This window comes from Thalassospira sp. ABD4_177 (assembly GCF_056160125.1).
The window spans coordinates 230,687-288,357 of sequence record NZ_JBSWWO010000002.1; the positions used below are offsets into that span (position 1 = coordinate 230,687).

Consider the following 57,671-nt stretch of genomic DNA (forward strand, 5'->3'; position numbering starts at 1 on the left):
AAACGTTTTCCATACCCCAAGAATGGCAGGCACAGACGCACTTGTCCAGCATGATGCGGCGCACAATTGGTGAATATCATAAATATTATTCACCCATAGGTTATTTCGCGCTATCATTTTTACATCGCCTTGCGCGATATCCGGGCACAAAACCAATCAGATAACCGCCCCGGAAAATCATGATCCGCAATCAGGGAGGAAACCCATGCAAGGAAGTGATTATGACGAAGGCCTGGTGCATCACCACGAAGAAGGTTGGCACCACTGGACGAAATTCATGCTCTGGAGTGTGGTCTCGATCGCCGTGCTCCTGCTGTTGATGGCAGGCTTTCTGATCGACTGATCAAACATTACCGCAAAACAAAAAACGCCCCGCAATGTGCGGGGCGCTTTTGCATCCGGAAGAACCGGAGAACTTCAGGGTCAGGACCTGCTAGGCTTAGCCGACGATTTCGGTCTGAGCGAAGAAGTATGCAATTTCGATTGCAGCGTTTTCGAGCGAGTCCGAACCGTGGACCGAGTTCGCTTCGATGGATTCTGCAAACTGTTTGCGGATGGTGCCTTCCTCGGCGTTCGCCGGGTTGGTTGCGCCCATTACTTCGCGGTACTTAACGACGGCATCTTCGCCCTCGAGAACCTGAACAACAACCGGGCCAGAGACCATGAAGTCTACCAGCTCGCCAAAGAACGAACGTTCTTTGTGAACTGCATAGAAACCTTCAGCCTGAGCGCGGGTCAGAGCGACGCGCTTCTGTGCGACAATGCGCAGGCCAGCTTCTTCGATGACGGCGTTGATTTTGCCAGTCAGGTTGCGGCGCGTTGCGTCCGGCTTGATGATCGAAAGAGTGCGTTCGACAGCCATTGGTTTCACCTAAGCTTTGTAAAAATTCGTTACCCCCAAAGAGGACCCCACTGAGTCCCCCGAGCACAAAGGGCCTGCGGAAGATAAAGGCGGCACCAAAGACCGCCCTTATCATCCACAGACCCGAAGGTTGGCGCTATATAAACGGGGTTGGATCGCAACGCAACACATAGTTCTACCGCTGCAAAGCAGACCTGCAGCCGTTGCATTCACCCGTTTCGACTGTAAAAAGCCCCCAAAAGGCATGAAACTGCGGTTCCCGGCTGTTTTGGCACCGTCCTGTCACCGAAATCACAGCTGCGATGACAATTTGAAGAATCCTTGCGTCCAAGGCCCGCCTGCCCTATTGAAAGCACAGAAATCCTTGCGATTCCCCCGAAAACGACCCGATACCGGCGAAAGACATCATGCTGCAAATATCCGATCTGACCTACCGCATTGGCGGCCGCATCATTCTTGATCAGGTCAATCTGACCATCCCGGACGGGCACAAGGTCGGCCTGATTGGCCGCAATGGCGCGGGGAAATCGACCCTGCTCAAACTGATCTCAGGTGAATTGCCGGGTGACGGTGGTGATATCCGCCTGGCCAAGCGGGCCCGCATGGGCGTCGTCGCCCAGGAAGCCCCGGCGGGTGAACGCTCGCTGATTGAAACCGTTCTGGCGGCCGACACCGAACGCGCAAGCCTTTTGGAAGAAGCCGAAACCACCACCGACCCGCACCGCATTGCCGAGGTCCACACACGTCTGGCCGATATCGACGCCCACACCGCCGAGGCCCGCGCGGCATCGATCCTTTCCGGTCTTGGTTTTGACGCGGATGCCCAGCAACGCCCGTGTGATGATTTCTCGGGCGGCTGGCGCATGCGTGTCGCCCTTGCCGCGACCCTGTTCCTGCGCCCGGATCTGCTGCTGCTTGACGAGCCGACCAACCACCTTGATCTCGAAGCCACCATCTGGCTTGAAAACTATCTGATCAATTATCCCGGTACGATCATCCTGATCAGTCACGACCGCGATCTTCTGAACCGCGCGGTCAAGACCATCGCCCATCTGCATGATGGTACGGTCACGCTTTATGGCGGCAATTACGACAAATTCGCCAAGACGCGCCGCGAACAGATGGAATTGGCCTCCAAGCATTATGAAAAGCAGATCGCCCAGCAAAAGCATCTGCAATCCTTCATCGACCGCTTCCGTGCCAAGGCCAGCAAGGCCAAACAGGCACAAAGCCGTGTCAAAATGCTCGAAAAAATGGGCCCGGCCATTCCGGTGGTCGAGGATCGCGGCATCAGCTTTGACTTCCCAAGCCCCAAGGAATTGCCACCGCCCCTGATTAACATTCACGATGGCGATGTCGGCTACGAAGAAGGCAAACCGATCCTGCGCAATATCAGCCTGCGCATTGATATGGATGACCGTATTGCCCTTCTGGGCGCCAACGGCAACGGTAAGTCCACACTGGCAAAGCTTCTGGCCGAACGGCTTGAACTGATGTCAGGTGAAAAGCATTCATCAAACAAACTGCGCATCGGCTATTTCGCGCAGCACCAGACGGACGAACTCCGCGGCGATGAAACGCCCTATCAGCATATGGCATCCCTCATGCCCAACGTCATCGAAAGCAAGGTCCGCGCCCAGCTCGGCCGCTTTGCCTTCGAAGGCGATAAGGGCGACACCAAGGTCAAGGACCTCTCGGGCGGGGAAAAGGCGCGCTTGCTGTTTGCGCTGATGACGCTCGATGCGCCGCATATGCTCATCCTCGATGAGCCGACCAACCACCTTGATATCGACAGCCGCGATGCGCTCAACCATGCGCTCAATGCCTATGAAGGTGCTGTGATCATCATCAGCCACGATCCCTATCTGATCGAAGCCTGTGCGGATCGCCTGGTGTTGGTCGCGGATGGCACGGTCAAGGCGTTTGACGGCGACGTTGCCGAATATCGCCAGTACCTTCTGGATCGTGCACGCATGGAACGTCGCGCGAATAAAGGCGACGATGCGGGCAAACCCGCCAAACGTGACCGCAAGGCCGAACGCCAGCAGGCGGCTGAAAAACGTAAAGCAGCCGCCCCGGTCAAACGCGAAATAGAGAAGCTTGAAAAACAGATGGAAAAGCTTTCCGAACGCAAAGCCGCCATCGAAGAAAAAATGGCCGACCCGACCCTTTACGAAGACGCCAACGCCCAAAAGCTCTCGGATATCCAGCTCGAACTCGGCAAACTCGAAAACGACCTTGCCATGATCGAACAAAAATGGATGGACAAGCAGGAGGAATATGACGCGATGGTGGCGTAAGGAGCCACTTGGGATTCAGGCGCATGCCCCCACGCACGCAGCCATACGTGCCTACCTGTTGAGTTGACATCTGTACCGTTGCGGAAAAAGGGGACTGTCCCCTTTTTTGCGCCCTTTTCTACGCACGCTCCCTTTTCTGAGCACGCAGCCATACGTGTCCACCTGTTAAGTTGACAATTGTACCGTTGGGCGGTACAGTGACCCAAGCTTAATGGAGCATGTCGATTGATCGGATCTTTTCGCGACAGGTGGCTTGAAGACTTTTTCATTCGTGACCAGGCAGGAAAGAAAATTCCCGCCGATATCAATGCCCGCCTGTTTCGGAAGTTGCAGTTGATTGATGATGCAATCTCAAGCAACGATTTACGCGTTCCGCCCAGCAACCATTTTGAAGCATTAAAGGGCAAACTGGCCCGGTATCACTCCATCCGGATCAATCGCCAATGGCGGCTGGTATTTCTTTGGGACGACACCAAAGGCAAGGCTGACGACCTTTATCTCGACAATCATAGCTATCGATGAGGCCCACAATGATCACGACAGCAAGAAAACCCGTCAGCGTTGGTGAAATGCTCGTCACCGAGTTCATGGAACCGATGGAATTGACGCAGACCGCTCTGGCCGAAGCCATGGGCGTTCCGCGCAAGCATGTAAACGAGCTGTGCAACAACCGACGCCGGATAACCGTTGATACGGCGCTTATCCTGGCCCGCGTTTTTGGTAACAGCGCGGAATTCTGGATCAACACCCAGACCCGCAATGATCTATGGGAAGCCCACAATATCCCTGATCGCCGCAAGCGGATCGAACGCGCCCGCCCGGTCACCTCTCCTGCTGCGGCATAAGCCTGACAGCGACCATAGCCGCGCGCTCTAACGCAAAAAGGACAGCCCAATCGGACTGTCCTTTTTTGTTTGCTCTGCCCCCGGAATTATCGCGATCCGTTGGCCTGCTTTTTCTCGTTCCCTTTGCGGAAGCGCTTCTGGCGATACATCTGCTCGTCCGCCAAGCCCAGAAGCGCAACACTTTCGCGGCTATCGGTCGGGAAGATTGCGATACCGACACTGGCGCCAACCGTGATGGTCAGGCCGCCAAATTCCATCGGGCGCTGCAGGGCGGTCTGGATTTTCTGGGCGATCCAGTCGGTTTCCTCATGACTTGCGACTTCTTCGGCAATGACGGCAAACTCATCGCCGCCAAGACGGGCGACCGTATCGTCGTGGCGCACGGTTTCGCGGATCCGCTCGCCCACCACGCGCAGAACCTTGTCCCCGACCTCATGCCCATGCTGGTCATTGATCGGTTTGAACCCGTCAAGATCGATATACAGCAGCGCGATGGCGTATTCTTCGCTTTCGGCGTGACCGCAGGCCACTTCAAGCCGGTCTTCAAACAGCAACCGGTTGGGTAAACCGGTCAGGGCATCGTGATTGGCCTGACGCCAAAGTTCCTGCGCATTTTCCATATGGCGCGAGATATCCAGCCCCATTTCGACATAATGCACCGCCCCCTCTTCCGGGTCGGCAATCGCACTGATCACGACATTGGAATAGAAAAACTTGCCATCCTTGCGCCGGTTGCGGACCTCGCCCTCCCAGGTGCCGCTCGCGCGCGCCGACATCAGGATTTCATCCAATTCCTCGGTGTTTTCCCGCTCGGCCCGGACAAAGGCCAGCGGCTTGCCAACAGCTTCATTGGGCAGATAGCCGGTCATGGCGGTAAAGCCCGGATTGACCTTGCGGATGATACCGTCCGGATCCGTGATCACCACACTGTTTTTCGATACTTCCAGCACGCGTTCGGACAACCGCGCCCCGAAACTTGCCACCAGTTGCCGGCGCCGGGTCCAGGAATAGGCGGCACTGCCAATCGCGATCAGCAAGATCACCGCAATACTGACAACAGTCAGCATGTTGCGATCCGGGCTCAGCAAGGCGTGATATTGTTCATCCGGCAGGCGTGCGCCGATAAACAGGTTCAGGCGACTGGTCTGGGCAATGTCATTTTCCAGAATGACAGAAATCTTCTGTCCGAAATCCCCGCGCAGCAACAGGTCGGATACCTCAATCCGGGCAACCGTGTAAAAGCCCTGATCGGTGACGAAGCTTGTTTCCCCCGCCTGCATTTGTTCCCAGGCCGGGGCAAACCGGTCGGCCACTACTGCCGGTGTTCCGGTCAGATCGCGGGCCCAGTTTTCGCCCGGTTCGCCGCCGATAATCCAGTTGCCGTCCTCGTCCGTGACAAAGGCATGTGCGCCATCGCGTTCAAGCGGCCCGATCACTTCGGCCAGCATCGGACTTGCGCGCAGGTTCAAAACCAAAACACCCTGACGGTCGCCAAGGCGATCAAAGACCGGGGATGCCAGCCGGATGACCGGCTTGATCGGCTGTTCGATCTCGCCAAATTCGCGGTTCAGATCGATGCCCGACATGTAAAACGTGCCGCGCGGGGCGCTTGCGGCCAGCTTGAAATAGGATCGGTCTGCCTTGTTCTGCAATTCACCCGCGGGCACGGTATAGGGAATGCCACTGCCGTAATTGACCCGCACCACTTCTTGCCCGTCATGATCAAGATAGCGGATCTGGTCATAAATCCCGCGGCGCAAGGCAAACAGCTCATACTCGCTGGCAAGCTGCGCCCTGTCGGTACGCCCGTCTATGACCGCGTCAAGCTGGGTGCTCTCGGACAGGATCAGCAGATCAGACACCACTACATTGATGCGCTCGCGCATGATGGCAATCGATTTGTCGAGCGCAAAGGATTGGTCATCGGCGATCTGCTTGCCCCGGACATTCGCCCGCTCCCAAGCCAGCAGCCCGATGACGAGCAGGAACACCGCACTAAGCGGCACAAAACAGGCAAGGAAGGATTTCAGATGACCGAATTTGATCATGGTGCTTTTGGCTTTTCGCTCTTGGGCTTTGGGGCTCTCGCGTTTTTGGGCCCCTGATCGTCGCAAGGATGCGATCCTGTGCACATAGCGCGGGCTGCCAGCAGATCACATATTATGCGGTCGTATGATCCCATACATGCGTTTCCTCCCAGCATTTACAAGACACCGCCTGAAATTTTTCAAATTTTATTATTTTAAATCATATTATTATCATATTTTTATTTATTATAACTATTCCAATAAATGCAAAGAGATTAGCCTATACGTCTTATTAAAATGCTTCAGGGTCCCCTTGGCGTCATCTGACTGCGTCATACCATCCACGGCACCTGCGCCCCAAAACCCGGCACGCCTCCCCGCCTAAATCACACCACCGAAAATCCCATGATCAAATCCGGACGTGCACGCCGGACAACCTATTCCTCATACAATTTGATTTACGCGGTTTTGGCACATCGCCATAAAAAAATCCCGCAGGGCGCAAACCCCACGGGACTTTTCAATTATTTTGAATAATCGGTCAGATTATTCAGGAAGTTTGAATACCGGCAGGACCGAGCCTTCATACTTGGTTTCGATGAATTTGCGGACCGCATCATCATGATAGGATTCAACCAGCGTCTTGACCCACGGCTCGTCCTTGCGCGATGTCTGGGTGACGATCACGTTAGCATACGGGCTGTCATTGCCTTCGATTGCAATGGAATCCTTGATCGGGTTCAGACCGGCTTCGAGCGCGTAGTTGGTGTTAATCGCCGACGCATCCAGATCATCAAGCGAACGCGGCAGCTGGGCCGCATCGAGCTCTACAAAGCTGATATCCTTGGGATTTTCGATGACGTCAAGCGGGCTGACGACAAGACCAACCGCCGGATCAACCTTGATCAGACCATGGGACTGCAACACCAGAAGCGCACGGCCGCCATTGGTCGGATCGTTCGGAATGCCGACTTCGGCACCTTCGGGCAGCTCATCAAGGCTTTTGATTTTGTTGGAATAAATGCCCATCGGGGTCAGGATGTTGTACCCAACCACCGACAGCTCATAACCACGGTCCTTGATCTGGTTATCCAAATACGGCACATGCTGGAAGCTGTTGGCATCCAGATCGCCATCATCAAGCGCCTGGTTCGGGATAACATAGTCCGAGAAGCTGACCAGTTCGATGTCCAAGCCCTTGGTGGCAGCCACCTTGACGACTTCTTCCATGACTTCTTCATGCGCACCCGGGGTGACGCCGATCTTGATCGCGTCATTGGCCAGTGCCGGACCGGTAAGCGCCGATGCGAGAACCGCAGCCGCCGTCAGTTTAAAGAAAAACCGCATTGTAAAACTCCTTGTTTTCTTTTGGGTTTGTGCGGGAATTTGACGAATGTGAGCAATCCTCACATTCGGAATTTGTTCGATGAAAGGCTCAGATATTCCGCTTGTCGGCCTTGCGCGCCAGATAGTCGCCAAAGCTTTGCACGGCCTGCACGACAACGATCAGGGTGATGACAACGGCGGCCATCACATCCGGGCGGAACCGCTGATAGCCATAGCGAATACCAAGATCACCAAGGCCACCGGCACCAACCGCACCCACCATCGCGGAATAGCCAATCAGGGTCACCGCGGTCAGGGTCAGACCGTGAATGATACCGGGCAGTGCTTCGGGCAGAAGAACCTTGGTCACGACCTGCACCGGGCGCGCCCCCATGGCCTGGGCCGCTTCGATCAGGCCGCCATCCACTTCGCGGATCGCCCCTTCGATGATGCGGGCAATGAACGGGATGGCAGCAACCGTCAGCGGTACAATCGCCGCCGAAGTCCCGATGGAGGTCCCCACGACAAAGCGGGTAAACGGAATGATCGCGACCGCAAGAATGATGAAAGGCACGGAGCGCGTCGCATTGACCAGCGGGCCAAACAGGCGCTGGAACCACAGCGCTTCAAACAGCTCTCCACGGCCGGATGTTGCCAGCAAGACACCGAGCGGCAAGCCAAACACCGTGGCGATGCTGAGCGAAACCGCAACCATGTAAACGGTTTCCCAGGTCGCCTGCAGCAGAATGGGTGCAAGGGTTGAAAACATGACTTAGCCCTCCTGCCCGGCTGCAGCACCGGTGGTCGTGTTGGTGGTCTTATTGTTTGCATCCGATCCGGCGCGGAAATCCATGAATTCATCGGCCAGAAGTGACTGGGTGGTCGCGTGCTTGGGATCAGCAAAGATGCCATCAACCCCGCCTTCTTCGACGATCACGCCGCCATCCATCACCGCCACACGGTCACAGAGCGCTTTGACCACCGCCATTTCATGGGTGATCACGACCATGGTCAGGCCGAGGCGTTTGTTGATGTCTTTAAGCAGGGTCAGTATCTGACGGGTGGTTTCCGGATCAAGGGCCGAGGTGACCTCGTCACAGAGCAAAACCTTGGGGTTTGATGACAGCGCGCGTGCAATACCGACACGCTGTTTCTGGCCCCCGGAAAGTTCAGCCGGATAGCGATCACGCTTTTCTTCAAGCCCGACAAGCGGCAATAGCGGATCAACCGCCTTGGCAATATCGGCCTTGCTGGCACCGGCCAGTTCAAGCGGAAGTGCGATATTGTCATAGACCGTGCGCGAAGACAGAAGGTTGAAGTGCTGGAACACCATGCCAAGCTGACGGCGGAACAGCGGCAAATCACGTTTGGACAGGGTCGTGACATTGGTGCCATCGACCGTGACCGTCCCGGATGTCGGGTATTCAAGCAGGTTGATGCAGCGGATGAGCGTGGATTTGCCTGCACCGGAACGGCCAATGACGCCAACGATTTCGCCTGCTGCAATATCAAGATTGATGCCGCGCAATGCGATATGTTCGTCGCTGCCACGCCGGGCCGCATAAGTTTTATGGACGTTCGAGAGCCGGATCATGGGTCTCAACCTTTCCGTAGATACAAAAAAACCGCCGCGGCTTAACCGAGGCGGTCGTACATACGGAGCATATACGCCCTCTCGCTTTAGCCGCATTTTTAGCGCGCCCGCAAGCTGAGGAGCAAATCGGCGCGATCAATGAGTCCTGTGTATCTGACTAGACGTCATTGTTCAATGACAATGACCATGCATTTTACGCATGGCGCGTATTACAACCCGATATATTACAGTTGTTTAAGTGTTTATGTTCAATTGAGAGCTACGCCCCCCAGCCCGTTTTAGGATCACCGACCGCACAAACTATCAATAGGGCGACACGCCAAGTTCATCCCACATCCAGGAAACATCGACCTCTCGCAGGGGACTGCCTTCCGGGCTTGATTCCAGATGGTTTTCGAGCAGTTTAATCCACTGCACCAGTTCTGCAGTATCCTCGGGCTGGCGTGATTTCGACAATTCACGCGGGGTCTTCTGATCCAGTGCCGGAACCGGCTGGTCGATTAGTTGACGATAATACTGATCAGCCATTTCAATCTGGGTTGCGTAGAGTTGTGGATCATCGCGCGATGGCAAACGATCCGCATCTGCGCCATGTTCGCCCTCATCGGCTTCGACAATCCGGACCACCGGTCTCCCGACCTTGCCTTCGAGGAAAGCCGCAATCATGTTTGCACCACGCTCTGCGCGCTCAAACGAATTGGTCGTAAGAAACAAATTCCGGCCTTCCAGTTCCACATTTCCAAGAACAGTTCCACCTGTATCCATTGTTGTGGACAATATCCTGACATTTTGATCGCTGACTTCCGCCTGCGTTGCCGGTTTATCCGTTTCCAGCCAATTCCAGAACTTGGCCGTTTCTATCTTGAGCTCGGGGATATTATTAAGAATGGGCCGCAGCTTTGCCTGTGTGATCCCCTTTGACAGCGGAAACCGCACTTCGTGCCATTCAATCGGATCACCGTCGGTATTCACCAGCACCGGCATATCGGGGTCAAGAATGCGTGATACACAGTGACGGACATAGACACTGCTGCACAAGCTTGCCAAGCTCTCTGTTTCATCAATATCGGGCAATGCCAGATCACCCTTGTCGAGCTCAGCCAAGGCGGCGGACAAATCCGGATCATCTGCTTCGCTGGTCATTTCGGTCGTGAGTTTCATCATATCGGCAGGGCTGATTTCTGCCATCAGATCCACTACCTCAAGAACCTCAGCAACCATATCCGCATCCAGAGGCAGAAGACCGCCGGTAAACTGCACCTTGCCATTAACATTCAAAAGCCGCCCGGCTACCCGGTCCCACTGCCTGAGAAAATGGGTTCCGGATTTCTCACTCACCCAGACCGGTTCATCTGCTTCCATGATATCGCGGGCAAAAAAGCCTTCGTCCTTTTTTATCCCGGAAATTTCGTACAGGCGGATTCGAGATTCTTTCAGCGCGCGGATATAGTTGCGTATGGCTGGCTTTTCTTTCCATCCCCGGCGTTTGAGATATTCATCGGCAAGGTTGAGATTTCCGGGAAAGATTTTTGTGACAAAATCCTCGAAAATATAGCCGTTCAGTACGGCACCGAAATCCTCAGAAAACAGATCAAAAATATCGTCGAAATCAAGATCAAACCGGTCACATGTGTCGCCCAGGTGTTCTTCAACCATTTCACCATAATGGTCCTGCCACTCCGGACGCTGTGACCACGCCATCAGGTTCACCAAGGGATGTCTGTCTACCATGAAAATACTCCTTCGAAGCCTGAGCGCTTTGCCCGGCACTCAGCTTTCGGCCTTTTTCTCCCACGATCCTTGCGGGGTTTGCTGCCAGTAGGACAGTTTGTGGCCGGCGTCTTTCCAGTCTTTCCAGCGGGTGCGGGCCTCGGCCACGGCATCATGGTCGCGGTCATCAAACAGCATGATGACGCGTTCATACTCGCCGACCTTCTCGCTCATGGCGCGGTCGGTCAGAAACAGGAATTGGGCACCGTTGGGATTTTCATCCTCATCGGTCAGCCAGACCGGCTGCATTTCCGCATCGCCATCGGATTTCGAACCATGGGGCAACCAGCTTGCCGGGTCATAGGTCCAAAGCAGGGTATTGATGGCTTCAATGCGTTGGTCATTGCCGGTCATCACCACGGCACGCTTTTCGCGCTCCAATGTTTTGGAGAGCAATGTGGGCAAGGCCCGTTCCAGCGGCATGCTGGTGAGATGGTAAAACCAGATATCAGCCATAAGGCGGTTTTATCCCGAACATGAAAATGGGGCAAGGTGATCAACACCCTGCCCCACAAAATCCATTCCAGCGCAGTGCGCGCGGGCTTAGTTTTCGTAGTTATCAGCGACAAAGCGATCAAGCAGACGCACGCCAAAGCCGGTCGCGCCCTTGGGCGTGACTTCCTTGTCGGACGTTGACCAGGCCATGGCGGCGATATCAAGATGCGCCCACGGGCGGTCCTTGGTGATAAAGCGCTTGAGGAACTGGGCAGCCGTGATCGAGCCCGCCGCACGACCGCCGACATTTTTCATGTCGGCAATGTCGGATTTGAGCTGCTTGTCATAACCAGATCCCAGCGGCAGACGCCAGACGGTTTCATCAACCGAAAGACCGGCCGTGCTGATCTGGGTCGCCAGATCATCATTGTTGGCGAACAGACCGGCATTTTCATGGCCAAGTGCAATGATGACCGCCCCGGTCAGGGTTGCGAGATCGACGATCAAACGCGGATCGTGTTTTTCCTGCACATAGGTCAGCGCATCACACAGAACCAGACGGCCTTCGGCGTCGGTATTGATGACTTCGATCGTCTGACCGGACATGGAGGTCACAACATCGCCCGGACGCTGTGCGGTCGATGACGGCATGTTTTCCACCAGACCAACCACGCCGATCACGTTGCATTTCGCCTTACGACCCGCCAGCGCCTTCATCAGGCCGGAAACCACACCGGCCCCGCCCATATCGAACTTCATGTCTTCCATGCCAGCAGCCGGTTTGAGCGAGATACCACCGGTATCAAAGGTCACACCCTTGCCGACAAAGGCGACCGGAGCGTCCTTTTTCTTGCCGCCGTTCCAGCGCATGACAACCATGGCCGGTTTCTGGGCCGATCCCATGGCAACGCCCAGAAGCGCACCCATGCCAAGCTTTTTCATTTCCTTTTCGTCAAGGACTTCAATCTCGACCCCGAGCTTTTCGAGCGCCTTGACTTCCTTGGTGAAGCTTTCGGGATGGAGAACGTTGGCCGGCTCGGACACCAGATCGCGGGTGAAGAACACGCCTTCGACAACCTTTTTGGCAGAATCAAACTGCTTCTTGGCGTCCTTGTGATCGTGGGCTGAAATCTTCAGCGCCTTGAGGACCGGCTTGTCTTCCTTGGTTTCGGTGGTGCGGTATTTGTCGAAACGATAATCGCGCAGCATCGCACCGGTTGCGAAATCAGACGCCAGACCTTCCATGTCAAAGAGAACGGAAAGCTCCTTCTCGCCGGTCGAGATGGCACGCGTGGTGACAGACCCGCCCAGTTTCTGGGCGGCAATCACGTCAAATTCGGCTTCCTTGCCGATCCCGAAAATGATCACGCGCGACAGATCGACATTGGCCGGTGCCAGCACCTGCAGGCTCTGGCCCGATTTGCCCTTGAAGGTCGACGCCTTGATCGCCTTGGTGATCGCACCACCGGTTGCCTCATCAAGTGCAACGGCACTGGGCATCAGATCGGCACCTTCGGTCGCAAAGGCGATAACCGCACCGCTTTTCGGAATGGCGAGATCGGAAAACGTGATCTTCATGGTGAACAGGACTCCTGTCATGTTTCGGGGCGCGCGGTCCTTATCAAGCAACCGCGCATCAAAATGCTGCTCCTAATCTAGCGTGAATAACGCGCTTGAAAAGGCTTATCGTTGAAAAAGGTGTCGGATTTCAATGAAATGAAACGCGCAAGCACTCTTAAATTTTATGAACACTCAAAAACATCGATGCTCATTCTACTTTAGCGTACGTTTAACCATACCGCTTCTCGCAGGAATGGCCAGTTTCTCCAAGGATTCCAAATGTTGATACAGCTCAGCGAACATGACATGCGTCAATATACTAAGCTCCACATTTCCCGAGAAGATATTGCATTTTCCCGCCAATGCGCTGCTTACATACGTAAAAAAGGATACTTCCATAAACCTTGGAAAAGAGGAAATGCCTACTTCCATCAATGTAATTATGTCACTTCATTGATAGTGAGTTACGCGCGTCCATTTTCACCCGGCAGAGGCGGTCACAATTTCCCTAAGAAACTAATTCCATACAATGATGCAGAGATGCGTCTTCACAACGATATTTGTGAAAAAAGAAATAAAATCAGCGCACACTCAGATCCAGGGCTATGGCGACTACAACCTTGGAAGCATGAAGATGTTCAAACAGTAATTACATCTCAGCCAGATGCATATTTATCGCCGTCAGAGATAGACTGTTTTCTTAAAATGACACCACCCTTGCAATCTGCCATTCAGGATAAGATGCGAGAGATCATGTCCAAATACTAGCTAACGAAGTCACTCAAAGCAGCCTACCCAGAAATTAAACCGACTTGAAAATTGACATTGCGCAGAGACTTGCGAACAAAAACATTACATCATAATTTTATGGTATATTGTTCGCATTATCGGAAGAAGACCCCATGCAGCCTTTTATTCCCCGCCGTCTGGAGCCCGTTGCCTTTGCCTTTTTGCTTTCGGGCATCCAGTCCTTTCTGATTTCAGGCATCGCGACATCGATCGCGATTTCGGACTGGTCGAAGTTTTTTGAATTGTGGATGGGGGCTTATGTGTCGTCCTGGGCGATTGCGTTCCCGGGTGTGCTGGTTGTCGCACCGCTGGTGCGCAAGATCCTGAAACGGATCGTCAAACAAGACAGCAGCACGCAGGCGGCCTGAGCCACGGTTCATCAGCCGAAATCAAACAGCGAAAGCGACGGGTTGGATTTGATATATTCCACCTCGTCGTTTTCGACATCGCCTGTGCTATGCCAGCCGTGGCTTTCATAAAAGCCATGCGCGCGGTTATCGGGATTGGCCCCGGTGGTGAGCGAGATGTCATTACATCCCTTGGCAAACAGCCAGTCTTCGGCGGTGCGCAGCAAAGCCGCACCGACCCCGCGCCCTTCAAATTCCGGATCGACAAATAGCGCCCAAAGGGTGGCCTCGCTCGGGATCGCAATCGCGAACCCGGCAGCCGAGCCATCCAGATCGGCAAGCCAGATGCCATAACCCTGGGTAAGCCATTTGCCAAAGGCCGCCTTGGTGATGCCGCGTTCGGCGAGTTCAGACGCCGAGAGATGGTTTTCGCGCACGCGGCTTCGGATGGCAAAGATTGCCCCGACATCGCCCAATCGTGCTTTGCGAATTTTCATCCCGGCCACTGTGTGTGCTTTCTTATCAACCGCATCAAACTGGGCGGCAATGTAGCGATATGACGCGAGAGTGCCAGCGAAATCGTCAGGTCGCTGCTCCAACCGAACCTTAACCAGTGTCATCCCCGCGAAAGCGGGGATCTACAAGGCACCACCGCGCGATGGATTCCGGGTCTGCGCTTCTCGCTCCGCCCGGAATGACGGGGTTCGTCAGGATGTGGGTTTTAGCCGCACCGGCAGGCGTTTCGGGCCCCACTGGCCCGGCTGCGCCTGAAACACACCGGCACAATGGGTGCCGCAGCTTTTGCACGCCCCATGGGCATCAAGGTTCCAGTCAGACAACTGATACCAGTCGCGCCCGATCAGGATCTCGCCGCAGGCATGGCAGAAGGTGCTGCTGTGGGATTTGTCATGGACGTTGCCGACATAGGCATAGCGGATGCCGTTTTGCATGGCGATCCTGCGCGCACGCACCAGTGTTTCGGGCGGGGTGCGCGGGGTATCCATCATTTTCCAGTCGGGGTGGAAGGCCGAAAAATGCATTGGCACATCGGGGCCGAGTTCATCATGGACCCATGACGTCATTTCATGGAACTCGGCGTCGCCATCATTCTCGCCCGGGATCACAAGATTGGTCAGCTCCACCCAGACGCCGGTTTCATGACGGAGATATTTAAGCGTTTCCAGCACATCATCCAGATGGGCCGAGCATAGCTGATGATAAAAGCGATCCGTAAAACCCTTCAGATCGACATTGGCGGCATCCATATGGCGGAAGAATTCCACGCGCGCCTCATCACCAATATAGCCCGCCGTCACCGCCACGGTCCGTAAACCCATTTCACGGCAGGCAATGGCGACATCGACGGCATATTCGAGAAAGATCACCGGATCATTATAGGTGAACGCCACCGCAGAGCAGCCATAAGCCTTGGCGGTCTTGGCGATCATTTCAGGTGTCGCGAGCGAGGAAAGCTTATCCATCTCGCGCGCTTTGGAGATTTCGTAATTCTGGCAGAACTTGCAGGTCAGGTTACAGCCCGCCGTGCCAAAGGACAGGATCGGGGTTCCGGGCAGAAAGTGATTGAGCGGCTTCTTCTCGATCGGGTCAATGCAAAAGCCCGAGGATCGCCCCCACGTCGTCAGCACCATCTGATCGCCCTGGCGCGCGCGGACAAAACACAAGCCCCGCTGCCCGTCCTTCAGCTTGCAAAAGCGCGGGCAGACGTCGCACTGAATGCGGCCATCCTCAAGATGGTGCCAGTAGCGGGCCGGGACGGTATCGGAATTGCTTTGCAACACTAAACCATAGAAAAGCTTGTCTATCCTCTCAACTGTTAAGCTATCATGCTATGGCTTGTACGCGTAACACGAAAACAACCAAGGGAAGTGCTTTGATGCTGTTCTTTGAGAGAATGAAATCCCAACGAGGAGAATGGCCGAAAACTTTTGAGAAAGATCATTTTCCTCAGGAAGCACGCGCGCAATGTTGGCAGATTTTGGAAAACAGAGAAATCAGCTACGGAAATATCGTCGAACAAGTACGACATGCTTTAGGCGTTTATCGGTTAAACTCTGCCGGTAATCCCAGAGGATACATGGAGAACTACAGCTACGCGCGAGAACTAAATCAATTTCTTCATAATGGGCTCGAGGGCGGCGAGACATTAAAAGACGTAGAATACGCATTGACTGTTCTAGAACTAATGCTTTGTGACTGCAGTGACTATCAGGGAAAAGATGACGCGATATATCGCGTAAATTATCGCCTTAGACTCGCTGGCGTTGGCTTCAAGTTTAGCTCTATGAATCTTGTTCCTGTCGATGATGAAGAACTAACAAATGATGCTGTAATTCCAACCATCAGCCTGTTGAATCAAGACCTTTTTACAGACGCATATGGCTATCTTCGCCAAGCATTCATAGATTACAAAACTGGTTCGAGTGAGAGCCTTCAGAACGCAATAGACAATACCGTAAAAGCCGTCGAGGCGACCCTCAAAACAATCTTCGATGACTTGGGTATACAGTATAGCGCCAGAGACACCTATATGCCCTTGGTTCAAAAAGCGTCAGAGAACGGTCTATTTCCTGCTATTTCATCTGATAAACTTGCTCCGATCACCAACCAGCTAAAGGGGCTTGGCGAAATACGGAATCGGGAAAGCGGACATGGTGGACCAGATAAAGCGGTCTCCGATAAAGCTGTGCGCCTTGCGATCCATCATGCCACTGCCAATCTCCTTTATATTGTCGAAACGTACCTAGAACGTAACGATTAATAGTCACAAACCGAGTTCAATCATGACCATCATCCGCCCGCCTGCTGTTGCCGGGACGTTTTATCCGGCCGATGCCGATCTGCTGCGTAGCGAGATTGACGGGCTGATGGGTGCAGCTTTGCAGTCGGACGCTGCGCAGCAAGAAGCCACACCGCCCAAGGCGATCATTGTGCCGCATGCGGGTCTGATGTTTTCGGGCAGTCTGGCGGCGCTTGGCTTTGCCACGGTGAGGGCACTCAAGGACACCATCAAACGCATTGTGATCATTGGGCCGGCACACCGCATGGCGTTTCAGGGGATTGCTTTGGCGCGTGCCGATGGGTTTGCGACGCCACTTGGCACGATGCGCTGTGACCTGCCAGCACTGCAAAAGGCGTTGGCGTTGCCGCATGTGCAGATGCTTGATGAGGCGCACACGCTTGAGCACGGGCTTGAGATCGAATTGCCGTTTATCCAGCGCCTGTTTGGCGAGGGTGCTGATATCGGCATTGTGCCGCTTCTGGTCAGCCGGTGCAGCCCGCGGCAAGTGCATGAAGTGATCGAGAAGCTTTGGGGCGGGCCGGAAACCCTGATCGTGATTTCATCGGATCTGTCGCATTTCCATGATTATGACACCGCGCAACAGATGGATAATCGCACACGGACGATGATCGAGAATTTTGATGCCGAAAACATCGACACCAGCGATGCCTGTGGCGCGTTGCCGGTCGCCGGAATACTGATTGCGGCGCGCAATCGCGGCATGACGATCAAGACGCTTGGCATGCGCAATTCCGGCGATGTGACCGGCGATAAATCGCGTGTTGTCGGCTATGGTGCCTGGGCGCTTTATGACGGAAAGGCATCGGGGATGCAGGATGACGACGAGGACGGCGAGGATGATTTTACCAAGGCGACCGAACATCTGATCAAGACGCACGGGGCCGAGATGCTGGGCCTTTGTCGGCAATCGATCCTGCATGGGCTTGAGACCGGGGCGCCGCTTTCGGTTTCACCCAATGAATTTGGTCCGGCGTTGTCCGCACCGGGGGCGTGTTTTGTGACACTCAAGAAGGCCGGGCAGCTGCGCGGATGCATCGGGTCGATCATGGCGCATGCGCCGCTTGCGACTGATCTTTGCGAGAATGCGTTCAAGGCAGCATTCCGTGATCCGCGCTTTGCCGGATTATCACGCGAAGAGATCAATGATGATCTGGAGCTTTCGATATCGGTGCTGTCACCACCGCATCCATTTACCTTTGCCGATGAGGCGGATTTTGTTGCCAAGCTGACGCCGTTTGAGGACGGGATCATTCTGGCGGATGGCAATCGGCGGGGCTTGTTCCTGCCGCAAGTTTGGGATCAGCTGCCCGATCCGAAAGATTTCCTCGCCCACCTTAAGCGCAAGGCGGGGCTTGCGATGGATCACTGGTCACCCAATATGCGCGCAGAGCGGTTTATTACGCGCGGGATATCCTCACGGGATGCTTCCCCGAGCGGCTTTTGGGATCAGCAGGATTAAACGCCATGGCAAGCAAGACACAAGATGATACGCGCTACGCCGACTTCATCGCCGAGGTGGCGGAATGGGAAGGGGTTTGGGCGCTTTATCATAATGGCTGGCTGCTGCAGACAAACGACGCTGGCGAGAAATTCTGCCCGATCTTTGCATTGCGTGATGAAGCGAAAAGCTTTGCGGCCAGCATTCAAAGCGATCATGTACCCACCGCCATCACCCTTGTTGAATTGACCGAAAGCCTGATGGTGAAATGGCGGGCCGAGGAGATCATGGCGGGCATCTGCCCCACCCCGGGCAAGCCCGCGATTGTCGTCAGCCTTGATCAGCTGAGCGATGATCTGATGGCCGCGCTCAAGGACGTCATGGCCGAGCGGTTTGGCAAGCAAAGCTGAAAAGCGGCACTGGACCTTACGGTCAAAATTCCCTATTCCCGAGGGACAGATAACTTTTCCCGAGAGACGAGAGAGCCATGACCGTTGCCCTGCCCGCTGATGCCAATGCCCTTGAAAACGGACTCCTTGAAATCGCCCGCAAGGCCGGGGCCGCGATGATGGCAATCTATCAGACCGATTTCGAAGTGCGTTCCAAGGATGACGCCAGCCCGGTGACCGAGGCCGATGACGCGGCAGAGGCCGTGATTCTGCCGGGGCTGCGTGCGCTGACCCCGGATGTTAAAATCGTGTCCGAGGAAAGTGCCGCCAAGGGCGATGTGCCCGATGTGAATGGGGAGACCGATTTCTTCTGGCTGGTCGATCCGTTGGACGGCACCAAGGAATTCATCAAGCGCAATGGCGAGTTCACCGTCAATGTGGCCCTTATTGCCAAGGGAAAACCGGTTCTGGGCGTGGTGTATGCCCCGGCCATCGACAAGCTCTATTATGGCGGACCGGATGGTGCAAAGCTGATTGAAGGCAATGTCATGGAGCCGAAAACCACCGCCATTTCAGTGCGTGACATGCCCGAAGATGGTGTGGTCGTGGTCGGCTCCCGCTCGCACGGCGATCCCGAAGCGATGAAGGCGTTTCTGGGCGACCTTGCGGTCAAGGAAATGCGCCCGGCGGGAAGCTCGCTCAAGCTTTGTCTGGTCGCAGCCGGTGAAGCTGATCTTTATCCGCGTCTGGGCCCGACCATGGAATGGGATATCGGGGCCGGTCACGCGGTTCTGGCGGCAGCTGGTGGTGTGGTGGAAAATATGGACGGATCAGGATTCGTTTACGGCAAGGCCGATTTCCGCAACCCGTTCTTCATCGCACGCAGCCCAAGCGTGCCGGTCACCTATCAGAATTAAAGACCAGGCCAGAAGGAAAGACTGGGCCTGAAGTTAAGACTGGGCCAGAAGTTAAGACCAGGAACGACGCCTCACAACGAGGCGCCTTCGAACAAGGCCCGAGCCCCCCGAACCCCGAACACAAAACACCGGGGCTCGCCCCCTCATTGTTTCCAAATTTCGCCGACAGTACGGCTCACGGCACGATCAACGCCCGTCTGCAAGGCGTGATCGATTATGCCTTTGTGTCTGATTTTTAGACTGCCCGGCGCGTTATTTCCAAAAAAATTGAGTTATTTCAGTCTCCTTCTTGAAATCAGGTTGGACGGCACAAATTTGTATATCGCCAAAAATACTATGCAATTGGACAGCAATAGACCCATTTTGGGAGACTTAACGTATATGTTCCGGACTTCGATATCTCGCCTCATCATATCGCTACAAAGCCTTTTGCTGATCGGCTTTGTCAGTGTGACGGGCGTTCTCGCGTTTATCAGCTGGCAAAGCTCGGACAACGCATCTGAAATTTTGAATGCAACCCGCGCAGATCAGTCGCTCTTTTCCGCCGTTCTTGGCGTAAGGCAACAGATTTCCAAGACACAGACCGCACTGGTGTCGCAAGACAACCCGACAGCGGCCTTTGCCGAAACGCGCGCCATTGCTGATGAGAGTTTCGACACCGCGATGGCGGCCCTTGAAAATGTCGAGATTGATGGCGTTGAAGAACATATCGCCAATCTTCAGGCGGCATGGGCGGAACAGAACAGTCAGGAAGCAAAAATTGATGCCCTGACGAAACTTCCCAGAGACCAACGCAGCGTGCCCGAGGTCAAGGAATGGTCAAATTCGGTACGGGCCGTGGTTAACACCATTTTGGACGTATCGCTTGCAGTCGGGAATGATGTTCGGCTGCTTGATCCGTTTGTTGGCGAGATGATCCAGGTTCGACGTGCTTCATGGATGGTACGCGACAGGTTCGGCAGCCAATGTTCGCTTTTGCGTCCATATGTCTCAAACAATGAGCCCCTTACCGCTGAGGCCTTTGCCAGTTGGAACCAGCGCAAAGGTGGTTATCAGCTTATGTGGCGGGAAATTGATGACGTTATGGCCCGACCGGGCATTCCCCAGGCGCTGCTAAATGCGGTTCAAGTGGCGGAAGAAGCAACGCAATCAACGCAAGCAAAGCTGAATGACCTGCAAGCAGGTTTGAATGGTGGTGCGGCACCGGCAATGGCCGCGGCGGACTATACCGCACTTTGTAATGGCCCGTTTGATCAGATTGTTGCCGTCGGTCAAACCGCCATGAAAGAAGCCGTTCTGGGTGCCGAGGACAAAAAAGTATCCGCCGCGATTGCATTGGTTGTGGTGATCATTTGCCTTCTCCTTGCCCTGGCTCTTTCGGCATTTGCGATTGCATCTGTTCTTCGGCGTTTCTCAACCCCGATTGGCAGCCTGATGGTTGATGTCGAACGTCTTTCGCAAGCAGACTACAAAACCGAGGTGACAGAAACCGGCGCGCCCGATGAACTGGGTCGTCTTGCTAGTGCCCTTGAAGAGCTGCGTAAAAATGCGTTGCAGACCGAAGAACTGCGTGCAGCACAACAAAAAGCCCAGCAAGAGCAGATTGAAAAAGGGAAGCAACTGTCCGAGGCCGTCAGTGCCTTTGAACAGGGCTCCGCACGCATTGTGACAGCGGTGCGCCACGCATCGGGTGATATGCACGGCAATGCCGAACAACTATCGTCCATTGCGGAAAACACCGATCAACGCACCCAAGTGGTTGCCACGGCATCGGGCGAAGCATCGGGCAATGTGCAAACCGTTGCAGCAGCATCCGAGGAACTCAGTGCGTCGATCATTGAGGTTAACCAGCAAATCAACGGATCATCGCGTATGGCCAACGATGCGGTGGATGAAGTTGAACAAACCAACCAGTCGTTTGCGGAACTTCGCGAAGCCGCAGACAAGATTGGCGAAGTTGTTGAGCTGATCCAGAACATCGCATCGCAGACCAACCTTCTGGCGTTGAACGCAACGATTGAGGCCGCCCGTGCCGGTGATGCCGGCAAAGGTTTTGCCGTGGTTGCCAACGAGGTCAAAACCCTTGCCACTCAAACGCACAAGGCAACCGAGGAAATATCGGGCCAGATTGGCGGCATGCAAACGGCCGTTGGTTTGTGTGTTGATGCGATCACCGGGATCGGCACCAAGATCCACGCGATCAACGAGGCAATTTCGGCAATTGCCGCAGCCACCGAGGAACAATCATCGGCAACCCAGGAAATTGCCCGAAATGTCCAGCATGCCGCCACCGGCACGTCGGAAGTCTCGGACAATATTGCCTCGGTAACCGAAATGGCACGCGATACACGGCAAATGTCGGATGAGGTGCTGAAAGCATCTGCAGAGCTTTCAAGCCAGGCCGATGAACTGGGCCGTGAGGTTGAAGACTTCCTGTCGCGCGTCAGAGGCATCTGATCTGGTTTGATCTGATCTAGACGGAGGGGACCGACCCGTCGGGCCGTTTCGCACAAGATCTCACAAAAAATGGGCAGTGCATCACAGCGCTGCCCATTTTTTCTTGTCAATCACACCGACCACAAGACACATCATCAATGACGAAATTCATTTCGCGACAGCGCGCTTGAACTGAATTTCAAAGCCGCATCAGCAGCTTGTCGATGGCGCATTGCACCAATGGCAATTGGCGATTTTCCAACAAAGGTTAAAACGCCGCCATGCCGCGGTTTCATTGACTTTCCGGGTATTTTGCGCTATACATAATTTATCGCCACACAGAGTGTAGGTGACGTAAATAGCCGCCGGAATCACGGCGACGCGGTCTTGTCTCACTACTGCAGGGCGAGACAGGGCTAGAGCGTAAATTGGAGCCGCCATTTTCATGGCGGCTCTGCGCTGTTCGGGGCAGATTTTTCATCCGATCATGGTTGGTTTTTCAGGCTTGATTGCGGGCTTTGCGCGTGATCTTCCTTGTCATGGCTCTGCATCGTAGTTAGGTATTTGAGATAGATTATCTTTTCGCGGAACGTTGCATGTCGCCAGCCCTTACCATCCGTCCCTATTCCGAAGGTGCCCTTAGTCAGGCGGCGGCGAAGCTGCGCGCCGGTGAGTTGGTGGCCTTTCCGACCGAGACGGTCTATGGGCTGGGTGCGGACGCGACCAATGCCGATGCGGTAGCAAAGATCTATGCCGCCAAGCAACGCCCAAGCTTCAATCCGCTGATCAGCCATTTCCCCGATCGTGACGCCGCTGCCAAGCATGCCGAATTTGATGCGCGGGCCGATAAACTGGCCGAAGCGTTTTGGCCGGGTGCGCTGACACTTGTGCTGCCGCGCAAGGGCGAGAGTGATGTCTGTGATCTGGTGACCGCAGGGCTTCCCAGCATTGCGGTGCGGGTTCCGGCCCATCCGATGGCGCGCGAATTGTTGCGTGCGGTGGGCCGCCCGGTTGCAGCACCTTCTGCCAACCGGTCCGGCAAGATCAGCCCGACCACGGCGGGGCATGTCGCTGGGTCGCTGGGGGATGCGATTGGCATGATCCTGGATGGCGGGCCGTGCGGTGTCGGACTTGAAAGCACGGTGATCGACCTGACTACCGATCGGGTGGTGATGCTGCGCCCCGGCGGGGTGACGGCAGAGCAGGTTTCCGAATTGCTCGGCACCGACGTTGTCATGGCCGAAAGCGATGATACCGCACCCAAAAGCCCCGGCATGCTCAGCAGTCACTATGCGCCGGGTTTGCCGGTGCGGCTTGAGGCCACATCCGCCGATCCGGCCAAGTATGGCAATGAAGTGCTGCTGGGCTTTGGGGATTGTACCAGCAAGGGATTTGATGCGGTCTTGTGGCTATCAAAAAGCGGCGATGATATTGAGGCCGCCACCAACCTGTTTGCCAAGCTGCATGAAGCCGATCAAAGCCGGTTTGACGGGATTGCGATTGCACCGATCCCAGATACCGGATTGGGCATTGCGATCAATGACCGCCTGAAACGGGCCGCGGCACCGCGCGCGCCACACAAGCCCAGTTAAGGGAACACAGCCATGTCGTTCCTGCCAGAAGCTGCACTCACCGCATTAAAAGACCTGCTGGGATCCAAGGGTTTCAGCATGGAAAGTGATGTTCTGGCCGCCCACAACAGTGAGGCCCGTGGCAAGTTCACCGGCACATCCGAGATCATCCTGTTTCCGGCCAGCACAGAGGAAGTCGCCAAGGCGCTTGCCATTTGTGCAGCACATGACATTGCGGTTGTGCCACAGGGCGGCAATACCGGGCGTTGCGGCGGGGCGGTTGCCGGGGATAAACAGATCCTGATCAATCTCAAGCGCATGAACAGCGTGATTGAGATTGATGCGCGCGACTTTACCGCCACGGTCGAAGCCGGTGCGATCCTGCAAACCATTCAGGAAGCCGCCAAAGAACAGGACTTGCTGTTTCCCCTGTCGCTTGGCGCTGAGGGCACCTGTCAGATCGGCGGCAACCTTGCGACCAATGCGGGCGGGCTGAACGTTATCCGCTATGGCAATGCGCGCGATCTTTGCCTTGGGCTTGAGGTTGTGTTGCCCGATGGCAGCGTTTGGAATGGGCTATCAAAACTTCGCAAGGACAATACCGGCTATGACCTGCGTGATTTGTTTATCGGGGCCGAGGGCACGCTTGGCATCATTACCAAGGCGACGCTGAAGCTGTTTGCCCGGCCCAAACATATTGCCACCGCCTGGCTTGCCGTGCCAACGCCCGCATATGCGATTGACCTGCTGGCCCTGGCTCGCCGTCATACCGGCGATGGCATTGCCGCCTTTGAGCTGATCAGTGAATTTGCCCATGACCTGTCGGTCACATACCTTCCGAACCTGACACGGCCGCTTGCGACCAAAACGCCGTGGCATGTGTTGATCGAGCTGACCTCGTCCCGCCCGGATGATGACCTTCAGACCCTTTTGGTGGATCTTCTGGGGCAAGCCGTCGAGATCGGGCTTGCGACGGATGCGACCATTGCCCAGTCCGAAGCCCAGCGCAAAAACCTGTGGGCGATCCGCGAAGGCATCCCGGAAGCACAAGGCTTTGAAGGCGGATCGATCAAGCATGATGTGTCAGTACCCGTATCCAGGGTGCCCGATCTTCTCAAACGCGGCATGGCTGCAGCCGATGCCCTTATTCCCGATATTCGCCCCTGCCCGTTTGGCCATGTCGGGGATGGAAATATCCATTTCAATTTCAGCCAGCCCGCCACCATGGACAAGCAGGAGTATCTTGCGAAATGGGAAAGCCTGAACGCGATCATTCACGACATCGTTGCCGATCTTGGCGGATCAATCAGTGCGGAGCATGGCATCGGGCAACTTAAACGTGACGAGTTGGCGCGTTATGCCAGCGTGGAAAAGATGAAACTTCTGCGTGCGATCAAAGCCGCCATTGATCCTGATAACCGGCTTAACCCCGGCAAGATCATCTGATTGCCGACATAAGAAAACGGGTGCCCCGATGGGACACCCGTTCCAGAATACATATTGGCAGAAACCTTATTCCGCCGGGCCTTCCCACGGGTTCATGGCATTGATTTTATCCTGACGGCGTTCGTCGCCGGACTTGCCCCAATCGCCACCGAATGCGGCCGATTCCCATGAACCGTAGCTCGGGTTCGGGAGCATGAACCAGCGTTCGCCCCAGTAATTGCCATATTTTTCCATGACTTCGAGACGCTCGATGATCGAACCATCGATTTCGTCGGTGAAGTCACCGAAATTGTCACCGAACTGCATGATCACGCGGTAATCTTCGGCCACCGCCGCACGGCGCGGGGTTTTGTTTGAGCCCCATTCTTCGATTTCACCCCGCAGCATCACGTGCTTTTCATCGGCAAACGGGAAACCGTATTTTTTCAGGTTTTCGATGGTCGGTGCTTCTTCCGGTGCCTTGCGGTTCGAAACATAGAACACTTCAACACCACGTGCAGCCGCCGCCTTGGTGAATTCCAATGCGCCGGGGGTCGGGGTGGAAATCATGTCATGGACAAACGCCGCCCAGGTCTTGGAGCTGTAATGGGTTTTCTCGGCAACAACCCAGGCCTGATAGGCGGAGTTATCAAGAACGGTTTCATCGACATCAAGGATAACCGCCGGCGGCTTGGCGGAATAATTGCCATCCTGCTCAAGGGCGGCGGTCCAGTCATGATCGCCGATGGCCGCATTGAGCAAACGGGTGGCACCGGCATAAACCGACATGGCGGTCGTTTTGTATTCGACCGAGGTCTGCAGCCACAGCGTGCCGTTCAGGCCATCATTTTGTTCCGGCTCTGCCTGTGCGCCAAAGGCGACAAGGGCGCTGGTCGCGACAATGGCCGCCACGCCAAATGATTTTGCGATAAAAGTCATATGTAGTCTCCCTGTTGATTTCCGGGCTGCATGGATACTGACCATGCAGACAGGATTGCATAACCATGCCACCGCACTGCGATAAAGAAAAAGCCTTTTTCAACATTCCTGCTGAAAAAGGCTTTTGTCCGGTATTTGATAAAGACGCCAATTGATTGAACGCACAGCGTTTTTTTATGCGGTCGGGCGTTTTTCAAAGGACGTGTAGCCGTCCTCAAGGGCGGGTTCTTCGTGAATGCGCTCGACGCGCGCATGGGTCGGGCCCTGGTGACAGGCCCCGATCATGGATTGCACGACCTTGACCGGCCCGCAAAAGACCGCCTCGACCGAGCCATCCTTGCGATTGCGCACCCAGCCGGTGAGGTCGCGTTTGCGGGCTTCTTCCACGGTCCAGGCGCGATACCACACACCTTGGACCCGGCCTTCGATGCGGGCATGGACAGCAATGCTGCCGTCACCCGTTGACGGGTCGGGGCTTGTATCTGTCATGAACGGGCCTCCTCCCTTGCGGCTTGCGTATCTGGGCGGTTATTTCGCGCCGGGGATTTTGGCATGGAGATGGGCGGTGTCCTGAAACTTCTGTTTCTGTTCCTCGGATGCCGGCGCCTGATAATTGTCCTTCCAGGCGTCATAGGTTATGCCATAGACAACTTCGCGCGCACCATCATAATCCATGGCGACACCCTTTTCACAGGCCGCGGCCAGATACCATTTGGCAAGGCAGTTGCGGCAGAACCCGGCAAGGTTCATCAGATCGATATTCTGAACATCCTTGCGATCCTGCAGGTGCGTGACCAGCCCGCGAAAGGCAGCGGCTTCGAGTTCCAGTTTGGTTTGCGGATCAAGATCAGCTGCCGGGCCATTGGCCAGGACGGCCTCGGTGGACATTTCAGAACCGGCGCAATCAGACATGCTCCATACTCCCAGCTGTTCTTTGTTGTTCAAGTTTCTCGATGATCCCGGGCACATCGGAAATGGTTTCGGCCGTAATGACACTGGCATTGTCGATCTCGGTCTGATCGACCATTTCATGCACCCAGGTGATTTCATAGGGAATGTGGATCGCAGCCGCACCGCACGCAAGGACCGGCAGGATATCGGATTTCATCGAATTGCCGATCATGACCGCATCTTCGGGCTCAACGCCATAGCGGCCAAAGATGTTGCGATAGGTCAGCGGATCCTTTTCCGAGACGATCTCGATACCGTCAAACAGGTCTTCAAAGCCGGAACGGTCGATCTTGAGCTGCTGGGCGATCAGATCGCCCTTGGTGATCAGAACCACCTTGCATTTCGGATCCTTGGCATAGCGTTTGAGCACAGATTCGGCCCCGTCAATGATGCGGGTCGGCGCACGCAGCATCGATTTGCCGATTTCGGCCAGTTTGTGGATGTCCTCGGCACTGATCTTGCGATTGGAAAGCTCAATCGCGGTTTCGATCATCGACAGGGTAAAGCCCGTCACGCCATAGCCGTAAATGGAAAGGTTTTCGAGTTCGGCCTGATACAGGCGATCATCGACTTCGTCGGCCGCCACATAGTGGCTGAGCATTTCGCGCAGTTCGACATGGGCCTGACGGAAAAGTGGCTCGTTGTGCCACAGGGTATCGTCGCCATCAAAAGCAATCAGCTTGTACATTCATACGCCTCGTTTCTTGTTATTGGATGGCCATAGGCACGGTGAAAGCGTTGGCAATCAACGTGGTTGGGGATTTACGGCCTCAATTCACGACCATATGGCAGCGCAAACGCGCCGTAAAGCCCCGTTATCTGTATTTAATATGCGCGAAACTGTTCCGAAAGCCCTTGAAAACGCAAGTGTTTGAACAGGTTGCGTACAATTGATCCGGAGGTCCGCTCATTAAAAGAAAAAAGCACCGCGCGAAACGGTGCTTCTTTCAAAGTTATTTGACTAAGACTAAGATGAACCTCAATCAGACTGCCTTAAGGTCAGCAAGAAACTTGGAGATCAGTTTTTCCATATTCTCTGCCTGTTCATTCATCGTGCCAGCAGCGGCAAGCACAGAGCCAGAGACGTCACCGGTATCTTTAGCCGCTTTGGCGACCTCTTGAATTCCGAAGGATACTTCCTGACTTCGCCCCGCAGATTCAGAAACGTTTCGGGCAATTTCCTGAGTTGCGGCGCCTTGCTCTTCGACAGCAGAGGAAATTGCTGTCGCGATGGAGCTGATGCGATTTATCGTCTCCGAGATTTCCTGAATAGCGGTGACTGTGTCCCCTGTTTCCGATTGAATGCGTGAAATTTGGCTGCTGATTTCTTCTGTTGCCTTCGAGGTTTGATTTGCAAGACTCTTCACCTCGTTAGCAACAACCGCAAACCCTTTGCCTGCTTCCCCGGCGCGCGCCGCTTCGATGGTGGCGTTGAGGGCCAACAAGTTTGTCTGTGACGCAATATCGTTGATAAGAGACACCACATCACCAATCCGGTTTGCAGACTCAGCAAGCCCTTTAACCAGTTGTTCACTAGAAGATGCCTGTGCAACAGCAGAGCTTGAAATCGCAGTTGAATCAGATACCTGCTGAGCGATCTCGGAGACAGATGCACTTAGCTCCTCGGTTGCGGAAGACACTGTCTGAATGTTGGATGATGATTGCTCAGCCGCTGCAGAAGAATTGTTCGACTGTTCTGAGGTCTTTTCTGCTGTTTCGCTGATGTAGTTTGCACTTTCACTAACGTCATTTGCAGCTTTGGTGACGCCTTTAACCAGTTCAATAGCAGACGTTTCAAAGTTCGCAGCGATCGCCTCGATGGCTTTGGCGCGTTCTGCTCGCGCTTTCTGGTCTTCGAGTTCACGTGCCTGAAGTTCACGTGCCTCCTGAGCTGATTTCTTGAAGAACTGCAACGAACGCAGCAACGAACCAATCTCGTCACGGCGTTCTGCACCAGCAATATCAATATCAAAATTACCTTCGGCCACATCCTCCATCATCTTGGCCACCGAACCTATAGGACGCGATACTTGAGAAAGAACAATATAAACAGCAACAGCGAGAGACAGTGAAAGGCCAACTACTGCGGATAAAATCAAAATAGCAGTCGTCGTTACATACCGATCATGCGCCAAATCGGTTGACGCCGCCAAATTGTTCTTTGCAAGTTCCTGAAGCTTGTTCAGGTAGAAGTTAAATTCTTCCTTGATGATCGGGCCACTACTATCGAGATATTCAAATGCCAGCGCAATATTACCCCCTCTGGCAGCATCAATACCCTTTAGGATCGTTGCCTTAAAATTAACGAGACCTTTTTCAGCCTCAACAACCCAGCTTCGCTGCTCTTCTGTTAGATCATAGGAAAGAAGCCCGTTCAAACGAGCGGCCGCAGAGTCTACAGCGGATGTAAAAGCGTTGGTGCGTTTCTCAATTTGCTCGTCTGACTTTTCCGCCACAATGTCCAGAAGAACGTTTCTGGCAGTCATTGCAGAAGCAACACGCATTCTGTTTACATCCAGAGCGCCAAGTGACAATGGCGCATCCTGCTTGGTGATTTGCGTTGTGGTTTTGTCGAGGGAACTAAGCGCGTAAACCGACACCCCCGTAATGATTGCAATAGCAATACCCAGCAATCCCAGTGGCAAAGCCAATTTGAGGTGAATCTTCAAATTTTTCATAAATCCCCCGAATCATTCCAATGATGAAAGCCTAGGGTCAGGACCTATTAATTTGGTTTGAGTGGTTAAACAGATTTGTGCGGATACGCGGAGTAAAACTGCAGGAAGATATTTATCTTTCAACGTTTTACGACAAAGTAGCCCGTGCAAATCCGTTTAATCCGGAGGACAGACGTTATATTTGCAAACTCCTGCGTCAAATCCCTTGTCCGGGATGCCGACCCGACCGGCGGGCTTTTCCTTGGATTTCGTATATATAACGTCTGCCATTCAAATCAAATTAATAGGTCCTGACCCTAGCCATACCTAGAAGGCGTACCTTCATTTAAACTCGCAAGACTCATACTATAGTCTAGTTTTCAAATAATTAAACCCAAACATCACATCCAAATGGAAACAATCATTATATTTCAAATAGATAACAGTATAACATTCAATGCAAATACTCCTAATTGACTAACTTCTGAAATGCTGAACACAAAAAAACGCACCGCAATTGCTGCGGTGCGTCGCTCAACCGACCTGTTCAAAAATATAATTCTGTGTTTCGGGACAGTCCCCAAACCTATTCGTCTTTTTCGAACTCGATGATGATGGCATCGACCGAGAGGTTTGCGCCCTGTTCGGCGTGGATCTTTTTGACCACGCCCTTGCTTTCGCATTTAAGGACGTTTTCCATCTTCATGGCTTCAAGGATGCAGAGCTCCTCGCCCGGCTGGACGGTCTGGCCTTCCTCGACCGACACCTTGACGAGCAAGCCCGGCATTGGCGAGAGCAAGAAGTTCGACATGTCTGGCGGGGCCTTGAACGGCATCAGTTTTTGCAAGGTCGCCACGCGTGGCAGCATGACCTTGAAGCTGCGCTGAACGCCGTTGGCGGCGAGCTTGTAACCAACACCTTCGATATCAATTTGCACACACACCGGGGCACCGTCGATTTCACCGACAAACATCGGATCGCCGATTTTCCAGTCCGAGACAACGCCATAGCTGCGGTCATCAATGGCGACGATGTAATCACCGTTAACACCATCGAACTCGATATCGAACGGCGTGTGGTCATCGCCACTGACGGCCACCCAGCTTTCGGCGACGTCAAGCGGATGATCGCTGACCTGACCGGTGATGGCGGCATTGCGTTCTGCAAGGCGCTGATTGATGTAGGCCGCCACCACGATCAGGGTCGCGGGATCATCATTGGGCAGATCATCGGCCGAGAAACCATCAGGGTATTCTTCGGCGATGAAGTTGGTGGTGATATTACCACTCTGGAAGCGTTTGTTGGCCATGACGGCCGCCAGGAACGGGATGTTGTGCGAGATGCCACGAATGTAATAGCCATCCAATGCCCGGCGCATTTCGCCAATCGCCTGTTCACGGTTTTCACCATAGGTGATCAGTTTCGCGACCATCGGGTCATAGAACATCGAAATCTCGCCGCCTTCATAGACGCCGGTATCGACACGCACAGTATCCGATTCCGCTGGAGGCTGATAACGCACCAAGCGGCCCGTGGACGGCAGGAATTCGCGGAAGGGATCCTCGGCATAGACGCGGGTTTCCATGGCCCAGCCGGTAAGTGTGACGTCATCTTGCTTGAGCGTCAGTTTCTCGCCATCGGCGATCTTGATCATCCATTCGACAAGATCCTGACCGGTGACAAGTTCGGTCACCGGATGTTCGACCTGAAGACGGGTGTTCATTTCAAGGAAGTAGAAATTCTTGTCCTTATCGACGATGAACTCCACGGTGCCGGCCGAGCAGTAATCCACCGCCTTGGCCAGTGCAACGGCCTGTTCGCCCATGGCCTTACGGGTGGCGGGATCAATAAACGGCGACGGGGATTCTTCGACGACCTTCTGATGGCGGCGCTGGATGGAGCATTCACGTTCGCCGAGATAGATCGCGTTGCCGTGTTTATCAGCCAGCACCTGAATTTCAATATGGCGCGGTTCTTCGACGAATTTTTCGACAAAGACGCGGTCATCGCCAAAGGAACTTGCGGCCTCGGAGGTGGCACGTTCGAAACCTTCGCGGCACTCGGCGTCATTGCGCGCAATACGCATGCCCTTGCCGCCACCGCCAGCGGAAGCCTTGAGCATGACCGGATAGCCGATGTCATTGGCGATCTTGATGGCCTCATCAGTGTCCTTGATGACGCCCATGAAGCCGGGAACGGTCGAAACACCGGCATCGGCGGCGATTTTCTTGGAGGTGATCTTGTCACCCATCGCGGCAATCGCACCATTCGGCGGGCCGATGAAAGCAATGTTTGCCGCATCAAGCGCCTTGGCAAATGCCTGATTTTCCGACAGGAAGCCGTAGCCCGGATGAACGGCCTCGGCGCCTGTGGATTTGCAGGCCTCGATAATGTTTTCAATGATCAGATAGGACTGGTTGGATGGTGCCGGGCCGATATGGACGGCCTCGTCCGCCATCTGAACATGCAGTGCGGCCTTGTCGGCATCGGAATAGACTGCGACGGTTTTGATGCCCATTTTCCGGGTTGATTTGATCACACGGCAGGCGATTTCACCGCGGTTGGCAATCAGGATTTTGCTAAACATTTTTATCTCTCCCAATTTGTCTTACAGCGGAATGTTGCCGTGTTTCTTTTCAGGGTTCTTGATGTCCTTGTTGCGCAGCATGCCGAGCGCCTTACAAACGCGGCGGCGTGTGCCATGCGGCATGATGACATCATCAATGAACCCCTTGCGGCCCGCGACAAACGGGTTGGCGAATTTTTCGCGGTATTCTTCGGTGCGGGCTTCGATCTTTTCGGGATTGTCCATATCCGCACGGAAGATGATTTCCACCGCCCCTTTTGGTCCCATCACCGCGATCTCGGCGGTCGGCCAAGCATAGTTGACGTCACCACGCAGATGCTTGGAGGCCATCACGTCATACGCGCCGCCATAGGCCTTACGGGTGATGACGGTGACCTTGGGCACGGTGGCCTCGGCATAGGCGTAAAGCAGTTTCGCACCATGTTTGATGATACCGCCATATTCCTGGGCAGTGCCCGGCATGAAGCCCGGCACATCGACAAAGGTGACAATCGGAATGTTGTAGGCATCGCAGAAGCGCACAAAGCGCGCGGCCTTTTTGGAGCTGTCGATATCAAGGCAGCCCGCCAGCACCATCGGCTGGTTGGCGACAACACCGACGGTGCGGCCATCCATGCGCGCCATGCCGGTAATGATGTTCTTGGCGTAATCGGGCTGAATTTCAAAGAAGTCGCCCTCATCGACGATCTTGGTGATCAGTTCCTTCATGTCATAGGGCATGTTGGGATTTTCTGGCACCAGGGTATCAAGCGAGAAGTCATCGCGCTTGATCGGGTCTTCGCACAGACGCGCAGGCGGCTCTTCCTTGTTACATAGCGGCAGGAAGTCCATGAAACGCCGGGTCTGAAGCAAAAGATCGACATCATTCTCGAAGGCGAGATCGGCGACACCCGAAACGCTGGTATGGGTCGATGCCCCGCCCAGCTGTTCGTGGGTGACTTCTTCGTGGGTCACGGTTTTGACCACATCAGGTCCGGTGACGAACATGTAGGAGCTGTCTTTGACCATGAAGATGAAGTCGGTCATGGCCGGGCTGTAAACCGCGCCACCAGCACACGGGCCCATGATCAGGGATATCTGCGGGATGACGCCGGATGCCTCGACATTGCGTTGGAACACATCGGCATAGCCGGCCAAGCTTTCGACACCTTCCTGAATACGTGCACCGCCCGAATCATTCAGCCCGATCACCGGTGCGCCGACCTTCATCGCCTGATCCATGATCTTGGCGATCTTGCGCGCGTGCGCCCCCGATAGTGCGCCACCGAAAACAGTGAAATCCTGTGAGAAGACAAAGACCAGACGGCCATTGATCGTGCCGTGGCCAGTGACGACACCGTCGCCGGGAATGCGGTTTTCGGTCATGCCGAAATCCACACAATCATGTTCGACAAACATGTCCCATTCTTCGAAGGAGCCAACATCCAGCAGCACATCAAGGCGTTCACGTGCGGTGAGCTTGCCTTTCTTGTGCTGATTATCAATGCGGCGCTGGCCACCGCCCATGGCAGCTTCGGCGCGCTTCGCTTCGAGTTTGGCGACAATATCCTGCATGTTGCGTCTTCCTTGCTGTGATCGGCCATTGGGCACATTTCGGGCCAATGTGCGCGTCTCGAGAATGAAATAGCATTATTCGGTACTGGAATGCCAATTATTTTTGCTGTTCTGACAGAGGTCGAGAATAGCGCGTAAACACCTGATTTCCCTAGCGTCATCGCGATATATGTGAATGGGCTGGACTAAAGTCTAGACTTGCAGGCAGCACCATCCCCGCACGGGATCATTTCGCCACCTCAGACGTTGAGATAATGGTGCATACTGTTACGGCCCCTGATCCGGGGCCGCCAGAGTGCGTATACCTCATACCTGTCGTCACCCCTAAGCGTTTGAGCCCATGATGAAATTCAGCCCCCGCAATCCGGAAAAAACCGGCGATGATCGCCCTGCCAGCTCCCTTTGGGGGTATGTCTGGCGGATGAGTGGCTGGCATCAGGTGGTGGTGTGCAGCATGGCCGTCATTGTCGCAGCCCTTGGCATTGCACCGATCGAGCTGCAGCGCCGAATTGTGGATAACGCGATCACGCCACAGGACTATGACCTTCTGATCACGTTGGCGGCGGTTTATCTTGGCCTGATTGTCGTGCATGGCGGCATCAAATATGTGCTGCGGATCTATGAAGGGTGGCTTAGTGAAAGTGCGATCCAGTATAACCGCAAGCACCTGACGCGTTTGCGCGCCCATAATCAGGCGGGCAGCGACGATGAAAGCAATGGGCGGGCGGTTTCAATCATTGGATCGGAGATCGAGAAGCTTGGCGGGTTTGTCGGCGATGGCCTGTCGCAGCCGGTGGTCAATAGCGGCATGCTGATCTTTGGCCTTGGCTACATGATCAGTGTCGAGCCGATGATTGGCCTGATCGGGGTGATTGCGCTGATCCCACAGGTTGCACTCGTGCCAGTGATCCAGAAGCGCATCAATGCCCTGATCGAAGAACGCGTCGACAAGATGCGCGAGGTCAGCGATGAGTTGGCCGACCTTTCATCAGATAAATCCGATGACGAACAGCTCAGCCCGATCAATCGTGGCATTACCGAGCTGTTTGACAACCGCATGCAATTATTTGTACTGAAATTCGGCATGAAGGCCCTGATCAATCTGCTCAATGCCTTTGCGCCGTTGTGTGTGCTGTTTGTCGGTGGTTATCTGGTGATCCAGGGCCAGACATCGGTCGGTATCATCGTCGCTTTCATTTCCGGCTTTGACCGCATGTCGTCCCCCATGCGCGAATTGCTGTCCTATTACCGGGTGGCGGCACAGGCGAGCGTTCAGCACAAAATGATCGCGCGCTGGATGCAGTAGCATCCTGCCCCACCCCGCCGACAATAATACAGTCCGCCATCACAAATTACCCCGCCAAACGTCCTTGCAAAGCAACCTGATCCATTAACAGCGTGGCGCACCCCCCTATCTGCGCACCGCTTGAATCACTGGCTTTGACAAACAAGGAAGGGCGCGGAGATGGCGCTTGATAGCAAATTGCAGGCTGCACTCAAACAGGCGCAAGAGGGCATCCTGGTTGTCATTCGGGATCTGCAAAAACGCCCCGATTTCAGCAAGCAGCCTGATCTGCAGGCCGATGCCAAATGTTTTGGGAGCTATTACCAAGCGCTGCTGGATGCACAGGCGCAAAGCACCCTGTCGCCTGATGCGCAATCAAAACTGCGAACCCAGGGCCAAACCACCGTCCTGCCCACGATTGCAAAACGCATCAACGCCAACATTGCAATCTCGCAGATGGGGCAGCTCAACACGAGCCGAACCATTCCGCCGACCATGGCGCTTGCCAACAACAAGAACCTGAGTGCTGAACAAACGTCTATCCAGTCGCTTGATGCGCTTTTGAACGCAAGTGTCAGCGATCCTTCCCCCAGCAACGAACCAACACCCGATACTCACGACGCCCCAACACCGACAAAACCGGATGCCCCGGAGAAAACAGATGACGCGACGCCCAACGGACCCGACATCCTGCCGGAAGATGAAGTGATCAGTCGTTTTTCGCGCTGGGCAGAAAGCCTTGGCGGCGAAGATCTGGATGCCAGTTAAGGCACTGCCCGCCCCGTGAATGACCACGCCCGGAACACACTTTTCGAGGACTCTGACAATGCCTGACCTAAACCCAAATGACGCCGATTTTTATGACCTTGTCATTGTCGGACGCGGTTACAGCGCCTCGACCTATCTGTTCACCGCAGACCTCAGCTGGTGCAAAAAAATCCTGATCATTGGCGGGCCGGATTCATGGGAACACATTGTTCGCGGCGACGGCGTCATCAATCATGCCAACTATATTTATGCGCGGGATAATCCCGACCAAAAGATAACCCCGAAAGCTGAGGTAAAAGGGGGCAACAAAGAAAAGCTCAAGGACGAAAATGCCGCCATCCTTGAGAAATCAGTCAAATGGCTTATAGCTCAAGGAGTCTTAGTTAAGAACGTTCCGGGCATCACCAAAACGATCAACAAAACGCCCGCCATTCTTGGATCTGCCATCACGCGCCCCACCAAGAGTACCTCTCTGAAACAAGGAGAAGCCGTTAACGTTTATTCGATCACTTATGATGATTGGCAAAAGCCACTGGGCGACCAAGGCTTCGACGTGACAAACATTAAGGAGGAAACGGCGCAAACCCTGAAAGTTGTCTATTGCGGCGGCGCAGGTCCACAGGCCGATTTTTACAACTATGACAGAGAAACCCGAGCACTGCGGTACGACGCCAAGACCTTTATGGATCTTGACAGCTTCATGCGCAGCGATCCGGATGAAGTTAAGCCTGAGGTTGAGGGCACCAGTGCGATTGCCCTGCTGGGCCCCAATGCAGGCGTTGATGCCGCTGTTGTGGCCCTGAACAGAAAATTCAAACTGTACTGGTTGATATCGGGCCCACAGAACAGCGACCCGGCATGGCTTTCAACCAAACACTACGCAATTGGAGACGAAACAGGGCAGAAGGCCATTGATGAGGCAAATAAAAGCATTGTCAATTACCCCAAAAAAATCGCCGGTTACCCGAAAGACATCCGACCAAGCTTTACTGGCACAGGCAATGACTCCCCACGGAAAGCTCCTTACAAGATTACTTTTCCCATTGAGAAGGAAAATCAGCCTGTCGAATATGTTCAAATCAAACGTCGTGGTGATGAGGATATTCCCGAAAACAAATTGAAAGACTTTTCTGTGGACTATGTCGTCTACGCCACCGGGCAAGACCCAAATGCACAAGAGGTTATTGCCGCTACGGATAAGCCTTGGCGTATCGGGCCAGCAAAGGTTCTTGGCCCTATTTTAGCGAATGAGAAACTCTCCCCGATCTATGACGTCAATCAACGGTTTGGCAATTGGTTTGAATGCGCTCTTGGCCTGAAAGACAGTTACCGAAGCGCTTATACCGGGCTTGAGGTACTTGGGGCGTCTGCGCTTGCCCTAGCCAATTTTGCGCGTGGATCAAAAGTCCAACAAGCGTATTTCAGCCATACTGGCAGCTATGTCCGTGCTCTGGACAGCACCGTGCAACCCGGTACAAAAACCAATGATGTATTGAAAGCGGTCCAGAACAGCGGATGGAATGAGAACGCCAACACCATCCGCCTTTACGATCATTTCGACCGGCAGGGCGAAATACCGACTGTTGCAACAGCAATGGGCGCGATTATGCCCAAGCTGTATTCGCAAACCCTGATCGCCGCCGATCAGTTGGGTGTCGTCAAGAGCCAGATCGAAGCCATTACGGGGTTTGATTTGATTGCCTCATCCTCCGGCACAGACGACTTGATTTCAAAGGCAACAGATTTGCGCAAAGCACTTGAAGAAGTAAAAAAGCAAATCCAAGCATTGCGTAAACGAAAAGACGACGACAATCCAGATTTGACGCAGCTAAAGGCTGCCGTAGAGCGATACAATTCTGCAAAGAGAGCCTTCAAGCTGGATAACGCCGTAAACGAGAAGGCGAAAACCTACATAAAATTGCTGTCTGACGAAGATCAGAACGCCATTTTCAAAGACGGGGTTGATCCCGATTGGTTTGCCTTCAGCATAAACAAGGCAGCTTTCGATGTACATTTCGCCATCTTATGGCTTAGTTGGAGCGACGAAGATTACGTCAACAAAAAGAAACAAGATGACGTTTTGAAAAGCATTCCACAGGCTCAAAAATGGTTGACGAACCTTGAAGCCGTTTTTCAGGCACCGATCACCGTCGATATTAATTCGGCGATCAATTTCAACGGTGCTGACCGCACACAGCTTGCCGTTCTTTTGTCGGCCCTTTACCCATCTATTCCTGTTACGAACTGGCGCCCGATAACAGCGCAAATTCTTGAAGGACGCAAGGTCTCGCCCTGGGGGTACAATCCAGATCAAGTCGGCAAGATTACGGATTGGCTCAAAGCCATGAACGAAGGTGAGAAATCGGTGAACGAATTTCCCTCAATGAGCTGATGACAGCGCTTGGCTTACCAATCAGCCAAGCAGTTCCAGATAGCGACCGGCGGCAAAAAACTCTGCGCGGTGACGGTCGAGACGGGCGATGGCCTCGGCATCTTCGCCCCACTTTTCCATGGAAAAGCCTTCGTCAAGCATGGATGCTTCGAATGCCGTTTTGGTGTCCATCTGACGTTTCATGACGGCAAGACCAATGATCACGGAACCCGAAATCGTCGTCAGGCTATGCAGGGCGGTCAGGTAATAATCGTCAAAACCTTCGACATGATCCTGCAAACGCAGCAATGCGTGGCCTTGCTGTGTGATCGGCATCACACCTTCGGTGACTGTCAACTCTACGCCCAGATGGTCTTTTGACCAATCAAGCAGCGGCTGCCATGTCTTGGCCTGACGTTCGATCAGGTCTTCGGGGAAGGAAGCCCGATAACACAGCAGGTCAGACCGACCATAGCCGGTCAGTTCGGCAATAACGGCATCGCGGTTGGGGCGCACGCGGTCAATCGCAGTCGCCGCCAACTGCATGATTGGCATGGTGGATGGCTGGATCTTTTCGCCCTGCGCATCCCATTCAGCCGCAATTTCACGTGCCAGCACTTCGGAGGGCAACAGGAAATCAGCCTTGGCCGGGGTTTTCACCGCACGGCCATCCAGAAGCACGCGCCAGCCTTCCCCGCTATCGTCAACAGCGGCGTCGGCCTTTTTATAGAAACGGTTGATTGATTGTGTAAGCATGACCGCCATATGCCCAAAAGCAGCGATTTGCGCAAGGGGTTTGCCACATAATTTGCCAGATAACGCGTGTGAAATGAGCGATTATCAAGAATTCCTGTATAATTTTTGATCAAATTGCCCCATTGACCAAATAATAAACACCACTACTCTGCTCGGTGAAGGTTACAAAACCGCAACAAAGCGGGCGCATTGGCGAGATGGCATAACCATTGCTAAGTGCGCATTGGATTTTTATCAGGTGGCTGGATTGTATCATCGATCCGCATTCAGGAGGCTTCTTTAGACATGACCACGCTTACGAACCGACTTTTGGGCGCCGCCATCGGTGCGGCAGTTGCGCTTGGCGCGCATGGCGCGCTGGCTGACATGGCAATCAAATTCTCGCTCGACTGGAAATTCGAAGGTCCGGCAGCGCCGTATCTTCTGGCCAAGAAGAACGGCTATTTCGAAGATGAAGGCCTTGATGTCACCATTGACTCGGGCAACGGTTCGGTCGGTGCGATCACCCGCGTTGCCAGCGGCGCGTATGACGTATCGCTGGCCGACATCAACTCGCTGGTCGAGTTCAACGCATCCAACCCGGATCGCGCCATGAAGTCGATCTTCATGGTGTATGACCGCCCGCCGTTCGCGCTGTTCATGAAAAAAGATTCAGGCATCACCAAACCGGAAGACCTTGTGGGCAAGACCCTTGGCGCGCCGGTATTTGATGCATCGCGCAAACTGTATCCGGCATTTGCATCGGCCACCGGCCTTGATCTGGATGCTGTGACCTGGGAAAGCATGGACCCGCCGCTACGTGAGCCGATGCTGGTCCGTGGTGATGTGGATGCGATTTCCGGTCACTATTTCACCTCGATCCTGAACCTGCAGGCACAGGGCCTTGCCAAGGAAGACCTGACCGTCTTCATGTATAAAGACTTTGGCATGGACTTCTATGGCAACGGCATTCTGGCATCGCCGGACATGATGGAAAACCATCCGGAAGAGCTTAAAGGCTTCCTGCGCGGTGTGGTCAAAGGTTGGGCGGCGGCGATTGCCGATCCGGCAGCTGCCATCGAAGCACTCAAAGAAGCGGACCCGCTGATCAATCCGGACCTTGAAGAGCAGCGCCTGCAGATGGCGATTGATGAAAACGTCATCACCCCGGCAACCCTTGAGGAAGGCATGGGCCTTGTCAAAGCCGACCGTATGGCCAAAGCCATCGATCAGGTTGCCCTGGCATTCGGTTTCGAGAATAAGCCGTCTGTTGATGACATCTATACCGATGCTTTCATGCCCTCAGCTGAAGACCGCATGCTGAAGTAATCACCATTTGAGACGGGGCAGCCAGATAGTCTGGCTGCCCCGTTTTTTTCATCTGCCCGTGCAAACGGATAACGAATAAAGATACAGGGTCCGACCCCACAGTCAGGACCAAGGCCAAGCAGGGGGAATAACTGCAGTGTCCAATAGCTTCGTCGAACTCAATGACGTCAAGCTTCGCTATAGTGAAGGCGATGATCTGGCGCTTGAAACCACCAACATGAAGATCGACAAGGGTGAGTTTATCGCCGTTGTGGGTCCGTCGGGCTGCGGCAAGTCATCCTTGCTGAAACTGGTTTCCGGCCTGATGCCGCCGTCAGAGGGCAACGTCATTGTTGATGGCAAGGAAGTTTCCGGCCCGCTCAAGATCGTTGGTATGGCGTTTCAGAACCCGACCCTTCTGCCGTGGCGCACGACCCTTGATAACGTCCTGCTGCCGATGGAAATCGTCAAACCGCACCGCCACCGCCTGCGCAAGCATCGCGCGGAATATGAAGAGCGCGCGCGCAAGCTTCTGGCGACGGTTGGTCTTGAAGGCCATGAAAACAAATACCCCTGGGAGCTTTCCGGTGGCATGCAGCAGCGCGCATCGCTTTGCCGGTCACTGATCCATGAGCCGGATCTTCTGATGCTTGATGAGCCGTTCGGCGCGCTTGATGCCTTTACCCGCGAAGAGCTGTGGGACATTTTGCAGAACCTTTGGATGATCAAGCCTTTCACGGTTATTCTGGTCACCCACGATTTGCGTGAGGCGGCCTATCTTGCCGACACCATCTATGTGATGTCCAAACGCCCGGGTAAAATCCTTGTCGAGCGTGAAAACACCCTGCCCCGTCCGCGGGATCAGGAAACGACCTTTACCCAGCCTTTCACCGATCTTGTCCACGAATTGCGCGGTCACATTCGTGACGTGCGAGAATCATAAGGAAGGGCGGGAAAAGTCATGAAAAAGAAATTGAACCTTAGCAAAGCAACACCGTGGCTTAGCGCCATCGGGCTTTTCGTTCTGTGGGAACTGATTGTGCGGATATTCAACATTCCGCCCTATGTCCTGCCGACCCCGTCTGAAAGCATCATTGTCGGCTGGCAATTCCATGAAGCGATCTGGATGCATGCCTATCACACGCTTTATACCACGCTTGCGGGTTTTGCCATTGCCGTGGTGTTTGGTGTGGTGCTTGGCGCACTGGTCGGATCAAGCCGGGCGATCTATGACGCGGCCAATCCGCTTCTGGTCGGGTTTAACTCGGTCCCGAAAGTGGCCCTTGTCCCGGTTCTGGTTATGTGGTTTGGCATCGGAACCGTGCCGGCGATCATCACCGCCTTCCTGATTTCGTTCTTCCCGATTGTGGTCAATGTTGCCACCGGCCTTGCGACGCTTGAGCCGGAACTGCGCGATGTTTTGCGGTCCCTTGGCGCGACCCGACGTGACATCCTGATCAAGGTCGGCTTCCCACGTGCAATGCCGTATTTCTTTGCATCGCTTAAAGTCGCGATCACGCTGGCCTTCGTCGGATCGGTCATTTCCGAAACCGTGGCGTCGAATGTCGGTGTTGGCTATCTGATGCTTTCGGCCTCGTCGAAATTCAACATGCCGCTGGTCTTTGCCGGATTGCTGGTGATCGCGGTGATGGGGATTGCGATGTATGAGATCTTTAACGTGATCGAGCGCCGCTCCACCCGATGGGCCAACCGCGGCAATCAGACCAACTGATCCGGGCTTGCGCCCAATCATCAGACAAAGAAAAAGGCCGGGGAAACCCCGGCCTTTTTTGTCATACTGTCTCGTCCTGAAATACGTTGTCACCAATAGGAGATGACAATGTCGATATCAGGGCCAGTGCGCCGCAAGCGTACACAACGCGATTACAATATGGGCTTTAAGTTGGCTGTCGTGGATCAGGTCGAAAAGGGCGAACTGACCTATAAGCAGGCACAATCCCACTATGGTATCTAGGGACGCAGTACAGTCCTGAACTGGTTGCGCAAACATGGTAAGCTCGATCGGTCCATAACGAGGCAACCAGCCATGTCCCCATTGAAAGAAACACCTGAACAGAAGATCAAGCGCCTTGAAAGGGAGCTTGAAGACGAACGGATCCGCGTCATGGTGATGGATGGCATGATCACCATCATGGATGAGGAATATGGAGCGGGCCTGCGAAAAAAGTACTTATCCGAACTGCGAGAACATTACAGGCGCAAGGGCAAGTCAGTCTGAGTCGGACCTGTCACTGTTTTGGTCTTTCAAGGCAGTCAGTATACCAACTCCTGCAACGTCGGCGGAAGCGTCAAGAGCATCTTGCGCCACTCTATGATTGCGTCATGCGCTTGCGACGGCGCATGCCTCGTTTGGGCACGCGCAAACTCTATCATTTGTTGCAGGATGATTTGCGGCGTCTTGGCATCAAGATAGGGCGTGATCGTCTGTTTGATTGGCTCAGAGAGCATCGTCTTTTGGTGAAGCCACAAAAGAATTATACCAAAACCACCCACAGCAAACATTGGATGAGAAAGCATCCGAACCTGGTGACCGGACGCAAGCCATACCGTCCCGAAGAGGTCTTTGTCAGCGACATCACCTATGTCGAGAGTGATGAAGGTGTGCATTATCTGTCCCTGGTCACAGACGCCTTCTCGCGCAAGATCATGGGGCATGTGCTGAGCCACAACATGGCCGCATCCGAGGTGATCCAAGCTTTGAAGCAGGCAATTCGCAATCGGATTACCAAAGAGCCACTGATCCATCATTCCGACCGTGGGCTACAATATTGTTCGGGCCGCTATCAAGAAATTCTGAGAAGGCATCACATCACACCGTCAATGACCGATGGTTATGATTGTTATCAGAATGCCCTGGCCGAACGTGTGAACGGTATTCTTAAACAGGAGTTCCTCTTGCACCGCTGCAAAACCTTCGAGGATCTCCGTAAACTGGTCAAAGAGGCCGTCGATACATACAATACCATGCGACCGCACATCGCTTTGGGGATGAAAACACCCGAAAATGTGCATCAAAAAGCCAGCGGATGATCATCCGCTGGCTCAAGTAAAACCGTCAACGTATTTTAGGACGGCACATACCATTAGCAGTAATGGCACGGGTCAACTGAGATGCTCGTCAAAGAAGGCCATGGTACGTTCCCAGGCCAGCATGGCGTCTTCGCTGTCATAGCGGCCACCGGTCGGGTTGGCAAACGCATGATCGGCGTCATACCAGAAGAACTCGTAATCGGTTTTGCCGGCCACTCGCAGCGACTTTTCGAACCCGTCGACCATTTCCTTGTTGATGCTTTTATCCAGGGTGCCGAAATGGCCCATGATCGGTGCATTCAAGGTTGCGACCTGTTCCGGGGTTTTGTTGACATTGCCGTAATAGATCACAGCCGCATCAATATCGGTCGCAAGTGCCGTATTGAGCGACCAGCCGCCGCCAAAGCACCAGCCGACCGAGCCGACCTTGCCGGTTGAATCCTTGTGATTTCGAAGAAACTCGACCGAGGACTGCAATTTGCGGGTCGCCACCACCGGATCCATTGACGACATCAGGGAGCGCGCCCCATCGGGGGTCGTGGCCGGCGGTTCGCCGTAAAGATCAACCGCGAGCGCAATGTAGCCCTGCTTGGCATATTCAGCCGCCACCGCGCGAATATGGTCATTCAGCCCCCACCATTCGTGGATCAGAATGACGGTTGGTGCCGGAAGCGTATGCGGCATGGCAATTTCGGCAACCATTTCATCGCCTTCGGGCGTGGTGATGGTCACTTTATCAAGCCCGTGACCGGCGGCATGGGCCAGCATCGGGTCGGCAAGAATAACGGCCAAAGGCAGGGCGGCAGCCCCTTTCAGAAACAGTCTGCGTTGTTCATCGGTCGCCTTGGGCGGCGGACCGAGATGTTCGTGGGAGCCACATCCATCTAGCGTACACATGTTCAAGCCTCCTCTTATTCCTGATTTCGGGTTTGTCCCGTATCACCATCATTTATGAGCGCGCGGGTTGTTGGCAAATGACATTCCTGTCATCTGGCCTGTCATTGGACCTGTCATCGGACCTGTCATCTGGCGCCGAATGCCCACGCTGGCATCTTGTTCAGTTTTGTTTACGGTGCCACGCGCAGCAAGGATCATAGCATATGTCACGCAACTGCTGCTTGCGCGTCGGCACCGCACCTGTTTTAACAGGGCGCGGCAATGCAAATCACCCATACCAAGCCAGACGGAGACAACATGCGCGATATCGAAACGGTTCTGTTTGATCTTGGGGGTGTGCTTGTTGATTGGAACCCGCGTTATCTGTATCGCAAGATGTTCAAAGATGATGCGGAGATGGAGCGGTTTCTGAGCGAGGTCTGCCATCCGCACTGGAACCATCTGCATGATCAGGGGATGCTGAGCTTTGCCAATTCCATCCCCGACCTTCAGCATCGCTACCCGCATTACCAGGATCAGATCGCGGCATGGCAGGAACGCTGGCCGGAAATGCTGGGCGGGGCGATTGATCGCACGGTTGGCGTCCTTGAAGACCTGAAAAAGCGCGAAAATGTGCGCCTGTTTGCCCTGACCAACTGGTCAGCCGAAACCTGGCCGCATGCGTTGGAGCGGTTCGGATTTCTTGATCATTTTGAAGGCATTCTGGTCTCGGGGCAGGAAAAGCTCGCCAAGCCCGATCCGCGGATTTTTGATCTGGCGATTTCGCGGTTTGAACTGGATCCGCGTGAAACCCTGTTTATCGATGACAGCGAGCGCAATATTCAGCAGGCGCGCGAGCTGGGCTTTATCACCCACTGGTTCCGCGACCCGGTGAAATTGCAGCGGGAACTGATCGAATACCGGCTGTTTTGATTAGCGCCAAACAAGACGGAACGCCTTAGCGGCGTTTGCGCAGGTAATTGCCAAAGCATTCGCCAAAGGCAAATTCCCAGCCCTTGAGATAGCCTTCGCGCAGGGCCGGGGCAATATCGCCGACATTTTCCCATGCCTTGTGCTCAAGGCGGATCACGCAGCGGCCAAAATCGTTCAGATCAAAGGATAGCTCGACCAGGGTGAAATCCCCCTCGCCCCAGCCCGGATGCCAGGTAAAGGACAGATGTTCGCCGGGATGCCAGCTTCTTACACGCCCCCAGGGAATATCATCCTGCCCCTTGACCCGTTCGATGATTTCGCCGCCGACACCGGCATTGAATTCGATCGTCTCGCAATCCTTTTTGGAGATCGAATGAGTGTCGGTCGGCCACCAGTCGCCAAAGCCCGATGTGAAGGCCTCAAAGGCATCATCAGGATCGACGGCCAGGGTCAATTCAAAGCGGATCGGCGCAAGTTCGGGGTTCTTAAGCGGCGTCACGGTTGATTTCCCAAATTTCATCAAGGGCCGCGGCCAGTTCATCAAAATGGCTGATGACGGCATGGGCACCGGATTTATGGAGCGTATCGACATCATGGTAGCCCCAATCAACCCCGACCGCGATCATGCCAGCCGCACGGCCCATTTCGATATCATAGCTGGTATCGCCAACAATCACCGCATTGGGTGCATCGACCCCGGTTTCCTCGAGGGCTGCGACCAGCATGGCGGGGTTGGGTTTGGACGGGTGGTTGTCACAAGTCTGCAAGGTAACAAACCGGCCTTCAAGTTCATTGCGGGCCAGAACCGCATCAAGCCCCCGGCGCGCCTTGCCGGTGGCAACACCACTTAGCCATTGGCGGCTATCGAGTTCGGCAAGCACTTCGCGCACACCCGGAAAAAGCGGTTCGTGGAAATCAGGCGTTTGGCGGAGCGTGAAGAAGGCATTCTTGTAAGCCGCCGTGACCGCCGCGATCACGTCATCATCGACCTGTGCCGGGCTTGCGAGTTTTGTGATCGCCTCAGGCAGGCTAAGACCAATGATTGTGCGCGTGTTTTCCAGGCCCGGGCAGTCCAGCCCGTGCTCGGCAAAGGCATGATCCATGCAATGTGCAATGGCGTTCTGGCTATCAACAAGCGTGCCATCGCAGTCAAAAATCACAAGTCTCAGCGGATCATTGGTCATGTGGGGTCTTTCGTCTTAATTGAAGGTCAGGAGTTACTAATTTGATTAGAATGGCAGCGTTTATATTTGTGAAATCCTAGAAAAAGCCCGCAGAGCGGGTTGGTATCCCGCGCAAGGGCTTTGACGCCGGAGTTTGCAAATATAAACGCTGTCCTGCGGATCGCTCAGATTTGCACGGCCTACTTTGTCGCAAAACCTTGAAAGATGTATATCTTCCTGCGGTTTCGCTTCGCGTATCCGCACAAATCTGAGCGACCATTCAAACCAAATTAGTAACTCCTGACCTTGGAAAAGCGGAGACTAATGGATCGGATCGAAAAGATCGAGTCTCCCGCGGTTGAATTAGCTGCCGACTTTTTGTGCTTTGCGGGAAGCGCTGGAAACCACAAATGAATTTTGTATTACCTTTTTCTGCACCCGTATGCGCGCTATAATTGAATTCTGGCCCACAGAGCACTGGCTGATAATGACAGGCTCTCTGCGACAGGAGGTAGATCATGCTTACACTTCGCGACTGCATCGACTTCAGCGACCTCACCGAGGAGGAAGTGCTTGCTATTGCCGAATGTGAGCATATTCCACTCGTCACCGCCCTTGAGGAGGGTGAGTGCATGGTGCACACAAAACACGGCCGCAAACAGCTTGCCGTGATGATCAAGGGCCAGGCCGACATCTGTGAACGCATGGGCAACAAGGTTCACGCCGAACAGCTGAACCGGGTCTATGACACGTTCATCAAGCGTTTCGACAAAGAAAAAACCTAGTTCTGTTTCAACGCCGTTTGATCAGGAGGACGAAAAAGCCGACGCAATGCGTCGGCTTTTCGGTTTTTGGTCCTATCTGACGCTAAACTATCTCTTGCGCGAACGCGACGGCTTTGCCTTTGGTTTGGGCTTTTCTTCCTTTTCGCGGTGAATTTCCGGGGTCAGGAATTTCGTCGGCGTCTTCGGATCGAAATTAAGCTTCTTGAGCGTTTCGGCAAAATGTTCAGGTACAGGCGCCTCGATCACGACGCGCTGGCCGGTGACCGGGTGCGGGAAATCAATCGCACGCGCATGCAGATGCATCTTGTTGGACAGGCCATCAAGAAAGGCCTTTGCCCCACCATATTTGCCATCGCCCAGGATCGGGCATTCAATCGCCTCGCAATGGACGCGCAGCTGGTGGGTACGCCCGGTCAGCGGTGACAGGGCAAGCCAGGCTGCCTTGCGTCCGGCGCGATGGAGCTGACGGAAGACGGACTGTGCCGATTTTCCGAGCTTCTCGTCGATCACCATTTTCTCCCCACCCTTGCCGGAAATCTTGGCAAGCGGTGCGTCAATCATGCCTTCGCGTTCAGCCGGTGCGCCGGTGACAATCGCCCAGTAAAGCTTGCGGGTGGATTTATCCTTGAACGCCTTGGTCAGGGCATGGGCCGCACTGGCCGAACGGGCAAGCAACAGAACACCACTGGTATCCTTATCAAGACGGTGAACCAGCTTCGGGCGCTCCTTGCTATCAAGCTTGAGCGCATCGAGCATGCCATCGACATGGACATTGGTGTTGGTCCCGCCCTGCACGGCAAGACCGGCGGGCTTGTTGATCGCAAGGACCAGCTCGTCATAGAAAATGACGGAATCGCGAAGGGCTTGCAGCTCTGCCTCGGAAGCATCGGACTTGGCGGGGCCCGATTGCTTGCGTTGCTGGACTTCGGCCGGGTTGTAGCCCGAACCATCTTCGGACCATGGACCGGTGCCGCCGCCCGACATGACCGGTACGGGGGGCACGCGGATCTCCTGGCCCGGTTCGACGCGCTGATTGGCCTTGGCGCGTTTGCCGTCGACACGGATCTGACCGCCGCGCAGGAATTTCTGGACCTGGCCGAATGTGAATTCGGGACAGTTGCGCTTGAACCAGCGATCAAGCCGAATGTCGGCTTCGTCTGCCTTGACCTTGCGCAGAGTGACACCACTCATTGCAGAATACCCCTTACCAGCGCGATTGCGCCAAACAATGCCGAAATGCCGACCACCACGGAAATACCAACATAAAGGGCCGAAAGCCCCATATTGCCCCGTTCATACAAGGTCGCAACATCCAGCGAGAACGTCGAAAAAGTCGTAAACGCCCCCAGAAAACCGGTCACGAGGAGTGCGCGCGTTTCCAGGCCCATGGACAATTTCAGGGCGGAAACCTCGATCAGCCCCCCCATCAGGAACGAGCCCACGACATTGACCGTCAGCGTTCCCCAGGGAAATCCAGTGCCCATCACAGAGCCCATCATGACGGACACACTGTGACGCGCAACGGCACCAACGGCACCGCCCAAGGCAATGGATGCGATTAACAACGGTGAAAATTGCATGGCGCGGAACCTATTCCCTCAGTCCTGAAATGTCACGTGTGAATACGGCATGGGCCCATGGCAATAACGAAGAGCGATGTCATTATCCCTGCCCGTCCGAATACCCCCAGCATAACCCATTGACATCAAACACCAAGGGGCACGGATGATCAATGGTATTGGTGCTGGCCTAGTCCCGCTTAGGACCGCTTAAGATCCCTGGCCCATACGGGTTTCGACATCCGCCAGCCAGGCACGGGTGCGTTTTTCGTTTTGCCCGACATCGTCAACACCATAGACGGATTTGGCAAACAGACAGAATGACACATTATCGCCCGCATCCGCGCCCGCGCCGGTTTCAGGCAGGATCAACTCGATCTCGACCCAGTCGGGAAACCGAAACACAGGTGTCCGGGCAAGGAAATAAAGACGGCCGGCTTCGCCGCCGGCAACATCGGTCATCAGTTCCATGCCGTGATCGGGGGCGGTTTCAATCAGCACTTCGGTCAGGGTCGCAACCGACGCATTGAAACGCGGGCTTTGCATGGCGCGATCGGTTTGTGGCAACCGGTCCGCCGGACAGGCGAGGAAGAAATTACGTGTTTCGGGAAGATCGGCATCGTGCCCGAACGTGACATTGGGCGGATCACCGGCCGGTAACATATGATCAAGCAGCCCGGTAAAGCGGACCGTTACAAATATCCCTGCCAGTACCAGCAGTCCCCAGATTGCAAACATCGCCAGCCGTTTCAATGATACCACCTGCCTTGCCTGCACCGGCCAGACGCGGTGTCTGCCCGCGTGCCTAACGGTGTGTCTGACCGTGTGTCTGTGACACCATAGACCAAACAGGGCAGAATCAAAATGCCCGACCGGGGTACAGTCGGGCATTTCGGGATACAAACCCGCCAATCAGCGAACCAAGGGGGGGGGGATACGGAAATTCGCCAATCACCGGGATTGTATTGAGGGAACTTTTGATGCCTTAGGCCGCAACCGGCAGCGGAGCCGCGTCGACATTTGCCAGTGCGCGCGCCATGGCTTCTTCGGCGTTGACCGCAAAGCCCGATGCCTCGACAACTTCGACATCGGTGATGCCGACGAAACCAAGCACCTGTTTCAGATACGGGGTCGCAAAGTCGGCCGGGCTGTTGACCGGAACGCCCCCGGTGGCGGCAACGATATAGGCCTTCTTGCCCGCAAGCAGACCAACCGGTCCGTTTTCGGTGTATTTGAAGGTCACGCCGACACGGGCAATCAGATCAACCCAGGCCTTCAGCGTCGAGGGGATAGAGAAGTTATACATCGGCGCACCGATGACAACGATGTCAGCGTTCTGAAGTTCCGCCACCATCTTGTCAGACGCGGCAATGATGTCTTTCTGGGCGCTTGAGCGTTCTTCGGCCGGGGTATAATAGGCGCCGACGGTTTCACCGGTGAGTGCTGAGATAACGGCGTCGTTGGTATCGCGTTCAGCAACGTTGGCCGACGGATCGGCAGCAACAATGCGGTCAATCAGTTTCGATGCGATCTGACGGGAGTTTGAATTCTCACCGTTCACAGATGCACTGACATGCAGAATGTTGGTCATGGGTCTTCTCCAAGTCCGGGTTTGTGTGTTGCCCCGAACTTACGCCTGTCCAACGGATCTGTTTATCCCGAAACTTTTCATCAGATTGTTTCCCATCTGTGACCTATATTAAAAACAATTGAATTTCAGTTGCGTGAGGCGAAACAAACGTCCATCCAGATGCTGCGTACTTAAGCTATTACTCGCCGCGTTTTTTCTGACGCTCGGCGCGCAGACGGTCGAAATAGTCCACACGCTTTTTAAGGTCGCGCTCAAATCCGCGCTCGACCGGCTCATAGAAGTTCTGACGGCGCATGCCTTCAGGGAAATAGTTCTGCCCGGAAAAACCATCTTCCTGATCATGGTCATAGGCATAGCCACTGCCATAGCCGATATCCGACATCAGCTTGGTCGGCGCATTGAGGATATGGGCGGGCGGCATCAGGGAGCCGGTATCACGCGCGATCTTGAGCGACTTTTTATAAGCCGCATAGCCGGCATTGGATTTTGGCGCAAGCGCCAGATAAATCACCGCCTGGGCCAGGGCCAGCTCGCCTTCTGGGCTGCCGAGCCGCTCGTATGACTCCCAAGCGCCAATGCAGAATTGCTGGGCTTGCGGATCGGCAAGTCCGATATCCTCGACCGCCATGCGGGTCAGACGGCGGGCGACGAATTTCGGGTCCTCGCCCCCGGCCAGCATACGGTTAAACCAATAAAGTGCTGCATCCGGATCAGAGCCGCGAATGGATTTATGCAGCGCGCTGATCAGGTTGTAGTGGCTGTCATCGCCCTTGTCATAGATCGGCATGCGCTTTTGCACGGTGCGCGCAAGTTCGGCGACACCAAGCGGGCCATCATCACTGGGCGGCAGGGAAAAGAGTTCCTCGGCCAGATTAAGGCAATAGCGCCCATCACCATCGGCCATGGCGCGCAGGGTTTCGCGGGCCTCGGGCGTTACGGGCAGATCAAAGCCCATTTCCTTTTCCGCACGCACCAGAAGTTCTTCAAGGCCCTGATCATCGAGACGTTTGAGCACCTGCACCTGACAGCGCGACAACAACGCGGCGTTCAGTTCAAAGGACGGGTTTTCGGTGGTGGCGCCAATGAGCGTGATGGTGCCGTCTTCAACATAGGGCAGGAAGCTGTCCTGCTGTGCCTTGTTAAACCGATGGATCTCGTCAATGAACAACAGCGTCGCCCCGCCGGTGGAGCGGCGCGCACGCGCGCGTTCAAACACCTTGCGCAGATCGGCTACGCCCGAAAAGATCGCTGAAAGCGGTTCAAACGCCATATCGGCGACATCGGCCATCAGACGCGCCAGTGTCGTCTTGCCACAGCCCGGCGGGCCCCACAGCACGACCGAGGGCACCCGGCCGGTCTTGATCATGCGGGTGATCGGCCCGTCATCGCCAAACAGATGATCCTGCCCGACAACTTCTTCAAGTTTGGCGGGGCGCAATCTGTCGGCCAAAGGGCGCGTGACCTGACTTTCAAACAGGGAAACCATGCGGCGATATCGTCATATTGTGAGGATTGGGGCGGCGTTTGCGAAACGTAACACGCAGATGACATTGATGACAGACGAAACATACCGCGTTGACACCTCGAGGATCGAGGCATAACGTTTTCCATCCATATCACAGGTAATCCCGATGACCAGCAGTGTTGATTATACGGATCGTTCCTATTGGCAGGGCACGATCAAGATGTCGCTTTCGAAGTTCTTTGTGTTGTGCGTTCTGCACAGGAAACCGATGCATGGCTATGAAGTCGTTCAGGCGGTTGAAAAGACCACCAATGGATGTTGCTCCCCCTCCGAGGGTACGGTCTATCCGGTATTGAAAGAGTTTGAAACTGGCGGCTATCTGACGTCTACGCCGGAAACCGTGCAGGGCCGCCAACGCAAGGTTTACGCCCTGACAGAAAAAGGCCGTGATGCGTTCCTGATCGCGACCGAGGCATGGATGGAAGTCACCGGCCACATTGTTGCCAGCCGTGACTTGGCGACGTCTCCGCTTTCGAAGCCACACCAGAAGGACGGAGAAACCCGCCGTGACTGAGGCCGTTTTCAGCTTTGCATACATCGACCCTCGAGGTGAGCGATGACGTCGTCTTCAATCGGTACCGCACCGGCCAAACTACCGATCGTGATCGGTTTGGGTACGGGTCAGACCCTTGCATTTGGCACCACGCTTTACCTGCCAGCCATTCTGGCGGAGCCGATGGCGATCGAGCTTGGCATTCCACCGGGTTGGGCGTTCGGGGCGTTTTCGCTGGCACTGGTTTTTGCAGCCCTGCTCGGCCCCAAGGCCGGTGCGCGGATTGATCAGTTTGGTGGACGGACGGTGCTGGCGGTATCCAGCCTGATCTTTGCCGCTGGGCTTGCCCTGCTGGGTACGGCCGACAGCCTGACCGTGATGTGTGTGGCATGGTGCGTGATCGGGGTTGGCATGTCGATGGGACTTTATGAGTCGGCCTTTGCCACACTCAGCTGGATTTATGGCCATGATGCGCGGGGACCGATTACCGGCATCACCCTGATTGCAGGCTTCGCCAGTACGATCTGCTGGCCGATTACCGCCGGGATCGAGGGCGCATTTGACTGGCGCACGGCGTGCTATTTCTGGGCGGTGATGCATATCGTGCTGGGCTTGCCGCTTAATCTGTTTTTGATCCCGCGCACCCGGTCTGACCAGCACAGCGCGACGAAAGAGGACGCAACGCCCAAACCGCCCCCAGCCCCGACCAAGCTTTCACGGCAGGATATCTTCAACATGCCGATGGTCCTGCTGGCCATCGTGTTTGCCGCAAGCTGGTTTACCGCAACCGCCATGGCGGCACATTTGCCCCGCCTGCTGGAGATTTCAGGCATGGATGCCGCCGGTGCGCTGATTGCGGCATCGCTGGTGGGCCCCGCACAGGTTGCCGGGCGGTTGGCAGAGTTCGGATTGCTTAAAAAGATGCATCCGCTGATTTCATCCAGGCTTTCGGCGCTCACCCATCCGGTGGGGGCGGTGTTGCTTTTGATCTTTGGCGGGCCTGTCGGGATGCTGTTTACCAGCCTGCATGGGATCGGCAATGGCATCCTGACCATCGCCAAGGGTACATTGCCACTGGCGACCTTTGGCCCGGCCGGATATGGCGCGCGCCAAGGCTATATCATGGCGCCATCGCGCTTTGCGCAGGCCGCTGCACCATTTGTCTTTGGGCTTCTGATTGATGATTACGGGCAATATGCGATCTTGCTGACCATCGGCCTTGGGCTGGTGACCTTTGTCGCGCTGATGATGCTGAAACAAACAATCAGTATACGTTAGCGCAGCTAGCGATGAGACGTTTCCATTGAAACGAACGATTAATCGGGCACTTCACCATCAAATAGAAACTGGAAGAAAGTTACACTATTGCGATATTTTACCCCACAAATATCAACTTATAGTTAACATTTGATTACCTTTGGGATACACTTAGCAGATACTAGGGGCATGTATCTAACACGGGGATCTCACCTGATGAACGACCGCAGTATTGCATTATATATTTTAACTTCCGTCACCGTTGTAGCAACCTTGATCTACGGTGTATTCGGTTATCAAGATACAAAGAGAATTGTGGACAACATCTATCAGGATCATCGGTTGCTTGCAGAACATGTGGTGACATCTGTTGACCCAGCAAAACCGATCACGCCTTTATTGATTTATGCGTCACTAGAAACCGATACTATGGTTGCACGCAATAATAGATCTGCTTCAGCACTAGCCGCACGAACATGGCTAAGATACTCATTAACTATAGTAGGTTTGATTCTGTCAGTATTTGGTGCTGCATTTGTGCTCGGCCAGATAACTATCGGCCCAACAGCCGTCCAAGGCCAAACATCGGGAGCTTCAGTAAATATCTCTACTACGTCGCCAGGAATCCTACTGGCAGCTCTGGGGGTGTTGGTAATTGTTCTACCTGCGATAATTACCCAGGAAATTGAAACACGTGACGCCGCCACTTATGGAGTACTCTCCCCTCTCGCAGTTACAGATACGCCTCGCGTCAGCGATACATCACTATCGGACGATGAGATTATTGAGCGTTTAAGATCTGGCAAATAGGAGATGTTTAATGATCACTACTTTCCTTAAGCACACCACTTTCGCGCTACTACTGACGACGCCATTTCCTTGCACAACTTTAGCGCAAGAACTCGAAAGCATGTCCGTGATAGACGCATATCGAAAAGGACATGAAGACGGATACAACAAAGCCAAACAGGAATATTTGACTAATATTTTCGCATCCCCTTATGACGGGGGAACGATAACTGGAGTAGGCGCGGGCACTGCTTACAATAAATCTGGATATGAATTGCCCAACTCTTTTATAGAACAGAATGGAGGTGACGAACCTATTAATTTTCAGATTCCTGACAACTGGTTCGTGGGTCCCTCTACGTCAGGAGATGCCGTTTACGCGAAGGTTTTAGAAGATGGCCGGGTACTGCCCTTCACAAGAGACTCTTCAGGTACGATTGAAACACTTGATCCCAGCCAAGCACCGATATGGACAGCGGACGAAAAAGTAAAACGCTTTTTTAACTCCCTACCAAAGGCTGAAGGCGGAATGACTTACATCCCTGTACAACCTCGCGGCGTTGAATAGATCTAACTAAAAACACTCAAAGCTTAAAATCACCGGTCAGGACCTTGCCATCGCGTTTAACGGCAATCGTCCAGTCGCGGCTGCGTTCACCGGCCCGAATGACTTCCTTGAAGCGTGCGACCGAGGTGATCGGTTCACCATTGACCTCGACGATATAATCACCGGCCTTAAGCCGTGTCCGGCGCGCCAGACTGTCGCGGGCAACCGCCAGGATCATGACACCTTCGCTGAGCGTATCGATGCCCAGTTCGTCGGCCAGTGCCGGGTTCATATTGGCGATCTTGGTGCCGCTAAACGGGTTACGGCCATCAATGATGCTTTCATCACGTGCCGGCAGTTCCGGGGCGACTTCAAGCGGCATGGCAAGGACGGTTTCCGAACCGCGGCGCAGAACGGACAGATTGGCCTCGCCATCGAGTTCAAGGGTCGCAATGCGGAATTTAAGTTCGTTCGGGTTATCGACTGCCAGGCCATTGACCGCCACGACCACGTCACCGGATTGCAGGCCGCCGCGTGCAGCCGGGCTGCCGTCGCGGACCTTGTTGATCAGGACACCATGCGGGCGATCCAGCTCAAGCGAGGATGCCAGATCGGCTGTTACCGCCTGCCCCGCAGCACCCAGCCACGGGCGGCGCAGATCGCCACTGATCAGACCGCGCATCACCACCTTGACCATATTGGCCGGAACGGCAAAACCGATGCCGTTCGATCCGCCGGACTTGGTGAAGATCGCCGAGTTGACGCCGATCAGGTTCCCATCGATATCGACCAGCGCACCACCGGAGTTGCCCGGGTTAATCGCCGCATCGGTCTGAATGAAAGATTGGTAGTCCTGACCGGTGACACCGGCGCGCGCCAGCGCCGAGACAATGCCGCTGGTCACGGTCTGACCGACGCCAAACGGGTTGCCGATGGCAAGGACAAGGTCGCCGACCTCAACCGCATCGGAATCGCCAAACGGGATGGCCGGCAATTCGTTATCAACGTCGCGCAGTTGCAGGACTGCAAGGTCGGTGCGTTCGTCCGAGCCGACCAGATCGGCATCAAATTCACGGTTGTCATGCAAGACAACGCGGATCTCACTTGCCCCGTCAATGACGTGATGGTTGGTCACCACCGTGCCATCCCCCGAGACAATCACGCCAGAACCGAGCGAGCGTTCAACCCGCTGACGCGGCGCGCCAAAGGCGCCGCCGAAACGATCGCCAAAGAACTGCTTGAAGAACGGATCATTGAAGAACGGGGTGCGCTGGCGTTGTTCGACCACCTTCTTGGTGTAGATATTGACGACCGCCGGTGCGGTTTGCTTGACCAATGGCGAAAGCGACATCTTGATTTCGGTCTGGCTCGACGGCAAACGCCGGTCCAGTGTGGTTTCATCGCTTTGGGCATGGGCCAGATTGCCAGTCCCGGACATCGCCGCCATCCCGATCACGGCAAAGGCGACAATCTTTGAAATCCATTTTGCCTGCACGTCACACTCTCTCTTTTTATCTTGCGGCGACCGGGATTGATCCGGTCATGATTTCATATCAATTAGGGAAATCAGAACTGCCGCGCAACCTTGGCGGAAATATGAACTTTTTGACATTTAGACAAAAGAAAACGGGCGACACCAGATGGCGTCGCCCGTTTCTGTTTCTTAAAGGCCGAAACGTTACTTATTCAGCAACTGCTTCTTCGCCTTCGCCCTCTGCTTCGAGGCGAGCGCGGTCTTCCGCGCCTTTTGCTTCGACGTTGCGATCAACAAGTTCAATCACAGCAACCGGAGCCGCATCGCCATAACGGAAGCCAGCCTTGAGAACGCGGGTGTAACCACCGAAACGCTCTTTGTAGCGGTCAGCGATTTCGCCGAACAGCTTGGCTACGACTTTGTCGTCACGCAGGATCGAAATGGCCTGACGGCGTGCATGCAGGTCGCCCCGCTTGCCCAGCGTAATCAGTTTTTCGACATACGGGCGAAGATCCTTGGCCTTCGGAAGAGTGGTTTTGATCTGCTCGTGGGTGAGCAGCGAAACTGCCATGTTGGCAAACATCGCCTTACGATGGGACGAAGTACGATTAAGCTTACGGCCTTGCATACCGTGACGCATGGTAACTCTCCTTAATAGCCTGGCTTCGCTCACGAAACCGATTGTAAAACCGCGCCGCCACCCTGATCACCGATCATCTGGTGTCAGGTTATGCACGTGCGGTGTGGGCAACAAGCCCGCCGGATGCCCAAACAACTGGGTTCTCCGGTTTGGAACAAGAATGTTCCGATATCGGCCCGAAGGCCGAAGACCCGTTCTTAGAACGGATCTTCGAACTTGCGAGCAAGTTCTTCGATGTTTTCCGGCGGCCAACCGCCGACTTCCATACCAAGATGCAGACCCATCTGAGCCAGAACATCCTTGATTTCGTTCAGCGACTTACGGCCGAAGTTCGGCGTACGGAGCATTTCTGCTTCGGTCTTCTGAACAAGATCACCGATATAGATGATGTTGTCGTTCTTCAGGCAGTTTGCCGAACGGACCGACAGTTCAAGCTCGTCAACCTTACGAAGAAGGTTGCGGTTGAACGGCAGTTCGTCTTCTTTCTTCTCTTCGACAACCGCTTCCGGCTCTTCGAAGTTGACGAACAGCGACAGCTGGTCCTGAAGGATACGGGCAGCAAGTGCAACCGAATCTTCCGGGGTCAGCGCACCGTTGGTTTCAACGGTCAGCGACAGCTTGTCAAAGTCGGTATCCTGACCAACACGGGTGTTTTCCACCTTGTAGGCCACTTTACGGATCGGGCTGAAGATCGCATCGATCGGAATAAGGCCGATCGGCGCATCCGAAGAGCTGTGCGCGCTGGCTGCAACATAGCCTTTACCGTTATCAACGGTGAATTCGATGTTGAGCGCAGCACCATCATCAAGATGGCAAAGCTCGAGATCCGGGTTAAGGATTTCGATATCCGCACCGGTTTCGATCTGACCTGCGGTGACGGCACCCGGGCCGGTCGCCTTCAGAGCCATTTTCTTCGGACCTTCAGCATGCATACGCACGCCCATGGTCTTGATGTTCAGGATGATGTCGGTGACATCTTCA

53 protein-coding genes, 2 pseudogenes and 1 riboswitch (1 of these 56 cut by a window edge) are annotated in these 57,671 nt (G+C 54.5%); of the genes and pseudogenes, 26 read left to right on the top strand and 29 right to left on the bottom strand.

Going from position 1 to position 57,671, the window contains the following annotated elements:
* Positions 1-205 precede the first annotated feature (205 nt).
* The gene (locus tag ACXAF0_RS13795) at positions 206-343 is read left to right on the top strand and encodes a hypothetical protein (protein WP_475346455.1); all 138 of its coding nucleotides are present in this window, start codon (positions 206-208) and stop codon (positions 341-343) included.
* A 96-nt stretch (positions 344-439) separates the two neighbouring features.
* Here the strand turns inward: ACXAF0_RS13795 and ndk are convergent, their stop codons facing one another.
* The gene (ndk, locus tag ACXAF0_RS13800; RefSeq protein ID WP_008891250.1) at positions 440-862 is read right to left on the bottom strand and encodes a nucleoside-diphosphate kinase; all 423 of its coding nucleotides are present in this window, start codon (positions 860-862) and stop codon (positions 440-442) included.
* Between the two features lie 407 nt (positions 863-1,269).
* Between ndk and ACXAF0_RS13805 the strand changes: the two genes are divergently transcribed.
* The 3 genes from ACXAF0_RS13805 to ACXAF0_RS13815 all read left to right on the top strand — a co-directional run bounded on the left by ACXAF0_RS13805 (position 1,270) and on the right by ACXAF0_RS13815 (position 4,007).
* Positions 1,270-3,162 (top strand): ABC-F family ATP-binding cassette domain-containing protein, encoded by a 1,893-nt coding sequence (locus ACXAF0_RS13805; protein ID WP_475346456.1) that lies wholly within the window; start codon positions 1,270-1,272, stop codon positions 3,160-3,162.
* 225 nt (positions 3,163-3,387) lie between these two features.
* On the top strand, positions 3,388-3,684 hold the full coding sequence (locus ACXAF0_RS13810) for a type II toxin-antitoxin system RelE/ParE family toxin (protein WP_475346457.1): 297 nt from the start codon (positions 3,388-3,390) through the stop codon (positions 3,682-3,684).
* A gap of 8 nt (positions 3,685-3,692) precedes the next feature.
* Positions 3,693-4,007, top strand: coding sequence for a HigA family addiction module antitoxin (locus tag ACXAF0_RS13815; protein WP_475346458.1), 315 nt, complete (start codon positions 3,693-3,695; stop codon positions 4,005-4,007).
* A gap of 86 nt (positions 4,008-4,093) precedes the next feature.
* On the opposite strand, the gene ACXAF0_RS13820 is transcribed toward ACXAF0_RS13815, so the two are convergent.
* From ACXAF0_RS13820 to ACXAF0_RS13850, 7 genes and pseudogenes are all read right to left on the bottom strand, one after another.
* Positions 4,094-6,055 (bottom strand): diguanylate cyclase domain-containing protein, encoded by a 1,962-nt coding sequence (locus ACXAF0_RS13820; protein ID WP_475346459.1) that lies wholly within the window; start codon positions 6,053-6,055, stop codon positions 4,094-4,096.
* Positions 6,056-6,580: 525 nt separating this feature from the next.
* Positions 6,581-7,381, bottom strand: coding sequence for a MetQ/NlpA family ABC transporter substrate-binding protein (locus tag ACXAF0_RS13825; protein ID WP_475346460.1), 801 nt, complete (start codon positions 7,379-7,381; stop codon positions 6,581-6,583).
* A gap of 88 nt (positions 7,382-7,469) precedes the next feature.
* On the bottom strand, positions 7,470-8,129 hold the full coding sequence (locus tag ACXAF0_RS13830) for a methionine ABC transporter permease (RefSeq protein WP_475346461.1): 660 nt from the start codon (positions 8,127-8,129) through the stop codon (positions 7,470-7,472).
* Positions 8,130-8,225: 96 nt separating this feature from the next.
* Positions 8,226-8,954 (bottom strand): annotated as a pseudogene (locus ACXAF0_RS13835) (methionine ABC transporter ATP-binding protein); the annotation flags it as partial.
* A gap of 65 nt (positions 8,955-9,019) precedes the next feature.
* Positions 9,020-9,097: riboswitch (SAM riboswitch) on the bottom strand.
* Positions 9,098-9,257: 160 nt separating this feature from the next.
* Positions 9,258-10,724 (bottom strand): hypothetical protein, encoded by a 1,467-nt coding sequence (locus ACXAF0_RS13840; RefSeq protein WP_475346462.1) that lies wholly within the window; start codon positions 10,722-10,724, stop codon positions 9,258-9,260.
* Positions 10,725-11,180 carry a DNA polymerase III subunit chi gene (locus tag ACXAF0_RS13845; RefSeq protein WP_475346463.1) on the bottom strand — a complete coding sequence of 152 codons (456 nt, stop codon included), beginning with the start codon at positions 11,178-11,180 and terminating at the stop codon, positions 10,725-10,727. It abuts the gene before it with no gap.
* Positions 11,181-11,267: 87 nt separating this feature from the next.
* On the bottom strand, positions 11,268-12,737 hold the full coding sequence (locus ACXAF0_RS13850; protein ID WP_475346464.1) for a leucyl aminopeptidase: 1,470 nt from the start codon (positions 12,735-12,737) through the stop codon (positions 11,268-11,270).
* A gap of 261 nt (positions 12,738-12,998) precedes the next feature.
* Here ACXAF0_RS13850 and ACXAF0_RS13855 point away from each other — a divergent pair, with 261 nt between their 5' ends.
* Together ACXAF0_RS13855 and ACXAF0_RS13860 are read left to right on the top strand one after the other, a co-directional pair.
* Positions 12,999-13,487: a hypothetical protein gene (locus ACXAF0_RS13855; protein WP_475346465.1), complete on the top strand. Its 489-nt coding sequence runs from the start codon at positions 12,999-13,001 to the stop codon at positions 13,485-13,487.
* 134 nt (positions 13,488-13,621) lie between these two features.
* Positions 13,622-13,876: a DUF2798 domain-containing protein gene (locus ACXAF0_RS13860; RefSeq protein WP_475346466.1), complete on the top strand. Its 255-nt coding sequence runs from the start codon at positions 13,622-13,624 to the stop codon at positions 13,874-13,876.
* A gap of 11 nt (positions 13,877-13,887) precedes the next feature.
* Here ACXAF0_RS13860 and ACXAF0_RS13865 read toward each other — a convergent pair whose 3' ends face one another.
* On the bottom strand, positions 13,888-14,352 hold the full coding sequence (locus ACXAF0_RS13865; RefSeq protein WP_475346467.1) for an N-acetyltransferase family protein: 465 nt from the start codon (positions 14,350-14,352) through the stop codon (positions 13,888-13,890).
* A 210-nt stretch (positions 14,353-14,562) separates the two neighbouring features.
* A complete protein-coding gene (amrS, locus tag ACXAF0_RS13870) occupies positions 14,563-15,651 on the bottom strand; it encodes an AmmeMemoRadiSam system radical SAM enzyme (RefSeq protein WP_475346468.1) in 1,089 nt (362 codons plus the stop codon).
* Positions 15,652-15,749: 98 nt separating this feature from the next.
* Between amrS and ACXAF0_RS13875 the strand changes: the two genes are divergently transcribed.
* The 7 genes from ACXAF0_RS13875 to ACXAF0_RS13905 all read left to right on the top strand — a co-directional run bounded on the left by ACXAF0_RS13875 (position 15,750) and on the right by ACXAF0_RS13905 (position 24,873).
* Positions 15,750-16,634 carry a DUF7014 domain-containing protein gene (locus ACXAF0_RS13875; protein ID WP_475346469.1) on the top strand — a complete coding sequence of 295 codons (885 nt, stop codon included), beginning with the start codon at positions 15,750-15,752 and terminating at the stop codon, positions 16,632-16,634.
* 22 nt (positions 16,635-16,656) lie between these two features.
* Positions 16,657-18,135, top strand: a complete 1,479-nt coding sequence (amrB, locus tag ACXAF0_RS13880) for an AmmeMemoRadiSam system protein B (protein WP_475346470.1) — start codon at positions 16,657-16,659, stop codon at positions 18,133-18,135.
* 5 nt (positions 18,136-18,140) lie between these two features.
* On the top strand, positions 18,141-18,524 hold the full coding sequence (locus ACXAF0_RS13885) for a DUF2750 domain-containing protein (RefSeq protein WP_475346471.1): 384 nt from the start codon (positions 18,141-18,143) through the stop codon (positions 18,522-18,524).
* A 77-nt stretch (positions 18,525-18,601) separates the two neighbouring features.
* On the top strand, positions 18,602-19,420 hold the full coding sequence (gene cysQ / locus ACXAF0_RS13890; protein ID WP_475346472.1) for a 3'(2'),5'-bisphosphate nucleotidase CysQ: 819 nt from the start codon (positions 18,602-18,604) through the stop codon (positions 19,418-19,420).
* 381 nt (positions 19,421-19,801) lie between these two features.
* A complete protein-coding gene (locus ACXAF0_RS13895) occupies positions 19,802-21,877 on the top strand; it encodes a methyl-accepting chemotaxis protein (RefSeq protein ID WP_475346473.1) in 2,076 nt (691 codons plus the stop codon).
* Positions 21,878-22,452: 575 nt separating this feature from the next.
* Complete coding sequence (locus tag ACXAF0_RS13900) at positions 22,453-23,448, top strand: L-threonylcarbamoyladenylate synthase (RefSeq protein WP_475346474.1); 996 nt, start codon at positions 22,453-22,455, stop codon at positions 23,446-23,448.
* 12 nt (positions 23,449-23,460) lie between these two features.
* On the top strand, positions 23,461-24,873 hold the full coding sequence (locus ACXAF0_RS13905) for an FAD-binding oxidoreductase (protein WP_475346475.1): 1,413 nt from the start codon (positions 23,461-23,463) through the stop codon (positions 24,871-24,873).
* Positions 24,874-24,939: 66 nt separating this feature from the next.
* Here the strand turns inward: ACXAF0_RS13905 and ACXAF0_RS13910 are convergent, their stop codons facing one another.
* From ACXAF0_RS13910 to ACXAF0_RS13940, 7 genes are all read right to left on the bottom strand, one after another.
* Positions 24,940-25,791: a 5'-nucleotidase, lipoprotein e(P4) family gene (locus tag ACXAF0_RS13910; protein WP_475346476.1), complete on the bottom strand. Its 852-nt coding sequence runs from the start codon at positions 25,789-25,791 to the stop codon at positions 24,940-24,942.
* A 174-nt stretch (positions 25,792-25,965) separates the two neighbouring features.
* Positions 25,966-26,280 (bottom strand): acylphosphatase, encoded by a 315-nt coding sequence (locus tag ACXAF0_RS13915; protein ID WP_475346477.1) that lies wholly within the window; start codon positions 26,278-26,280, stop codon positions 25,966-25,968.
* A gap of 39 nt (positions 26,281-26,319) precedes the next feature.
* Positions 26,320-26,703 carry a DUF1244 domain-containing protein gene (locus tag ACXAF0_RS13920; RefSeq protein ID WP_475346478.1) on the bottom strand — a complete coding sequence of 128 codons (384 nt, stop codon included), beginning with the start codon at positions 26,701-26,703 and terminating at the stop codon, positions 26,320-26,322.
* Entirely contained in the window at positions 26,696-27,430 is a 735-nt protein-coding gene (locus tag ACXAF0_RS13925) for an HAD family hydrolase (protein WP_475346479.1), read from the bottom strand. The genes ACXAF0_RS13920 and ACXAF0_RS13925 overlap by 8 nt, the downstream gene beginning before the upstream one ends.
* 295 nt (positions 27,431-27,725) lie before the next feature.
* Positions 27,726-29,420, bottom strand: coding sequence for a methyl-accepting chemotaxis protein (locus tag ACXAF0_RS13930; protein WP_475346480.1), 1,695 nt, complete (start codon positions 29,418-29,420; stop codon positions 27,726-27,728).
* 565 nt (positions 29,421-29,985) lie between these two features.
* Positions 29,986-31,986, bottom strand: a complete 2,001-nt coding sequence (gene accC, locus ACXAF0_RS13935) for an acetyl-CoA carboxylase biotin carboxylase subunit (RefSeq protein ID WP_475346481.1) — start codon at positions 31,984-31,986, stop codon at positions 29,986-29,988.
* 21 nt (positions 31,987-32,007) lie between these two features.
* Positions 32,008-33,540 carry an acyl-CoA carboxylase subunit beta gene (locus ACXAF0_RS13940; protein ID WP_475346482.1) on the bottom strand — a complete coding sequence of 511 codons (1,533 nt, stop codon included), beginning with the start codon at positions 33,538-33,540 and terminating at the stop codon, positions 32,008-32,010.
* A gap of 343 nt (positions 33,541-33,883) precedes the next feature.
* Between ACXAF0_RS13940 and ACXAF0_RS13945 the strand changes: the two genes are divergently transcribed.
* The 3 genes from ACXAF0_RS13945 to ACXAF0_RS13955 all read left to right on the top strand — a co-directional run bounded on the left by ACXAF0_RS13945 (position 33,884) and on the right by ACXAF0_RS13955 (position 37,985).
* The gene (locus tag ACXAF0_RS13945) at positions 33,884-34,846 is read left to right on the top strand and encodes an ABC transporter ATP-binding protein (RefSeq protein WP_475346483.1); all 963 of its coding nucleotides are present in this window, start codon (positions 33,884-33,886) and stop codon (positions 34,844-34,846) included.
* Positions 34,847-35,005: 159 nt separating this feature from the next.
* Positions 35,006-35,593, top strand: coding sequence for a hypothetical protein (locus ACXAF0_RS13950; RefSeq protein ID WP_475346484.1), 588 nt, complete (start codon positions 35,006-35,008; stop codon positions 35,591-35,593).
* A 58-nt stretch (positions 35,594-35,651) separates the two neighbouring features.
* Positions 35,652-37,985: a hypothetical protein gene (locus tag ACXAF0_RS13955; RefSeq protein ID WP_475346485.1), complete on the top strand. Its 2,334-nt coding sequence runs from the start codon at positions 35,652-35,654 to the stop codon at positions 37,983-37,985.
* A gap of 21 nt (positions 37,986-38,006) precedes the next feature.
* Here the strand turns inward: ACXAF0_RS13955 and ACXAF0_RS13960 are convergent, their stop codons facing one another.
* Positions 38,007-38,720 (bottom strand): ATP12 family chaperone protein, encoded by a 714-nt coding sequence (locus ACXAF0_RS13960; RefSeq protein WP_475346486.1) that lies wholly within the window; start codon positions 38,718-38,720, stop codon positions 38,007-38,009.
* A 285-nt stretch (positions 38,721-39,005) separates the two neighbouring features.
* Here ACXAF0_RS13960 and ACXAF0_RS13965 point away from each other — a divergent pair, with 285 nt between their 5' ends.
* The 4 genes and pseudogenes from ACXAF0_RS13965 (at position 39,006) to ACXAF0_RS13980 (ending at position 43,058) form a co-directional block, all read left to right on the top strand.
* Positions 39,006-40,028, top strand: coding sequence for an ABC transporter substrate-binding protein (locus ACXAF0_RS13965; RefSeq protein WP_475346487.1), 1,023 nt, complete (start codon positions 39,006-39,008; stop codon positions 40,026-40,028).
* Between the two features lie 136 nt (positions 40,029-40,164).
* The gene (locus tag ACXAF0_RS13970; RefSeq protein WP_475346488.1) at positions 40,165-40,950 is read left to right on the top strand and encodes an ABC transporter ATP-binding protein; all 786 of its coding nucleotides are present in this window, start codon (positions 40,165-40,167) and stop codon (positions 40,948-40,950) included.
* Positions 40,951-40,968: 18 nt separating this feature from the next.
* Positions 40,969-41,739: an ABC transporter permease gene (locus tag ACXAF0_RS13975; RefSeq protein ID WP_475346489.1), complete on the top strand. Its 771-nt coding sequence runs from the start codon at positions 40,969-40,971 to the stop codon at positions 41,737-41,739.
* A gap of 108 nt (positions 41,740-41,847) precedes the next feature.
* Positions 41,848-43,058 (top strand): annotated as a pseudogene (locus tag ACXAF0_RS13980) (IS3 family transposase).
* A gap of 72 nt (positions 43,059-43,130) precedes the next feature.
* Here ACXAF0_RS13980 and ACXAF0_RS13985 read toward each other — a convergent pair.
* Positions 43,131-43,955: a dienelactone hydrolase family protein gene (locus ACXAF0_RS13985; RefSeq protein WP_475346490.1), complete on the bottom strand. Its 825-nt coding sequence runs from the start codon at positions 43,953-43,955 to the stop codon at positions 43,131-43,133.
* 261 nt (positions 43,956-44,216) lie between these two features.
* Here ACXAF0_RS13985 and ACXAF0_RS13990 point away from each other — a divergent pair, with 261 nt between their 5' ends.
* Positions 44,217-44,867 (top strand): HAD family hydrolase, encoded by a 651-nt coding sequence (locus tag ACXAF0_RS13990; protein WP_475346491.1) that lies wholly within the window; start codon positions 44,217-44,219, stop codon positions 44,865-44,867.
* Between the two features lie 25 nt (positions 44,868-44,892).
* Here the strand turns inward: ACXAF0_RS13990 and ACXAF0_RS13995 are convergent, their stop codons facing one another.
* Positions 44,893-45,366, bottom strand: a complete 474-nt coding sequence (locus tag ACXAF0_RS13995; RefSeq protein ID WP_475346492.1) for an SRPBCC domain-containing protein — start codon at positions 45,364-45,366, stop codon at positions 44,893-44,895.
* Positions 45,353-46,051: an HAD-IA family hydrolase gene (locus tag ACXAF0_RS14000; protein WP_475346493.1), complete on the bottom strand. Its 699-nt coding sequence runs from the start codon at positions 46,049-46,051 to the stop codon at positions 45,353-45,355. The genes ACXAF0_RS13995 and ACXAF0_RS14000 overlap by 14 nt, the downstream gene beginning before the upstream one ends.
* Positions 46,052-46,548: 497 nt before the next feature.
* Here ACXAF0_RS14000 and ACXAF0_RS14005 point away from each other — a divergent pair, with 497 nt between their 5' ends.
* On the top strand, positions 46,549-46,815 hold the full coding sequence (locus ACXAF0_RS14005) for a hypothetical protein (RefSeq protein ID WP_475346494.1): 267 nt from the start codon (positions 46,549-46,551) through the stop codon (positions 46,813-46,815).
* An 87-nt stretch (positions 46,816-46,902) separates the two neighbouring features.
* On the opposite strand, the gene ACXAF0_RS14010 is transcribed toward ACXAF0_RS14005, so the two are convergent.
* From ACXAF0_RS14010 to ACXAF0_RS14030, 5 genes are all read right to left on the bottom strand, one after another.
* Positions 46,903-48,006, bottom strand: a complete 1,104-nt coding sequence (locus ACXAF0_RS14010; protein WP_475346495.1) for an RluA family pseudouridine synthase — start codon at positions 48,004-48,006, stop codon at positions 46,903-46,905.
* Positions 48,003-48,395 carry a fluoride efflux transporter CrcB gene (gene crcB, locus ACXAF0_RS14015; RefSeq protein ID WP_475346496.1) on the bottom strand — a complete coding sequence of 131 codons (393 nt, stop codon included), beginning with the start codon at positions 48,393-48,395 and terminating at the stop codon, positions 48,003-48,005. The genes ACXAF0_RS14010 and crcB overlap by 4 nt, the downstream gene beginning before the upstream one ends.
* A gap of 189 nt (positions 48,396-48,584) precedes the next feature.
* Positions 48,585-49,136, bottom strand: a complete 552-nt coding sequence (locus ACXAF0_RS14020; RefSeq protein ID WP_475346497.1) for a DUF1499 domain-containing protein — start codon at positions 49,134-49,136, stop codon at positions 48,585-48,587.
* A gap of 223 nt (positions 49,137-49,359) precedes the next feature.
* Positions 49,360-49,965, bottom strand: coding sequence for an FMN-dependent NADH-azoreductase (locus ACXAF0_RS14025; RefSeq protein ID WP_475346498.1), 606 nt, complete (start codon positions 49,963-49,965; stop codon positions 49,360-49,362).
* Between the two features lie 178 nt (positions 49,966-50,143).
* A complete protein-coding gene (locus tag ACXAF0_RS14030) occupies positions 50,144-51,451 on the bottom strand; it encodes a replication-associated recombination protein A (protein ID WP_475346499.1) in 1,308 nt (435 codons plus the stop codon).
* A 145-nt stretch (positions 51,452-51,596) separates the two neighbouring features.
* Between ACXAF0_RS14030 and ACXAF0_RS14035 the strand changes: the two genes are divergently transcribed.
* The 4 genes from ACXAF0_RS14035 (at position 51,597) to ACXAF0_RS14050 (ending at position 54,597) form a co-directional block, all read left to right on the top strand.
* Complete coding sequence (locus ACXAF0_RS14035) at positions 51,597-52,004, top strand: PadR family transcriptional regulator (protein ID WP_475346500.1); 408 nt, start codon at positions 51,597-51,599, stop codon at positions 52,002-52,004.
* Between the two features lie 42 nt (positions 52,005-52,046).
* On the top strand, positions 52,047-53,261 hold the full coding sequence (locus tag ACXAF0_RS14040) for an MFS transporter (RefSeq protein WP_475346501.1): 1,215 nt from the start codon (positions 52,047-52,049) through the stop codon (positions 53,259-53,261).
* A gap of 195 nt (positions 53,262-53,456) precedes the next feature.
* Complete coding sequence (locus tag ACXAF0_RS14045) at positions 53,457-54,050, top strand: hypothetical protein (RefSeq protein ID WP_475346502.1); 594 nt, start codon at positions 53,457-53,459, stop codon at positions 54,048-54,050.
* A 10-nt stretch (positions 54,051-54,060) separates the two neighbouring features.
* A complete protein-coding gene (locus ACXAF0_RS14050; RefSeq protein ID WP_475346503.1) occupies positions 54,061-54,597 on the top strand; it encodes a hypothetical protein in 537 nt (178 codons plus the stop codon).
* A 16-nt stretch (positions 54,598-54,613) separates the two neighbouring features.
* Here ACXAF0_RS14050 and ACXAF0_RS14055 read toward each other — a convergent pair whose 3' ends face one another.
* The 3 genes from ACXAF0_RS14055 to ACXAF0_RS14065 form a co-directional block, all read right to left on the bottom strand.
* Entirely contained in the window at positions 54,614-56,071 is a 1,458-nt protein-coding gene (locus ACXAF0_RS14055; protein ID WP_475346504.1) for a DegQ family serine endoprotease, read from the bottom strand.
* 187 nt (positions 56,072-56,258) lie between these two features.
* Positions 56,259-56,690 (bottom strand): 50S ribosomal protein L17, encoded by a 432-nt coding sequence (gene rplQ, locus ACXAF0_RS14060; protein ID WP_475346505.1) that lies wholly within the window; start codon positions 56,688-56,690, stop codon positions 56,259-56,261.
* Between the two features lie 197 nt (positions 56,691-56,887).
* Positions 56,888-57,671, bottom strand: partial view of a DNA-directed RNA polymerase subunit alpha gene (locus tag ACXAF0_RS14065; protein WP_475346506.1) — the 3' portion only. Its footprint extends 233 nt past the window's final position; 784 of the gene's 1,017 nt are visible here — the last part of the coding sequence; the start codon falls outside the window, past its right edge; its stop codon occupies positions 56,888-56,890.

Coding starts and splice junctions, on each gene's coding strand:
- ACXAF0_RS14000 (WP_475346493.1), bottom strand. CDS start 46,051: ATGACCAATGATCCGCTGAGACTTGTGATTTTTGACTGCGATGGCACG.
- ACXAF0_RS13955 (WP_475346485.1), top strand. CDS start 35,652: ATGCCTGACCTAAACCCAAATGACGCCGATTTTTATGACCTTGTCATT.
- ACXAF0_RS13975 (WP_475346489.1), top strand. CDS start 40,969: ATGAAAAAGAAATTGAACCTTAGCAAAGCAACACCGTGGCTTAGCGCC.
- ACXAF0_RS14045 (WP_475346502.1), top strand. CDS start 53,457: ATGAACGACCGCAGTATTGCATTATATATTTTAACTTCCGTCACCGTT.
- ACXAF0_RS13855 (WP_475346465.1), top strand. CDS start 12,999: ATGTTGATACAGCTCAGCGAACATGACATGCGTCAATATACTAAGCTC.
- ACXAF0_RS13830 (WP_475346461.1), bottom strand. CDS start 8,129: ATGTTTTCAACCCTTGCACCCATTCTGCTGCAGGCGACCTGGGAAACC.
- rplQ (WP_475346505.1), bottom strand. CDS start 56,690: ATGCGTCACGGTATGCAAGGCCGTAAGCTTAATCGTACTTCGTCCCAT.
- ACXAF0_RS13860 (WP_475346466.1), top strand. CDS start 13,622: ATGCAGCCTTTTATTCCCCGCCGTCTGGAGCCCGTTGCCTTTGCCTTT.
- ACXAF0_RS13940 (WP_475346482.1), bottom strand. CDS start 33,540: ATGCAGGATATTGTCGCCAAACTCGAAGCGAAGCGCGCCGAAGCTGCC.
- ACXAF0_RS13865 (WP_475346467.1), bottom strand. CDS start 14,352: ATGAAAATTCGCAAAGCACGATTGGGCGATGTCGGGGCAATCTTTGCC.
- ACXAF0_RS13925 (WP_475346479.1), bottom strand. CDS start 27,430: ATGTACAAGCTGATTGCTTTTGATGGCGACGATACCCTGTGGCACAAC.
- ACXAF0_RS13875 (WP_475346469.1), top strand. CDS start 15,750: ATGCTGTTCTTTGAGAGAATGAAATCCCAACGAGGAGAATGGCCGAAA.
- ACXAF0_RS13885 (WP_475346471.1), top strand. CDS start 18,141: ATGGCAAGCAAGACACAAGATGATACGCGCTACGCCGACTTCATCGCC.
- ACXAF0_RS14005 (WP_475346494.1), top strand. CDS start 46,549: ATGCTTACACTTCGCGACTGCATCGACTTCAGCGACCTCACCGAGGAG.
- ACXAF0_RS13965 (WP_475346487.1), top strand. CDS start 39,006: ATGACCACGCTTACGAACCGACTTTTGGGCGCCGCCATCGGTGCGGCA.
- ACXAF0_RS13805 (WP_475346456.1), top strand. CDS start 1,270: ATGCTGCAAATATCCGATCTGACCTACCGCATTGGCGGCCGCATCATT.
- ACXAF0_RS13850 (WP_475346464.1), bottom strand. CDS start 12,737: ATGAAGATCACGTTTTCCGATCTCGCCATTCCGAAAAGCGGTGCGGTT.
- ACXAF0_RS13960 (WP_475346486.1), bottom strand. CDS start 38,720: ATGCTTACACAATCAATCAACCGTTTCTATAAAAAGGCCGACGCCGCT.
- accC (WP_475346481.1), bottom strand. CDS start 31,986: ATGTTTAGCAAAATCCTGATTGCCAACCGCGGTGAAATCGCCTGCCGT.
- ACXAF0_RS13990 (WP_475346491.1), top strand. CDS start 44,217: ATGCAAATCACCCATACCAAGCCAGACGGAGACAACATGCGCGATATC.
- ACXAF0_RS14030 (WP_475346499.1), bottom strand. CDS start 51,451: ATGGTTTCCCTGTTTGAAAGTCAGGTCACGCGCCCTTTGGCCGACAGA.
- ACXAF0_RS13985 (WP_475346490.1), bottom strand. CDS start 43,955: ATGTGTACGCTAGATGGATGTGGCTCCCACGAACATCTCGGTCCGCCG.
- ACXAF0_RS13900 (WP_475346474.1), top strand. CDS start 22,453: ATGTCGCCAGCCCTTACCATCCGTCCCTATTCCGAAGGTGCCCTTAGT.
- amrB (WP_475346470.1), top strand. CDS start 16,657: ATGACCATCATCCGCCCGCCTGCTGTTGCCGGGACGTTTTATCCGGCC.
- ACXAF0_RS14050 (WP_475346503.1), top strand. CDS start 54,061: ATGATCACTACTTTCCTTAAGCACACCACTTTCGCGCTACTACTGACG.
- ACXAF0_RS13920 (WP_475346478.1), bottom strand. CDS start 26,703: ATGTCTGATTGCGCCGGTTCTGAAATGTCCACCGAGGCCGTCCTGGCC.
- cysQ (WP_475346472.1), top strand. CDS start 18,602: ATGACCGTTGCCCTGCCCGCTGATGCCAATGCCCTTGAAAACGGACTC.
- ACXAF0_RS14010 (WP_475346495.1), bottom strand. CDS start 48,006: ATGAGTGGTGTCACTCTGCGCAAGGTCAAGGCAGACGAAGCCGACATT.
- ACXAF0_RS13930 (WP_475346480.1), bottom strand. CDS start 29,420: ATGAAAAATTTGAAGATTCACCTCAAATTGGCTTTGCCACTGGGATTG.
- ACXAF0_RS13910 (WP_475346476.1), bottom strand. CDS start 25,791: ATGACTTTTATCGCAAAATCATTTGGCGTGGCGGCCATTGTCGCGACC.
- ACXAF0_RS13945 (WP_475346483.1), top strand. CDS start 33,884: ATGAAATTCAGCCCCCGCAATCCGGAAAAAACCGGCGATGATCGCCCT.
- ACXAF0_RS13795 (WP_475346455.1), top strand. CDS start 206: ATGCAAGGAAGTGATTATGACGAAGGCCTGGTGCATCACCACGAAGAA.
- ACXAF0_RS13825 (WP_475346460.1), bottom strand. CDS start 7,381: ATGCGGTTTTTCTTTAAACTGACGGCGGCTGCGGTTCTCGCATCGGCG.
- crcB (WP_475346496.1), bottom strand. CDS start 48,395: ATGCAATTTTCACCGTTGTTAATCGCATCCATTGCCTTGGGCGGTGCC.
- ACXAF0_RS14040 (WP_475346501.1), top strand. CDS start 52,047: ATGACGTCGTCTTCAATCGGTACCGCACCGGCCAAACTACCGATCGTG.
- ACXAF0_RS13815 (WP_475346458.1), top strand. CDS start 3,693: ATGATCACGACAGCAAGAAAACCCGTCAGCGTTGGTGAAATGCTCGTC.
- ACXAF0_RS13915 (WP_475346477.1), bottom strand. CDS start 26,280: ATGACAGATACAAGCCCCGACCCGTCAACGGGTGACGGCAGCATTGCT.
- ACXAF0_RS13845 (WP_475346463.1), bottom strand. CDS start 11,180: ATGGCTGATATCTGGTTTTACCATCTCACCAGCATGCCGCTGGAACGG.
- ACXAF0_RS13905 (WP_475346475.1), top strand. CDS start 23,461: ATGTCGTTCCTGCCAGAAGCTGCACTCACCGCATTAAAAGACCTGCTG.
- ACXAF0_RS14025 (WP_475346498.1), bottom strand. CDS start 49,965: ATGACCAACATTCTGCATGTCAGTGCATCTGTGAACGGTGAGAATTCA.
- ACXAF0_RS13820 (WP_475346459.1), bottom strand. CDS start 6,055: ATGATCAAATTCGGTCATCTGAAATCCTTCCTTGCCTGTTTTGTGCCG.
- ACXAF0_RS13895 (WP_475346473.1), top strand. CDS start 19,802: ATGTTCCGGACTTCGATATCTCGCCTCATCATATCGCTACAAAGCCTT.
- ACXAF0_RS14035 (WP_475346500.1), top strand. CDS start 51,597: ATGACCAGCAGTGTTGATTATACGGATCGTTCCTATTGGCAGGGCACG.
- ndk (WP_008891250.1), bottom strand. CDS start 862: ATGGCTGTCGAACGCACTCTTTCGATCATCAAGCCGGACGCAACGCGC.
- ACXAF0_RS13950 (WP_475346484.1), top strand. CDS start 35,006: ATGGCGCTTGATAGCAAATTGCAGGCTGCACTCAAACAGGCGCAAGAG.